The 55,835-nt window shown below is 66.6% G+C and carries 54 protein-coding genes, 3 tRNA genes, 1 pseudogene and 2 riboswitches (2 of these 60 cut by a window edge); of the genes and pseudogenes, 41 read left to right on the top strand and 17 right to left on the bottom strand.

Going from position 1 to position 55,835, the window contains the following annotated elements; all coding sequences use genetic code 11:
- From IEW19_RS00855 to IEW19_RS00830, 6 genes are all read left to right on the top strand, one after another.
- Window positions 1-124 carry the final stretch of a glycine C-acetyltransferase gene (locus tag IEW19_RS00855; protein ID WP_188569791.1) on the top strand. It extends 1,076 nt beyond the left edge of the window, so 124 of the gene's 1,200 nt are visible here — the last part of the coding sequence; its start codon lies off the left edge, out of view; the stop codon is at window positions 122-124.
- A gap of 40 nt (window positions 125-164) precedes the next feature.
- Window positions 165-1,298 (top strand): NAD(P)/FAD-dependent oxidoreductase, encoded by a 1,134-nt coding sequence (locus tag IEW19_RS00850; RefSeq protein WP_188569790.1) that lies wholly within the window; start codon window positions 165-167, stop codon window positions 1,296-1,298.
- Window positions 1,299-1,309: 11 nt separating this feature from the next.
- On the top strand, window positions 1,310-2,521 hold the full coding sequence (locus IEW19_RS00845) for an amidohydrolase family protein (protein WP_188569789.1): 1,212 nt from the start codon (window positions 1,310-1,312) through the stop codon (window positions 2,519-2,521).
- 101 nt (window positions 2,522-2,622) lie between these two features.
- Window positions 2,623-3,411, top strand: a complete 789-nt coding sequence (locus tag IEW19_RS00840) for a DeoR/GlpR family DNA-binding transcription regulator (RefSeq protein WP_188569788.1) — start codon at window positions 2,623-2,625, stop codon at window positions 3,409-3,411.
- A gap of 125 nt (window positions 3,412-3,536) precedes the next feature.
- On the top strand, window positions 3,537-4,316 hold the full coding sequence (locus IEW19_RS00835; protein WP_188569787.1) for a CPBP family intramembrane glutamic endopeptidase: 780 nt from the start codon (window positions 3,537-3,539) through the stop codon (window positions 4,314-4,316).
- Between the two features lie 123 nt (window positions 4,317-4,439).
- Window positions 4,440-4,745, top strand: coding sequence for a hypothetical protein (locus IEW19_RS00830; RefSeq protein WP_229748235.1), 306 nt, complete (start codon window positions 4,440-4,442; stop codon window positions 4,743-4,745).
- Between the two features lie 153 nt (window positions 4,746-4,898).
- Here the strand turns inward: IEW19_RS00830 and IEW19_RS00825 are convergent, their stop codons facing one another.
- Both IEW19_RS00825 and IEW19_RS00820 read right to left on the bottom strand, forming a co-directional pair.
- A complete protein-coding gene (locus IEW19_RS00825) occupies window positions 4,899-6,482 on the bottom strand; it encodes an HNH endonuclease signature motif containing protein (RefSeq protein WP_229748234.1) in 1,584 nt (527 codons plus the stop codon).
- A gap of 422 nt (window positions 6,483-6,904) precedes the next feature.
- Window positions 6,905-7,543: a VOC family protein gene (locus IEW19_RS00820; protein ID WP_188569786.1), complete on the bottom strand. Its 639-nt coding sequence runs from the start codon at window positions 7,541-7,543 to the stop codon at window positions 6,905-6,907.
- A gap of 210 nt (window positions 7,544-7,753) precedes the next feature.
- Window positions 7,754-7,869, top strand: a riboswitch (SAM riboswitch).
- A 43-nt stretch (window positions 7,870-7,912) separates the two neighbouring features.
- Here IEW19_RS00820 and IEW19_RS00815 point away from each other — a divergent pair.
- The 4 genes from IEW19_RS00815 (at window position 7,913) to IEW19_RS00800 (ending at window position 13,324) form a co-directional block, all read left to right on the top strand.
- Window positions 7,913-9,235, top strand: coding sequence for a bifunctional o-acetylhomoserine/o-acetylserine sulfhydrylase (locus IEW19_RS00815; RefSeq protein ID WP_188569785.1), 1,323 nt, complete (start codon window positions 7,913-7,915; stop codon window positions 9,233-9,235).
- Between the two features lie 97 nt (window positions 9,236-9,332).
- A riboswitch (SAM riboswitch) is annotated at window positions 9,333-9,448 on the top strand.
- A 12-nt stretch (window positions 9,449-9,460) separates the two neighbouring features.
- Window positions 9,461-10,576, top strand: a complete 1,116-nt coding sequence (gene metX, locus IEW19_RS00810; protein WP_188569784.1) for a homoserine O-acetyltransferase MetX — start codon at window positions 9,461-9,463, stop codon at window positions 10,574-10,576.
- 212 nt (window positions 10,577-10,788) lie between these two features.
- Window positions 10,789-12,171 carry an MFS transporter gene (locus tag IEW19_RS00805; RefSeq protein ID WP_188569783.1) on the top strand — a complete coding sequence of 461 codons (1,383 nt, stop codon included), beginning with the start codon at window positions 10,789-10,791 and terminating at the stop codon, window positions 12,169-12,171.
- Window positions 12,172-12,178: 7 nt separating this feature from the next.
- Window positions 12,179-13,324: a zinc-binding dehydrogenase gene (locus IEW19_RS00800; RefSeq protein WP_229748233.1), complete on the top strand. Its 1,146-nt coding sequence runs from the start codon at window positions 12,179-12,181 to the stop codon at window positions 13,322-13,324.
- 3 nt (window positions 13,325-13,327) lie between these two features.
- Here IEW19_RS00800 and IEW19_RS00795 read toward each other — a convergent pair whose 3' ends face one another.
- On the bottom strand, window positions 13,328-14,275 hold the full coding sequence (locus IEW19_RS00795) for a LysR family transcriptional regulator (RefSeq protein WP_188569782.1): 948 nt from the start codon (window positions 14,273-14,275) through the stop codon (window positions 13,328-13,330).
- 95 nt (window positions 14,276-14,370) lie between these two features.
- Between IEW19_RS00795 and mmsB the strand changes: the two genes are divergently transcribed.
- Both mmsB and IEW19_RS00785 read left to right on the top strand, forming a co-directional pair.
- Complete coding sequence (gene mmsB / locus IEW19_RS00790; protein ID WP_188569781.1) at window positions 14,371-15,288, top strand: 3-hydroxyisobutyrate dehydrogenase; 918 nt, start codon at window positions 14,371-14,373, stop codon at window positions 15,286-15,288.
- Between the two features lie 35 nt (window positions 15,289-15,323).
- Window positions 15,324-16,808, top strand: coding sequence for a CoA-acylating methylmalonate-semialdehyde dehydrogenase (locus IEW19_RS00785; protein ID WP_188569780.1), 1,485 nt, complete (start codon window positions 15,324-15,326; stop codon window positions 16,806-16,808).
- Window positions 16,809-16,876: 68 nt separating this feature from the next.
- Here the strand turns inward: IEW19_RS00785 and IEW19_RS00780 are convergent, their stop codons facing one another.
- Both IEW19_RS00780 and IEW19_RS00775 read right to left on the bottom strand, forming a co-directional pair.
- Window positions 16,877-17,428, bottom strand: coding sequence for a hypothetical protein (locus IEW19_RS00780; RefSeq protein WP_188569779.1), 552 nt, complete (start codon window positions 17,426-17,428; stop codon window positions 16,877-16,879).
- Window positions 17,429-17,476: 48 nt separating this feature from the next.
- Window positions 17,477-18,346: an SGNH/GDSL hydrolase family protein gene (locus IEW19_RS00775; protein ID WP_188569778.1), complete on the bottom strand. Its 870-nt coding sequence runs from the start codon at window positions 18,344-18,346 to the stop codon at window positions 17,477-17,479.
- A 77-nt stretch (window positions 18,347-18,423) separates the two neighbouring features.
- Here IEW19_RS00775 and IEW19_RS00770 point away from each other — a divergent pair, with 77 nt between their 5' ends.
- Window positions 18,424-19,074: an alpha/beta hydrolase gene (locus IEW19_RS00770; RefSeq protein WP_188569777.1), complete on the top strand. Its 651-nt coding sequence runs from the start codon at window positions 18,424-18,426 to the stop codon at window positions 19,072-19,074.
- A 35-nt stretch (window positions 19,075-19,109) separates the two neighbouring features.
- On the opposite strand, the gene IEW19_RS00765 is transcribed toward IEW19_RS00770, so the two are convergent.
- On the bottom strand, window positions 19,110-19,343 hold the full coding sequence (locus tag IEW19_RS00765) for an RNA-binding S4 domain-containing protein (protein WP_188569776.1): 234 nt from the start codon (window positions 19,341-19,343) through the stop codon (window positions 19,110-19,112).
- 32 nt (window positions 19,344-19,375) lie between these two features.
- On the opposite strand from IEW19_RS00765, the gene IEW19_RS00760 reads away from it, so the two are divergent.
- From IEW19_RS00760 to IEW19_RS00750, 3 genes are all read left to right on the top strand, one after another.
- Window positions 19,376-20,365 carry a DMT family transporter gene (locus IEW19_RS00760; RefSeq protein ID WP_188569775.1) on the top strand — a complete coding sequence of 330 codons (990 nt, stop codon included), beginning with the start codon at window positions 19,376-19,378 and terminating at the stop codon, window positions 20,363-20,365.
- A gap of 130 nt (window positions 20,366-20,495) precedes the next feature.
- The gene (locus IEW19_RS00755) at window positions 20,496-21,881 is read left to right on the top strand and encodes a glycine--tRNA ligase (RefSeq protein ID WP_188569774.1); all 1,386 of its coding nucleotides are present in this window, start codon (window positions 20,496-20,498) and stop codon (window positions 21,879-21,881) included.
- A gap of 2 nt (window positions 21,882-21,883) precedes the next feature.
- Window positions 21,884-22,933, top strand: a complete 1,050-nt coding sequence (locus IEW19_RS00750) for a GNAT family N-acetyltransferase (RefSeq protein ID WP_188569773.1) — start codon at window positions 21,884-21,886, stop codon at window positions 22,931-22,933.
- A 129-nt stretch (window positions 22,934-23,062) separates the two neighbouring features.
- On the opposite strand, the gene IEW19_RS00745 is transcribed toward IEW19_RS00750, so the two are convergent.
- Together IEW19_RS00745 and IEW19_RS00740 are read right to left on the bottom strand one after the other, a co-directional pair.
- Window positions 23,063-23,887, bottom strand: coding sequence for a lysophospholipid acyltransferase family protein (locus IEW19_RS00745; protein WP_188569772.1), 825 nt, complete (start codon window positions 23,885-23,887; stop codon window positions 23,063-23,065).
- A gap of 11 nt (window positions 23,888-23,898) precedes the next feature.
- Window positions 23,899-24,609: an alpha/beta hydrolase gene (locus IEW19_RS00740; protein ID WP_229748258.1), complete on the bottom strand. Its 711-nt coding sequence runs from the start codon at window positions 24,607-24,609 to the stop codon at window positions 23,899-23,901.
- A 213-nt stretch (window positions 24,610-24,822) separates the two neighbouring features.
- Between IEW19_RS00740 and IEW19_RS00735 the strand changes: the two genes are divergently transcribed.
- Window positions 24,823-26,205: a YibE/F family protein gene (locus IEW19_RS00735; RefSeq protein ID WP_188569771.1), complete on the top strand. Its 1,383-nt coding sequence runs from the start codon at window positions 24,823-24,825 to the stop codon at window positions 26,203-26,205.
- Between the two features lie 24 nt (window positions 26,206-26,229).
- Here IEW19_RS00735 and IEW19_RS00730 read toward each other — a convergent pair whose 3' ends face one another.
- Complete coding sequence (locus tag IEW19_RS00730; protein ID WP_188569770.1) at window positions 26,230-27,450, bottom strand: globin domain-containing protein; 1,221 nt, start codon at window positions 27,448-27,450, stop codon at window positions 26,230-26,232.
- A 133-nt stretch (window positions 27,451-27,583) separates the two neighbouring features.
- Here IEW19_RS00730 and dusB point away from each other — a divergent pair, with 133 nt between their 5' ends.
- From dusB to IEW19_RS00680, 10 genes are all read left to right on the top strand, one after another.
- Window positions 27,584-28,762 (top strand): tRNA dihydrouridine synthase DusB, encoded by a 1,179-nt coding sequence (dusB, locus tag IEW19_RS00725; protein WP_188569769.1) that lies wholly within the window; start codon window positions 27,584-27,586, stop codon window positions 28,760-28,762.
- A 7-nt stretch (window positions 28,763-28,769) separates the two neighbouring features.
- Complete coding sequence (locus IEW19_RS00720) at window positions 28,770-30,074, top strand: deoxyguanosinetriphosphate triphosphohydrolase (protein ID WP_188570006.1); 1,305 nt, start codon at window positions 28,770-28,772, stop codon at window positions 30,072-30,074.
- A 90-nt stretch (window positions 30,075-30,164) separates the two neighbouring features.
- Window positions 30,165-30,485, top strand: coding sequence for a hypothetical protein (locus IEW19_RS00715; RefSeq protein WP_188569768.1), 321 nt, complete (start codon window positions 30,165-30,167; stop codon window positions 30,483-30,485).
- A gap of 100 nt (window positions 30,486-30,585) precedes the next feature.
- Complete coding sequence (locus tag IEW19_RS00710) at window positions 30,586-31,611, top strand: FAD:protein FMN transferase (protein ID WP_229748232.1); 1,026 nt, start codon at window positions 30,586-30,588, stop codon at window positions 31,609-31,611.
- Window positions 31,604-32,161 (top strand): ferric reductase-like transmembrane domain-containing protein, encoded by a 558-nt coding sequence (locus tag IEW19_RS00705; RefSeq protein ID WP_229748231.1) that lies wholly within the window; start codon window positions 31,604-31,606, stop codon window positions 32,159-32,161. The genes IEW19_RS00710 and IEW19_RS00705 overlap by 8 nt, the downstream gene beginning before the upstream one ends.
- Window positions 32,158-33,471: an NADH-ubiquinone oxidoreductase-F iron-sulfur binding region domain-containing protein gene (locus IEW19_RS00700; RefSeq protein WP_188569767.1), complete on the top strand. Its 1,314-nt coding sequence runs from the start codon at window positions 32,158-32,160 to the stop codon at window positions 33,469-33,471. Before IEW19_RS00705 ends, IEW19_RS00700 begins: the two co-directional genes overlap by 4 nt.
- On the top strand, window positions 33,468-33,728 hold the full coding sequence (locus tag IEW19_RS00695; protein ID WP_188569766.1) for a ferredoxin: 261 nt from the start codon (window positions 33,468-33,470) through the stop codon (window positions 33,726-33,728). Before IEW19_RS00700 ends, IEW19_RS00695 begins: the two co-directional genes overlap by 4 nt.
- Window positions 33,729-33,766: 38 nt before the next feature.
- Window positions 33,767-35,698 (top strand): DNA primase, encoded by a 1,932-nt coding sequence (gene dnaG, locus IEW19_RS00690; RefSeq protein ID WP_188569765.1) that lies wholly within the window; start codon window positions 33,767-33,769, stop codon window positions 35,696-35,698.
- Between the two features lie 97 nt (window positions 35,699-35,795).
- Window positions 35,796-35,868, top strand: a tRNA-Asn gene (locus IEW19_RS00685).
- A gap of 123 nt (window positions 35,869-35,991) precedes the next feature.
- Window positions 35,992-36,064 (top strand) — tRNA-Asn (locus tag IEW19_RS00680).
- Window positions 36,065-36,152: 88 nt separating this feature from the next.
- Here the strand turns inward: IEW19_RS00680 and IEW19_RS00675 are convergent.
- The 3 genes from IEW19_RS00675 to IEW19_RS00665 form a co-directional block, all read right to left on the bottom strand.
- Window positions 36,153-36,560 (bottom strand): hypothetical protein, encoded by a 408-nt coding sequence (locus IEW19_RS00675; protein WP_188569764.1) that lies wholly within the window; start codon window positions 36,558-36,560, stop codon window positions 36,153-36,155.
- A 65-nt stretch (window positions 36,561-36,625) separates the two neighbouring features.
- Window positions 36,626-36,805 (bottom strand): YMGG-like glycine zipper-containing protein, encoded by a 180-nt coding sequence (locus IEW19_RS00670; RefSeq protein ID WP_188569763.1) that lies wholly within the window; start codon window positions 36,803-36,805, stop codon window positions 36,626-36,628.
- A gap of 69 nt (window positions 36,806-36,874) precedes the next feature.
- Complete coding sequence (locus IEW19_RS00665; RefSeq protein WP_188569762.1) at window positions 36,875-38,098, bottom strand: multidrug effflux MFS transporter; 1,224 nt, start codon at window positions 38,096-38,098, stop codon at window positions 36,875-36,877.
- 179 nt (window positions 38,099-38,277) lie between these two features.
- Here IEW19_RS00665 and IEW19_RS00660 point away from each other — a divergent pair, with 179 nt between their 5' ends.
- The 6 genes from IEW19_RS00660 (at window position 38,278) to IEW19_RS00635 (ending at window position 43,529) form a co-directional block, all read left to right on the top strand.
- Complete coding sequence (locus IEW19_RS00660) at window positions 38,278-39,129, top strand: phage holin family protein (protein WP_188569761.1); 852 nt, start codon at window positions 38,278-38,280, stop codon at window positions 39,127-39,129.
- An 83-nt stretch (window positions 39,130-39,212) separates the two neighbouring features.
- Complete coding sequence (locus IEW19_RS00655; RefSeq protein ID WP_188569760.1) at window positions 39,213-39,836, top strand: CDP-alcohol phosphatidyltransferase family protein; 624 nt, start codon at window positions 39,213-39,215, stop codon at window positions 39,834-39,836.
- Entirely contained in the window at window positions 39,836-40,744 is a 909-nt protein-coding gene (locus IEW19_RS00650) for a DMT family transporter (protein ID WP_188569759.1), read from the top strand. Before IEW19_RS00655 ends, IEW19_RS00650 begins: the two co-directional genes overlap by 1 nt.
- A 111-nt stretch (window positions 40,745-40,855) precedes the next feature.
- Window positions 40,856-42,052 (top strand): glycosyltransferase, encoded by a 1,197-nt coding sequence (locus tag IEW19_RS00645; protein WP_188569758.1) that lies wholly within the window; start codon window positions 40,856-40,858, stop codon window positions 42,050-42,052.
- Window positions 42,053-42,127: 75 nt separating this feature from the next.
- Window positions 42,128-42,201: transfer RNA gene (locus IEW19_RS00640), tRNA-Ile, on the top strand.
- A gap of 137 nt (window positions 42,202-42,338) precedes the next feature.
- Window positions 42,339-43,529, top strand: coding sequence for an acyl-CoA dehydrogenase family protein (locus tag IEW19_RS00635; protein ID WP_188569757.1), 1,191 nt, complete (start codon window positions 42,339-42,341; stop codon window positions 43,527-43,529).
- Window positions 43,530-43,620: 91 nt separating this feature from the next.
- Here the strand turns inward: IEW19_RS00635 and IEW19_RS00630 are convergent, their stop codons facing one another.
- Window positions 43,621-44,262: a M23 family metallopeptidase gene (locus IEW19_RS00630; RefSeq protein ID WP_188569756.1), complete on the bottom strand. Its 642-nt coding sequence runs from the start codon at window positions 44,260-44,262 to the stop codon at window positions 43,621-43,623.
- A gap of 447 nt (window positions 44,263-44,709) precedes the next feature.
- Here IEW19_RS00630 and rpsB point away from each other — a divergent pair, with 447 nt between their 5' ends.
- The 6 genes from rpsB (at window position 44,710) to IEW19_RS00600 (ending at window position 49,732) form a co-directional block, all read left to right on the top strand.
- A complete protein-coding gene (gene rpsB / locus IEW19_RS00625; RefSeq protein ID WP_188569755.1) occupies window positions 44,710-45,588 on the top strand; it encodes a 30S ribosomal protein S2 in 879 nt (292 codons plus the stop codon).
- Between the two features lie 124 nt (window positions 45,589-45,712).
- The gene (gene tsf, locus IEW19_RS00620) at window positions 45,713-46,549 is read left to right on the top strand and encodes a translation elongation factor Ts (protein ID WP_141161028.1); all 837 of its coding nucleotides are present in this window, start codon (window positions 45,713-45,715) and stop codon (window positions 46,547-46,549) included.
- Between the two features lie 133 nt (window positions 46,550-46,682).
- Window positions 46,683-47,420: a UMP kinase gene (gene pyrH / locus IEW19_RS00615; RefSeq protein ID WP_188569754.1), complete on the top strand. Its 738-nt coding sequence runs from the start codon at window positions 46,683-46,685 to the stop codon at window positions 47,418-47,420.
- A gap of 130 nt (window positions 47,421-47,550) precedes the next feature.
- On the top strand, window positions 47,551-48,108 hold the full coding sequence (gene frr / locus IEW19_RS00610) for a ribosome recycling factor (protein ID WP_188569753.1): 558 nt from the start codon (window positions 47,551-47,553) through the stop codon (window positions 48,106-48,108).
- On the top strand, window positions 48,108-49,028 hold the full coding sequence (locus IEW19_RS00605; protein WP_188569752.1) for a phosphatidate cytidylyltransferase: 921 nt from the start codon (window positions 48,108-48,110) through the stop codon (window positions 49,026-49,028). Before frr ends, IEW19_RS00605 begins: the two co-directional genes overlap by 1 nt.
- 119 nt (window positions 49,029-49,147) lie before the next feature.
- On the top strand, window positions 49,148-49,732 hold the full coding sequence (locus IEW19_RS00600; protein ID WP_188569751.1) for a DivIVA domain-containing protein: 585 nt from the start codon (window positions 49,148-49,150) through the stop codon (window positions 49,730-49,732).
- A gap of 461 nt (window positions 49,733-50,193) precedes the next feature.
- Here IEW19_RS00600 and IEW19_RS00590 read toward each other — a convergent pair whose 3' ends face one another.
- The 4 genes from IEW19_RS00590 to IEW19_RS00575 are packed head-to-tail and all read right to left on the bottom strand — an operon-like array spanning window position 50,194 to window position 53,994.
- On the bottom strand, window positions 50,194-51,660 hold the full coding sequence (locus IEW19_RS00590; protein ID WP_188569750.1) for a sodium/solute symporter: 1,467 nt from the start codon (window positions 51,658-51,660) through the stop codon (window positions 50,194-50,196).
- A gap of 34 nt (window positions 51,661-51,694) precedes the next feature.
- Window positions 51,695-52,066 carry a DUF485 domain-containing protein gene (locus IEW19_RS00585; protein WP_188569749.1) on the bottom strand — a complete coding sequence of 124 codons (372 nt, stop codon included), beginning with the start codon at window positions 52,064-52,066 and terminating at the stop codon, window positions 51,695-51,697.
- Window positions 52,063-52,779, bottom strand: coding sequence for a LytR/AlgR family response regulator transcription factor (locus tag IEW19_RS00580; RefSeq protein WP_188569748.1), 717 nt, complete (start codon window positions 52,777-52,779; stop codon window positions 52,063-52,065). The genes IEW19_RS00585 and IEW19_RS00580 overlap by 4 nt, the downstream gene beginning before the upstream one ends.
- A gap of 33 nt (window positions 52,780-52,812) precedes the next feature.
- Entirely contained in the window at window positions 52,813-53,994 is a 1,182-nt protein-coding gene (locus IEW19_RS00575; RefSeq protein WP_188569747.1) for a sensor histidine kinase, read from the bottom strand.
- A 219-nt stretch (window positions 53,995-54,213) separates the two neighbouring features.
- Here IEW19_RS00575 and IEW19_RS00570 point away from each other — a divergent pair.
- A pseudogene (locus IEW19_RS00570) lies at window positions 54,214-54,585 on the top strand (DUF485 domain-containing protein); the annotation flags it as partial.
- 65 nt (window positions 54,586-54,650) lie between these two features.
- A protein-coding gene (locus IEW19_RS00565; RefSeq protein ID WP_188569746.1) for a monocarboxylic acid transporter crosses the window boundary here: on the top strand, window positions 54,651-55,835 show its 5' portion. Its footprint extends 432 nt past the window's final position; only the first 1,185 of its 1,617 coding nucleotides appear in the window; it begins with the start codon at window positions 54,651-54,653; the stop codon falls past the right edge of the window.

Here is a 55,835-nt window from a genome sequence, read left to right as displayed (position 1 = left end):
CCCCGTGGTCCCGCGGGGTGCCGCGAGGATCCGGGTGCAGCTGTCCGCCGCACACTCAGCGGACGACGTCGAAGCGTGCGTGCGTGCCTTCGTCGCCAGCCGTGCCGAGGCAGCACCAGCCTGACGGGAGTTACACCGCACGGGAACTCTGTCAGGATGGACCGATGGCAGCACATTACGATGTCCTGATCGTGGGCGGCGGCATCGCCGGCCTGTCCCTGGCGTCCGCACTGGCCGGCCGCTGCAGCGTTGCGCTGGTGGAGGCGGAACAGGAACTGGCGTACCACACGTCCTCCCGCTCCGCCCGGCAGCTGATTCCCAGCTACGGACCTCCCGCCGTGCAGGAGCTCACCGTGCGGACCCTTGAGCTGCTCGCGGCCCGCGACGCCGACCTGCCCGAACCGGTCCTGACGCCGCGCAGCTTCATGCTGGTGGGCTCTGGGGCGGATGTCGCCGCGGAAGCCAGCGGTCACATGCAGCCCATCACGGTGGACCGCGCGGTTGAACTGTGCCCGGCGTTGGTGCCGGGCAGCTTCGAGGCCGCGGGCCTCGATACCGGCTCCTTCGGCTGTAATGCGCCCCTGCTGCTGGAGGATCACCGGCAGCGGGCGGCCTCGTCCGGTGCCGACATCATCACGGGCGCCCGCGTGCATTCCGCGCAAAGACTGGGGTCCGGGTGGCAGGTGGGGGCCGGAGCCGAGGGCTTCGAAACGGGTGTCCTGGTCAACGCGGCCGGCGCCTGGGCGGACGAACTCGCGGTACTCAGCGGCGTGGAAAAGCTGGGGCTGCAGCCTTACCGGCGCACTGCGGCGATTGCCGCCGTCGACCATCCCTTGCCCGCCGCCACCCCCATGGTGGCTGCCGCTGACAACTCGTTCTATTTCCGGCCGGACGGCGAGGATGTGCTCATTTCCCCCTCGGAAACAGTACCCAGCGGTCCCGAGGATGCGCGGCCGCGGCCCGGCGACGTGGAACGCCTGGTGGAGAAGTTGAACGCGTTTACCAGCTTGGGAATCACGGCCATCCGCCGTTCCTGGACGGGCCTTCGCACTGAAGCGGCCGATGGTGTGCCGGTGGCAGGGTTCGACGCCGAAGCCCCCGGCTTCTACTGGCTGGCCGGCCAAGGCGGGTACGGCTTCCAGACCTCCTCGGCCATGGCGGAATTGGCAGCCGACCAGATCCTGGCCGGTCAGTCCGGCCAGGGCGAAGCAAGGGTGGGCGGGGCGGCAGGGGGAACGGGTCCGGCATCCCGGACAGCGCAGGCCCTGGCGGCCACCCGTTGGTCCATCCGGCGCTGAAGAATGGTCCCATGAGCACCCTGATCACCAACATTGCCGAGCTGATGACCCAGGACCTGGAGCACCGGGTCCTGAGGGATGCGGCGGTGGTGGTCGAGGGGGAGCGGATCTCGTGGATCGGTGCCGCCTCAGGCGCCCCCGCAGCTGATGAAGCCGTCGACGCCGGGGGCCGGGCCATGCTCCCGGGGTGGGTGGACTCGCACAGCCACCTGCTGTTCGCCGGGGACCGCACTGCCGAATTCGAAGCCCGGATGGCAGGGGAGGCATACGCCGCAGGGGGCATCGCCGTCACCATGAACGCCACGCGCGCTACCTCTGACTTCGACCTCACCCGCCTGGCCATGGGCAGGGTTGCCGAGGCTGTCTCACAGGGAACCACCTACCTCGAGACCAAGACAGGGTATGGCCTGGACGTGGAGCACGAGGCCCGGAGTGCGCGGATCGCCTCCATGGTGGCCGACCAGGTGACCTACCTCGGCGCGCACCTGGTTCCCGCCGGCCAGGACCCCGAAGCGTACACCGACCTGGTCTGCGGGCCGATGCTCGCCGCCGTCCGCCCGTACGTGCAGTGGGCCGACGTCTTCTGCGAGGAGGGCGCTTTTACGGCCGAGCAGTCGCGCCGGGTGCTGATGGCTTGCCGGGATGCGGGCCTGGGCTTGCGCGTGCACGGCAACCAGCTGGGCGAGGGCCCCGGCGTGCAGCTGGCTGTGGAACTCCGGGCCGCCAGCGTGGACCACGTCAATTACCTCGCCGGGCAGGACGTGAAGGCCCTTGCTGCGTCCTGGTCCAGCTGGGACCCCGCCACCGGAACAGGTGGGCGGGGCACCGTCGCCACCTGCCTTCCTGCCTGCGACCTCTCCACCCGCCAGCCGTTGGCCCCTGCCCGTGAGCTTCTCGATTCGGGAGTGCAAGTTGCACTTGCATCGAACTGCAACCCCGGCACGTCCTACACCAGCTCGATGGCATTTTGCGTGACGACGGCCGTCCTGCAGATGCATCTGAGCGTGCACGAGGCAGTCCGCGCCGGCACGTACGGCGGGGCCCTGGCGTTGCACAAGGACACCGGCGCGGATGCCGAGGGTGAACGCGCTGTGGGGTCTATCGCCGTCGGACACCGCGCCGACCTGCACCTGATAGACGCCCCTTCCGCCACGCATCTCGCTTACCGCCCGGGCATGCCGTTGACGTACGCTGTGTGGCGGGCCGGCATCCGGAAACGGTAGATGCATCCCGGGCCGTGATTGTTCGTGATTATTTCTATTGCGTTATAATCAGGAAATGTCATCAGGGAATGGTGGCTGGTGTATTGAAAGGCCCCAACTGCATGACGCGCACTGACCGGTTGACTGCAATTCTTGACCTGCTGGCCAAGACCGGCCAGGTAGAGGTCGACGAGATTGTCAGCACCCTCAGTGTTTCCCCGGCCACCGCACGCCGCGACCTGGACAGCCTCGCCAAGCGCCGGCTGTTGACGCGGACCCGCGGTGGCGCCACCACCGGTGCCCTGGCATACGACCTCCCCGGCCGCTACAACCGCGACGACCACGCCGAAGCCAAGGAACAGATCGCGCAGTGCGCCTCCGCCCTGATCCGACCTGGAGCTGTGATCGGGCTTTGCGGGGGTACCACCAGCACAGCACTTGCCCAGATCCTGGCCACGCGGGAGGACCTGAACGCCCCATCCAACCAGCCAACCCTCACCGTGGTGACCAATGCCATCAACATCGCGGGCCAGTTGGCCGTCCGGCCCAACATCAAGGTGATGGTCACCGGCGGAATCCTCAACCCCAGGTCCTACGAACTGGTGGGGCCCTATACGGACATCATCATGCAGAAGGTGGTGCTGGACATCGCGTTCATCGGTGTCAACGGCATCGATCCAGAGGTGGGGCCCACCAACACGGGGGAGGGGGAGGCCTCAGTCAATGCGCTGCTCGCCAGCAGGGCTCGGGTGTCCTACGTCCTTGCCGATTCCTCCAAGGTTGGCGTGCGGGCCTTCGCCACCATGGACGGGTACCACTTCACCCGGCTGATCACCGATTCCGGCATCTCGCCGCGGGACAAGGCTGCTTTTGAGGCCAACGGCACGGAAGTGATCGTCGCACCCGCCTGACGCTGCCCTGGATACGGCCGTTCACCGGCTGACCCGCGCTGCTTGCGCCCGGTTCCTCCTGGTCCGCGTGCGGACACTGGCAACTCGATCAGGCCGGACCCAGAAACTGAAGGCAAGATGGGAACATGCTGGTTCCCTCCCGCCGTCGACTGCGGCTCGAAGTCTGGATCGTCCTGGGCCTGTCCCTGGGCCAGTCGGCTGTCTACTCCGTGGTGCAGCTGCTGGATAAGATGACGCGCGCCCCGCTGGCCGAGGGCACGTCAACCCTGAACCGATCCCAGAGCACCCGTGAATATTTCGATCTCACTTATCAGCTGTTGGACATTATCTTTGCACTGGTACCGGTGCTGCTGGTCCTTTACTTCCTCACGGACCAGCGCCAGGCTGCACCCGGCGAGGCCCGCAACCCAGGTTCTGCATTCCGGAAGCTCGGGTTCGACTTTGCCCGGCCTGGCAGGGACCTGCTGCAGGGACTGGGTTTGGCTGCACTGATCGGCATCCCGTCGCTGGGGCTCTATGCGGCCGGCCGGGCGCTGGGAATCACTACCGCCATCATCCCCAGTGCGCTCGATGCCTACTGGTGGACCGTGCCCGTCCTCATCCTGTCCGCCGTCCGCCATGCGGTTCTGGAGGAAGTCATTGTGGTGGGTTACCTCCTGGACCGCTTCGGCAAGTTCGGCTGGAGCATGCCGCTGGCCATTGCCGCCAGCTCTTTGCTGCGCGGCAGCTACCACCTGTACCAGGGCTTCGGTCCGTTCATTGGCAACGCCGTGATGGGGGTTGTCTTCGCCTGGTTGTACACCCGCACCCGCCGGGTCATGCCACTGGCTATCGCGCATGCCCTGTTGGATATCGTGGCGTTCGTGGGCTTCAGCCTTTTCGGAAAAGCTGTCGGGTTGGGGTAAGGGCCACGATCCGCCGCGCGTTCGGGAATGCCGGAAGCCACTCGGCGGCCGTTGACCTGCGGATTGCCCTGGTGGATGGTTTTCATCATGAGGCTGGGGTCAAGATCGAGATTGTCGTTGATAGTGGCCGCCATAGCCCTGGCCGGAGTACTCGCCGCATGGCGGTTGTGGAGCATCCATCAGCAGACGTCCGATTGGGTGCTCTGGCCCAAAGCGATTCCTTCAAAAGTCCAATTCGCCGGGCGCGAATACAACTGCGGACCGACGCCACAACCGGCACAGCGCGACGTGATTGGTATGACGATGCAGGGCAAAACTGCAGGCGGGGCCGAAATCCTCGCAGAACCGTCCTCTGGTGAAGCCAGGGTCTTCATCATTGTGAAAACGGCCGACAGAACAGTTGGGTGCGGCCTGTTGGGTGGACCGTAACTCCGAGTCCCATCGTGGGTACGCTTCCGCGCTCCTTCCGCACCGTCCTCCCGCATCGTGACCTCTTCCGCACCCGGATGCCTGGCACTGGCTTTGGGGCGCCAAGAAATGCGCAGTTACCTGGCCGGGCCGTTTCAGCAGGAGGACTGCCTGTCACACCAGCGACAGCAGCAACTCCCAGTCCTCCTGTGGGTCCGGCGGCAATACGAAGGGCTTCGCATAAAAGCCGTCCCACAGGGGATCAGTAGCGCAAAGCTCGTCTGGATCCAGCATGGTCTCGCCGCTCGGCTCCTCAAATGGTGGATCGTGCAGGACCTGCATCCCAGCGAGCAGCTGCTGCCACCGCATATGTTCTGGTGTACCTGTGGCATCGGGTGGAACTGCGATCTCCGGGAAAGCCGTGGCACTTGGCAGAAGTGTGGCGTCCGGTGTGGCGCGCATACCTGGGCGACCGCTGCGGCAGCTTTCTGCACCCTCAATGGGCGTCGTGACAACACCCACTGGCAGGATTCCTGACGGCCATTGGGTTGGTTCGCGGTCGGGGTGTTCGGGTTTGTGGTGGCGGCCGGTTGGTGAGGTCCAGCCGGGTGGTTCGTTTTTCGTTGCGGCATCGGGGGTCCAGGGCCGTGCGTGTTTCAGGCGGTGGTGTTTTGGGCAGAGTTGTGCCAGGTTGCTGGTTCCGGTGGTGCCGCCGTGTTCCCAGGCTTTGAGGTGGTCGGTTTCGTTGTCTGGGGTGTGGTTGGTGCAGCCGGGGAAGGTGCATTTGGCATCGCGCATCCTTATCCAGCGTTTGATGGTTTCGGTAAGCCGGTAATTCTTCCGGCCAATCTCCAAGGGCGCCCCGTCCCTCGGGTCGACCAGGACCCGGTAGAAGGAGTTCGCCCCGTCGGCAACGAGTTTGCGGGCCATGGATGCCGGGATGGGTCCGAAACCGTCCAGCACCGCCGGCTCGTCGGTCGCGCCGAGGAGGGAGAAGACCGGGACCATGACCAGGACATCGGCCCGCGGGGTGGGGACTTTCCCGATTTCGGTGTGGTTCCCCTGACCGTCAGTTCCGGCGTAGGTGCCGTCGGCGGTGCTGCCCTGGGTGCCGAGGAGGAGGCTGGCTGCGATGTCGGGGCGGAGTTGGGTGATGGTGCGTGGTTCGTCGGGTCCTTGGAGGCCGCGGGCGGTGGCGGTGGTGCGGTTCCAGATGGCGCAGGCTTTGTCTCCGGGAAGGCAGAGGGAGATCCAGGCCATGCCGTCCCGGTCCGGCCTGTATTCCATCCTCCGGTCGGCGGCGCTCCTGGCGTGGCGTTTTTCGATGGATTCGGGGTGGTGGCGCTCCCGCCACCCCCGGATCTTGGCCCGGAACCGGGACGGTAGCAGTTCACCGGGGGTGGCGCCGCGGGCAGGGTTGGGGGCGTGGGGGTCGAAGAAGTGTGCCACCAGGGCGGCGGCGCCGGCTTCGGTGAGGCCTTCGGTTTCGTCGGCGAGGATGCGGGCGTGCTGCCAGGACATGGCGCCGGTGGACAGCGCTTCGAAGGCCGGAGGCTGGGAGCAGATCCACTGTGCTTGGTCCACGAACGCCCCTGCCGCCGGGGAACTGAGCGTGAGGACCCCGGCGATTTCCTCCACAGCGGACATCTCCGCGTAGGCACGCTCATGGGCTGGGGCATCCGGGGCGATCATCGCCTGCTGGAATTCGATGGCGTCGGCCGCGTCGCGGGCTTTCACCGCAGCCAGCAAGCGCTTCAAACCGCGCCACGAGCTCCAACCGTTCCAGCCGGATCCCATACCGCCGCTGCAACACATCCACACCGGCGCCAACATTGACCCCGGCAGCCAGTCCAGCGTCCTCAAGGTCCAGCGCATCAAGGGCAGCAACGCAGGCGTGAGCACCTTCCGTTGCTACCCTGACACCCCTGCCGATTCCCATAGAAGAATCATCCAACGAGGCACTGACATTGAAGTCTGGAGCATCCGTCGCCGCCCACTCAGCGGCAACTTGGCACCGTGGACAGCGACGACTTAGCCCCACGGTCAGCTGCCGCTTAAATGAATTCGGCCGCCATGAGGTGGTGACGCCGTTGTCACCACCTCATGGCGGCCGAAGATTATCCGGGCATGGACCCGGGCCACCCATCGGCCGGGAAACTCAACAGGGCAGGGTGGGACCGTCAGATAGTGACGGCTCCGTTGGCGGTCTCAAAGGTGACCGACAGGATGCCCGGTGTTCCGTGCGGTGCGACCCACTCGACGGCAACGTCCTCCAGCGGCTTCTCCACCGGCTCACCCAGCCACTCTGTGACGCGCGAAGCGGAACCGGCGATGGTCAGGCAGCTCATCTTGAGGTTGCTCTCGTATGCATTGGATGGGTGCAGTGACGGATCACCCTCCCACTTGAGCATGTACGGGACCTGGGGATCGGCAATAAGGCCCAGGATGCCAATCTGTTTCCAGACCAGCTCGCGGCCGTCCGGGAACTTGCGGTTCCCGTTCACGGCAGCGCGGCCCAGGCGCTCCTCAAAGGGGGCGAGGTCGTCCACCTCGACGCACCAGCCCATCCAGCCGCCACCGGCCGCGGAACGGGCACGCACCGCCTGCCCGAACGGCGCCTTGTCCGATGCCGGGTGGTCCAGGACCTCCACGACTTCGAGGTACTTGTGCCCGGCGAGCGGGATGATCATATTCCGGGTTCCGAACCGGGGGTGTACCCCGCCCTTCACTGCCTCAACGCCGAGGGCAGATGAAATACGTTCGGCAGTGGCCGCGAGGCCATCGTGTTCACAGGCGTAAGAGACGTGATCCATGCGCATGGCAACATCTTGGCACTTTGTGATCGGGCTCTCAGCTAAGGGTACCCTTACTGGAATCCTGGCCGGAAAGCGGGGCCTGGAGTTGCCGGCAAGCGGGACGACGGCGGCGTCCACCAGCGAGTGCGGCGCGGCAACGCGATGGGTATGAAGGATGACCATGTTCGTCACAATCCTGTCCACGGCAGCCAGCCCGTTCCTAGACTGGGCGCAGGTCATGAGCGCCAGCGCCAAGCCCCGGCTCGCTGGCCGGCAACCCTTCAACCGCGGTGGGGTGCCCCGGGTGAAGACCTGGCTGTCCGGCAGCGGCCGGAGAGCAAGCGCGGCCCGTACTGCCCAGAGCACGCCGGGCCCATGTCAAAGGAGATTTGGATGTCCAACGGATGGTCTTTCGAAACCCGCCAGATCCATGCAGGGCAGGAGCCCGACAGCGCCACAGGAGCCCGCGCACTGCCCATTTACCAGACCACGTCCTTCGTGTTCCCGAGCGCCGAAAGTGCGGCCAACCGTTTTGCCCTGGCTGAGCTGGCCCCCATCTACACGCGCATCGGCAACCCGACGCAGGATGCCGTCGAACAACGGATCGCCAGCCTCGAAGGTGGCCTCGCCGCGTTGCTGCTGAGCTCCGGGCAGGCCGCGGAGACCTTCGCAGTCCTGAACATTGCGGAGGCCGGGGACCACATTGTGGCCAGCCCCAGCCTTTACGGCGGAACCTACAACCTGTTCGCGCACACCCTCAAGAAGTTCGGTATCTCCGTCACTTTCGTGGCCGACCCCGACAACCTGGACCAGTGGCGCGATGCCGTCCAGCCCAACACCAAGCTCTTCTTCGGTGAAGTGGTGTCCAATCCGCGCCAGGACGTCCTGGACATCGAAGGCATCTCAGAGGTGGCCCATCAGGCCGGCGTGCCCCTGATCGTGGACAACACCCTGTCCACGCCCTACCTGATCCGCCCCTTGGAGTGGGGAGCGGACATCGTGATCCACTCAGCCACCAAGTACCTCGGCGGCCACGGCTCGGCGATCGCCGGGGTTATCGTCGATTCCGGCAAATTCGACTTCAGCAAGGATCCCGGGCGGTTCCCCGGTTTCAACACCCCGGACCCCACCTACAACGGACTGGTCTACGGTCGGGACCTCGGCGAGGGTGGCGCGCTTGGGGCCAACCTTTCCTACATCCTCAAGGCGAGGGTCCAGCTGCTGCGCGACCTGGGCTCGGCGGTGTCGCCCTTCAATGCCTTCCTGATTTCCCAGGGCCTGGAGACGTTGAGCCTGCGGGTGGAGCGCCACGTTGCCAACGCTGCGGAAGTAGCGCGCTGGCTGGAGGCAAGGGACGACGTCGAATCGGTCGCCTATGCCGGGCTGCCGTCCAGCCCCTGGTACGAACGCGGCCGCAAGTACGGACCCAAGGGGACTGGCGCCGTCGTCGCCTTCAACCTGGCCGGCGGAGCGGACGCAGGCAAGCGCTTCGTCGACGCCCTGGAGTTGCACTCCCACGTGGCCAACATCGGTGACGTCCGCTCCCTGGTCATCCACCCGGCGTCGACCACGCACAGCCAGCTTTCGCCGGAGCAGCAGGTCGTTGCCGGGGTGCACCCCGGATTGGTCCGGCTTTCCGTGGGCCTGGAGCACATCGACGACATCCTGGCAGATTTGGAAGCAGGCTTCCGCGCCGCCAAGGGCGCTGACGCCTGACGCGAAGCCGAACGGACACCCGCCGGCGGCCAGCCGGGAAGTCACAACCAGTCACACTCTTGGCCCGGAGCGGGGGGTGTTTCGTACACTCGAACCAGGTCATGAGTGCCAGTGACAGCCCCGGCTTGCTGGCCGGCAACCCTCCATCCGCGGTGGGGTGCCCCGGGTGAAGACCTGGCCTGCCGGTCAAATGACGGCGGGCAAGCGCGTAGAAGAGGTCTTGCCATGACGGTTACCGTCGCCCCAACCACCATCCCCGAACACGGAATCGTCCGCTACGCCTCCATCGGGGGGCTGGAGCTGGAAGCCGGGGGGTACCTCCCGGACGTCACCTTGGCCTATGAAACCTGGGGCACGCTCAATGCGGACGCCAGCAACGCCATCCTGATCGAGCACGCGCTGACCGGCAGCACCCACGTGACGCGGGGCGACACCGATGAAGAAGGCTGGTGGGAACAGCTGGCCGGTCCCGGCGCTCCCGTGGACACCGACCGCTTCTTCGTGGTGTCCATCAACATCGTGGGCGGCTGCTATGGATCAACCGGCCCTTCGTCGCCGTCCCCGGATGGAGCGCCCTGGGGCTCGCGGTTCCCCCTTGTCACCCTGCGCGACAGCACGGCCGCCGAAGCCCGGCTGGCAGACCAGCTGGGCATCACGAGCTGGTTTGCCGTGCTCGGCGGATCCATGGGCGGTGCCCGCGCCCTGGAATGGGCCCTGACCTACCCCGAAAGGGTGCAGCGGTGCGCCGTGATCTCCGTTGGTGCCGCCAGCACGGCCGAACAGATCGCCTTCGCACAGGCCCAGACCTTGGCGATCAGGCAGGATCCGAACTTCAACGGCGGCGATTACTACGGCGGCCATTGTCCCGAAGAGGGGCTGGCGCTTGCCCGGCGCATCGCCCACATCACCTACCGGTCAGCCGCGGAACTGGAAAGCCGCTTCGGCCGGGCACCCCAGGAGCCCGAATCACCCTTCCAAGGGGAAGTACTCGCTGCCCGCGGCCGCTACCAGGTGGAAAGCTACCTGGACCACCAGGGCAACAAGCTCGTGAAGCGATTCGATGCCAACAGTTATATCGCCTTGACCGAGGCGCTGATGAGCCACGACGTCTGCCGGGGACGGGGGAACCTGGCCGAAACCCTGGCCCGGTCCACGGCGCGGTTCTTCGTGGCCGCCGTCGACTCCGACCGGCTCTATTTCCCGTCACAGTCACATGAGCTGGCGCAGGCCCTGCCCGGCGAGGTGGACGTCCACGTCATCCAGGCGCCCATCGGGCATGACGGGTTCCTGACCGAGATCGGCCAGCTGGGCGGCCAGCTGCGGAGCAGCTTCCTGGTCTAGCCAGGGCCGCGGGCGCGTAGGAATGCCGTTGCGAGTAATGCACGCGGCAGCAGCTGGATGTGCATTCCTGCAGGTGCCTTCTGCACTAATGGGCGTTGAGGTTGCAGGGGTATGCAGACCATACTCATCGAAGCCGGCTTTCGTGGTGTACATCACACGCGGCTGCCATCGACTGTCCCCGTGGTGTCGACGACGACGCCGAAGGAGTTCGCATGAGTACGGAACGCACCGCCGCAAGGCGCACCGAGGAAACCGACGTCAAGGCATCAGGCCTGAAGAAAGTGGTGACAGCCTCCATGGCCGGCACCGTCGTGGAGTGGTACGAGTTTTTCCTCTACGCATCGGCCGCCACGCTGGTGTTCGGGAAGGCGTTCTTCCCCAACGCCGGCTCCGAACTGGACGGCATCATCGCCGCCTTCCTCACCTACGCCGTCGGCTTCGTGGCCCGTCCCATCGGCGGCATCGTCTTTGGCCACTTCGGCGACAAGTTCGGCCGTAAAAAGCTGCTGCAGCTGAGCATCATCCTGGTAGGGGTTTCCACTTTCCTCATGGGCTGCCTGCCCACGTTCCAGCAGATCGGCTACTGGGCTCCAGCGCTGCTGGTCATCCTCCGGTTCGCCCAGGGCTTTGCCGTCGGTGGGGAGTGGGGCGGCGCCGTCCTCCTCGTCGCCGAGCACAGCCCCAGTAAGTCCCGCGGTTTCTGGGCCAGCTGGCCGCAGTCGGCGGTGCCGCTGGGGAACCTGCTCGCCACGGCGGTGCTGTTCATCCTGTCTTCCACGCTCACCCAGGACGCCTTCCTGGGATGGGGCTGGCGCGTGGCGTTCTGGCTGTCAGCGGTGATCGTCCTGATCGGCTACTACATCCGCACCAAGGTCAATGACGCACCCATCTTCCTTGAAGCCCGCAAGGAGGTGGACGCCGGCCATAAAGGCTACGGCGTTGCGGAAGTATTCCGGCGCTACCCGCGCGGGGTCTTCACCGCCATGGGCCTGCGTTTCGCGGAAAACATCCTGTACTACCTCGTGGTGACGTTCTCCATCACCTACCTGAAGACCGTGGTGCAGGCAGACACCACGCGCATCCTCCTCCTGCTGCTCCTTGCGCACGCCGTCCACTTCGCCGTCGTGCCCATGATCGGCAAGCTGTCCGACCGCTTCGGCCGCAAGCCCGTCTACATGGCCGGCACCATCATGGGTGCCACCTGGGGCTTCTTCGCGTTCCCCATGATGGACACCCGGAACGACGCCATTATTTTGGCCGCCATCATGATCGGCCTGGTGTTCCACGCCTTCATGTACGCCGGACAGCCCGCCATCATGGCTGAAATGTTCCCCACCCGGATGCGCTACTCCGGCGTCTCCCTGGGCTACCAGGTGACCTCGATCGTGGCAGGTTCCCTTGCCCCGATCATCGCCGCCTCGCTCCTGGGCACCTACAAGTCCTCCGTCCCGGTGGCGGTCTATCTGCTCATCGCCTGCGCCGTCACCGCCGTCGCTGTCTTCTTCCTGAAGGAAACCCGCGGCATCTCGCTGCACGATGTGGATGCCGCCGACGCCCAAGGCACCGCCGACCTGCTGGCCGCGGGCAAGAAGTAGGATCCGCATGAAAGCCGCCGTCCTGTATGCCACCGTTCCCGCCGCCCCCACCACAGGAGCCGGCCCGGGCACGCGAACCTACGCCGAGTCCCGGCCGTTGCTGGTGCAGGAACTCGAGAAGCCGGCGCCGCGCGCAGGTGAGCTTGGAGTGTCCATCACCTACTCGAGCCTGTGCCATTCGGACCTTTCGGTGGTAGACGGTTCCCGCATCCGTCCGCTTCCCATGGCGCTGGGCCACGAGGCGGTGGGCCGGGTCGAGGCCGTCGGCGAGGGGGTAGCCGACGTGTCCGTGGGTGACCACGTGGTGCTGGTCTTCGTGCCCAGTTGCGGGCAATGCCGGGCATGCCTGGCAGGCCGGCCGGCGCTGTGCCACCGGGCGGCGGAGGTCAATGGCTCCGGCGACCTGCTGCACGGGCCTGCCTTGTTGAGGACGCTGGCGGGGGAGCGGATCAACCACCACTTGGGCGTCTCGGCCTTCGCGGATTACGCGGTGGTTGCGCGGGAATCGGTGGTGGTAATTGACGACGACGTCCCCGACACTGTTGCGGCGATGTTTGGTTGCGCCGTGCTCACCGGAATGGGCGCCGTGCTCAACACCGCCGGTGTCAGTTCCGGGCAGTCCGTGGCAGTCTTCGGCCTCGGCGCGGTGGGCCTGTCCGCCGTCATGGCGGCCCGCCTCGCCGGGGCTGCCAGCGTGATTGCCATCGACCCAAACCAGGGGAAGCACCAGCTGGCGCGCAACGCCGGGGCCACCGCGGTCGGAACTCCGGAGGACGCGGCCCGGCTGGTCGCGGAAGCTGCCGGCGACGGAGTGGACGTTGCCATTGAGGCTGTGGGCTCCGCACGCGTCATCGCCTCCTGCTTGGAGCTGGTGACGCGCGGCGGCGCGGTGGTCTCGGTGGGCCTGCCCCATCCGTCCGCCGAGTTGACGGTGCCGGCCCTGCAGTTTGCGGGGGCGGGCAAACGGCTGCTGGGCTCCTACATGGGTGACGCCGTGCCTTCACGGGACATCCCGAAGTACCTCGCGTACTGGCGGGAGGGCAGGCTGCCGGTTGAGCTGCTGCATTCAGACACCCGGCCGCTAAGCGAGATCAACGAGGGACTGGATGCCTTGGCGTCCGGGCAGGTGGTCAGGCGGCTTTTCCGGGCCTGAGGCCTAACCTGCCAGCAGCCCGGAGCGCTCCTTCACTTCCTCTTTGAGTGCCGCAATCACTCCCTGTACCGGGGCTGACCGGAGCGACTCCGGACGGGCAACGGCCCAGATGGGAAGCTGCCGCTCAAAGTCGGCCGCCAGGACGGGCACGAAGTCCTCCCGCCCTGCCACCATGAAGTTCGGCAGCAGCCCAATGCCGGCTCCCTGCCGCACCGCCTCCACCTGGGCGAACACGCTGGTGGCCTGGAAGCTGGTCCTGGGCATCGGAAGCTGCTCTGACCAGCGCGGCCCCAGCTCCGCGACCTGCAGTGCAGATTCGACGTAGGAGACAAACCCGTGCTGCCCCACGCCGTCGAGCGTTTCCGGCAGCCCGTGCCGGGCGGCGTAGCCAGGGCTGGCGTAAAGGCGCAGGTAGTAGTTGCTCAGGAAGATCGTTTGCGCGGTGCTGACGTCGGCCCGGCCCACCACGACCTCAAGGTCCACACCGGACCGGTTCTGGCTGACTTTCCGCGTAGCGCTCAGCATTTCAATGTTCAGCAGCGGGTTCTGCTGCTGGAGCCGCACCAGCGAAGGGGTGACGAACACGGCGCCCACACCGTCCGTGGTGGCCACCCGGACCAGGCCGGCAAGGGCGCTCTGGTTCTGGCCGATCCGCCCTGAAAGCGAACCCAGCGTGGCCTCAATCGCCTCTGCCGCTTCCACAGCCGCGGCACCAAGCTGCGTCAGCTCCCACCCCTGCGGGCTGCGTTCCAGGGTGCGGCCGCCCAACTGCTTGTCCAGGGCGAGGATACGGCGTGAAATGGTGGTGTGGGTCGTTCCGAGGGTTTCCGCCACCGCATTGAACCGGCCCAGTCGTGCAACCGTCAGCAGGATGAGCAGGTCGTCGGGGCTTGGCAACCGTCTCGAGTCCACGCTTGGCCTTCCTAGTATGTGCAGCAATGCACAGGGCATCTGTAATTTTTCCCCTTGATTGCACTCTAACAGGATGTGATCGTAGACACAGAGACGCCGGCATAACGCCGGAATGGAAGCAAAGGAGCTTACGCATGGCAGTTATCGGTTGGATAGGCCTGGGCAACATGGGCGGCCACATGTCCGTAAACCTGGTGAAGGCCGGGCACGACGTGCGCGGTTTCGACCTCAACCCGGCCGCCCTGGCGGCCGCTGAGGCAGGCGGCGTCAAGCGCGCCGCCAGCATCGCCGAAGCCGTGGACGGCGCGGACGCCGTGTTTACGATGCTCCCAAAGGGCGAACACGCCCGGGCTGTCTATCTCGGCGAGGACGGGGTGCTGGCGCATGCCGACACCCGCACCCTGCTCATCGACTCCTCCACCATTGACATCGCCTCGGCCCAGGAACTTCACGACGCCGCGGCTGCCGCCGGCTTCCGCTTTGTGGACGCCCCGGTGTCCGGTGGAATGAGCGGCGCCGAGGCGGGAACACTGACGTTCATGGTGGGCGGCGAAGAGGGCGCCGTGGCCGACGCATCTAGCTACATCGGTCCAATGTCCGCGAACATCATCCCCACCGGCGGCCCCACCACGGGGCAGGCGGCAAAGATCTGCAACAACCTGATGCTCTTCATCAACCTTGCCTCCACGGCCGAGGGCGCAGTCCTCGCGGACCGGCTGGGCCTGGACAAGCAGGTCTTCTGGAACATTGCCTCGGTCTCTTCGGGGGACTCGTGGGCACTGCGGACCTGGTACCCGGTGCCCGGGGTGGTTCCCACCGCGGCTTCAAACAACGACTTCGCGCCCACCTTCACCACCGAGCTGGCGAACAAGGACATTGGCCTGGCCATCAGCGCCGCGGAAGGCACCGGAACGCCGCTGGAGATCGGAAGGCACGTCCAGCAACTGTTCCAGCGGCTCATTGACGCCGGTGATGCGGGCAAGGACTGCTCAATGATCATCAAGCTCGTGGACGGCACGCTGGAGTCCGCCCACCGCACGCCGACCAACTAGCCCCACAGCAAGCAACGCAGGAAAAGAGACTCCCCTTGGAAACCATCCCGCACTACATCAACGGCGCCCGCGTCAGCGACGCCGACCGCTTCGGTCCCGTCTACAACCCCGCCACGGGCGAACAGGGGAAGCAGGTGGCGCTTGCCTCGGCAGCACGGACGGAGGAAGCCATCGCAGCCGCCCGGGCCGCGCTGCCGGCATGGCGTGCCACCAGCCTGGCCAAACGCACCAACATCTTCTTCCGGGTCCGGGAAATCCTGACGCAGCGCAAGCCTGAGCTTGCGGCCATCCTCACCAGCGAGCACGGGAAGGTCCTCTCCGACGCGGAGGGTGAAATTTCCCGCGGGCTGGAGAACATCGAGTTCGCCACCGGGCTGTCCCACATGCTCAAAGGCGAACGCTCGGAGCAGGTCTCCAGCGGTGTGGATGTGCACTCCGTCCGCCAGCCCGTGGGCGTGGTGGCCTGCATCACCCCGTTCAACTTCCCGGCCATGGTGCCCCTCTGGATGATCGGCAGCGCACTGGCCTGCGGCAACACGGTGCTGCTCAAACCGAGCGAGAAGGATCCGTCCTCCGCGGTCTTCATCGCCGAGGCCTTCACTGAAGCAGGACTGCCGGCAGGCGTCCTCAACGTGGTCCACGGCGACAAGGAGGCGGTGGATATCCTGCTCGAACACCCTGACGTGAAAGCGGTGAGCTTCGTCGGCTCCACCCCCATCGCGCAGTCCATCTACAAGCGTGCTGCCGATCACGGCAAGCGCGTCCAGGCGCTGGGCGGGGCCAAGAACCACATGGTGGTGCTTCCCGACGCCGACCTGGACATGGCTGCCGACGCCGCGGTTTCTGCCGCCTACGGCTCCGCCGGTGAGCGCTGCATGGCAGTCAGCGTCCTGGTGGCAGTGGGCAACATCGCCGACGATCTGGTGAAGGCGATTTCAAGCCGCATGGCAGACCTGAAGATCGGTGCGGGAACGGACCCCGCCTCCCAGATGGGACCCTTGATCACCGCCGAGCACCGGGACCGCGTGGCCTCCTACGTGGCCGGAGCGGAAGGCGAAGGGGCCACGGTGGTTGTTGACGGGCGCTCGCAGCAGTTCGATTCAGACGGGTTCTTCATCGGTGTCAGCCTGGTGGACCACGTCAAGCCGGGCATGAAGGTGTACGACGACGAGATCTTCGGCCCGGTCCTGTCGGTGGTCCGCGCGGACACGTACAGTGACGCCGTCAAGCTGGTCAACGACAACGAGTTCGGCAATGGTGTGGCCATTTTCACCCGGGACGGCGGCGCTGCCCGGCAGTTCGAGTTCGACGTCGAGGCAGGAATGGTGGGCGTCAACGTGCCCATTCCGGTGCCTGTGGGGTCCTTCTCCTTCGGCGGCTGGAAGAATTCGCTGTTCGGCGACACGCACATGTACGGCCCCGACAGCATCCGGTTCTACACCCGGGGCAAAGTGGTGACCACGCGCTGGCCCGACCCGGCAACCTCGGTGATTGACCTGGGCTTCCCCCAGGTGCACTAGACAGGTCGATTAAATAAACAGATCGGGGACCGGAAGCCGGTCCCCGATCTGGCTGTCCATCAGTTTGGCTAGCCGTTCATGATGTCGCCGCGGCGTTTCATGTAATCCTCCATGGACAGTTCGCCGTTGCTGTACTGCTGGTCCAGTTCCGCAAGCTTGCGGGCGCGGAACCCCTGGGGTGCTGCCGGGGGCGGGGGAGTGGCAGGCCCCGAAGGCTGGCCCGGTGCCTGCTGCCCGGGACTCTGCTGCCAGGGGCGCTGCTGCTGGGAAGGCTGTTGCTCGTACGGCGCCTGCTGGTACGGGGGTTCCTGCGGAGCGCCATACCGTGGGTCCGGCGTGGGCGGCTGTCCGTACTGGTAGGGCTGCGGCGGCTGGCCCGGCTGGCCTTGCCGGAAGCCGCCGGAGTAGTAGTCCTGCTGGGTATAGCCATCGCGCGGCTGGTTGCTTTGCGGCCCGGCTGAACCCGGAAATTGGCCATAGCCCGGGAACTGGTCAGAACCGGGGTACTGGCCGGGGAGGCCCTGGTCCCGGTCACGCCGCGCCATGGAGCGCCTGTACATCCGCATGGCCATGGGGACGACGAAGGACAGGATGATGATCCAGAAAAACAAGCTGCTCACGGTGGCGCGCCTCTCGAATGTTGTCCTTCCAGCTTAGCCCCGGCGGCCCTACCGGTGGCTGGGTTCGGAGGTTCCCAGCGGACCCTCGCCGGATCCCAACGGAACGCCGGGACCGAAGACGGGACCCGGCGTCGGCCGTTTTGCCGTGATGCCGTCGCCCGAGGACTGGTGCCGCAGCCGGCGCAGCACCCATGGCACGAAGTATTCGCGCGCCCACACAAGGTCGCCGTTCCTGGCCTCACGCCAGGTCCGGGGCGGAAGCGGCTTGGGCTGCAGCGGCTCCAGGGAATGCTCAACGTTCAGCGAATCCAGTACCATGGCCGCTATGGTGTGATGGCCAAGCGGCGAAAAGTGCAGCCGGTCCTGGTCCCACATCTGGGGGTCGCCCAGCTGCCGCAGGGACCACATGTCGGCGATAATGGCGTCGTGCCGGGCCGCAACTGTCCGCAGGTTCTCGTTGTAGATGGCCACTTTGCTCCGGATCCGGCTGAGCACCGAGGAACCCGTATCCGGGCCGTTGAACAGGACCACCGTGGCACCGCCCATGGACAGGATCTGGACTACGGAATCAAGCTTCTCGGCCAGCGCGTCAGGATCACCGCCTGGACGGATCAGGTCGTTGCCGCCGGCAGACAAGGTGACCAGGTCAGGCTTCAGCGCCAGGGCAGGGGCGAGCTGCTGGTCCACAATCTGCCGCAGCAGCCTGCCGCGGACGGCAAGGTTGGCGTAGGCGAAGTCCGGCTGGGTGCGGCCCAGCTCTTCGGCCACCCTGTCTGCCCAGCCGCGGTGGCCTCCGGGGCTTGCGGGTTCCGGGTCGCCGATGCCCTCGGTGAAGGAATCGCCCATCGCCACGTACCGGCTCCAGGGGTGGGAGCCGGGGTGCGCGGACGGGGTCTGGATGGCACTTGCGTCAGTCACGGTCCTATCCTGCCTTCCGCTTCGCTGCCTACGCGAACGTAGGTTGTTACCTTCCGGTAACTGTAAGAATGGAAACCATGACTGACGCCGAAGTATTTCCCGCCCCCGTTGTCCTGTGGTCCCATCCGGAAGGCCAGCGCGCCGGCAAGCCGCTGCTGGTGCTGCTCCACGGATACGGCGCCAACGAGCAGGACCTGCTCAGCCTGGCCGACCTCCTGCCCGGGGACTTCACCGTCGCATCCGTCCGTGCGCCCATCGCCATGGGCCCCGGCTTCACCTGGTTCCCGCTCACAGCCTCCATCGACTACTCGCTGGAACGGGTCAAGAAGGCATCCGCCTACGTACTCGAGTGGATCGACGCCATCAGGCCCGGCCACCCTTCCGTCTCGCTGCTGGGCTTCTCCATGGGCATGGCCATGGCCACCACGCTCCTGCGCCAGCGGCCCACCGACTTCGCTGCCGTCGTCGGACTCTCAGGCTTTGCGGTTGACGCCGGTGACGATCCCACGTTCAGGGACGCCGAGTTGGACGGGACCGTTCCCATGTTTTGGGGCCGGGACCAGCAGGACCCGGTGATCACCCAGGACAAGATCGAGTTCACCATGGGCTGGGTCCGCAAGCACGTCAAGCTCACCAAGGTGCTGTACACCGGCATGTGGCACGGCATCAACCAGCAGGAAATCGGGCACGTGGGGGAGTTCCTCACGCACGAGGTGCTGAACAAATAAAAGTACGACGGCGGCCGGCCGGCTCCCGTCGAACGTCAGCCGGCGTCCGGCACCACCACGCGGACGGTCTGGCCGTTCACGGTCACTGTGTCCCCGTTGTGCAGCTGCCTGCCCCGGCGGTCGTCGATTTCGCCGTTGACCTTGACCATTCCGTTCTTGATGAGCTCCGTGGCCTCCACCCCGTCCTCCACGAGGTTGGCGAGCTTCAGCAGCTGGCCAAGCCGGATCATGCCGTCGCGGATGGGGACATCGTCAATGGGGTTGCTCATACAGCCATAATGCCTGAACTAAGGTGGATTCAATGACCTCCCCTCCGCGCCTGCCGGTCCTTGCAGGCCTGCCCCTTGCTGTGGGCTCCGGCCTCGCCATCCCCGTCCAGGGCCGCATCAACGGGGCCCTGGGTGCCCGCCTCAACGACGGAATCGCGGCCGCGGCCGTGAGTTTCAGCACAGGCCTGGTGGTCATGATCGTCATTTCGCTGGTGCTGCCGCGGGGGCGGGCAGGCCTGGCAAACATCCTCCCTGCCGTCCGGAACCGGGCCTTTCCCCGCATCTACGTGGTGGCCGGTGCCACCGGTGCGCTGTTCGTGTTTGCCCAGTCCTTCACCGTGGGCATCCTGGGGGTGGCGCTCTTCACTGTCGCCGCCGTCACCGGGCAGACCGTCAGCGGCCTGCTGGTGGACCGGTTGGGTATTGGCCCGGCAGGAAAGAAGTCCGTCACCGGCATCCGCATCGTCGGCTGCATCCTGACCATCGCCGCCGTCGCCTGGGCCGTGTCGCCAAGATTCAGCGGCGGAGGCGCAGCGGACGGAGCGGCCGGGCTCCTGCTTCCGCTCATCCTGCCGGTGGCGGCAGGATTCCTCATGAGCTTCCAGCAGGCCATGAACGGCACCGCCACCGTCCACTACGGCACACCCATTGCCGCCACGCTGGTCAACTTCGTGGCTGGCTGCATCGTGCTCTGGGCGGCGTTCGCCGTGAAGCTGGCGGTGGCCGGCCCGGCCAACCCGCTGCCGGGGGAGTGGTGGTACTACCTTGGCGGACCCATGGGCTGCGTCTTCATCGGCCTGGGCGCCCTCCTGGTCCGCAGCCTGGGCGTGCTGGTCACCGGGCTGGGCATGATCGCGGGCCAGTTGCTCGGCTCGCTGGCACTGGACCTTGCGCTGCCCGCCCCGGGCGCCGTCGTCGCTCCGGCCACCGTCCTGGGGACCCTGCTCACGCTCGGGGCCATTATCCTGGCCACCCTGCCCTGGCCACGGGGCGCGCTGCGCAGGCAGCGGCCGGTACGCTAGGACACAAGCTTTCCAGCATCTTCCTTCATCCGCCCCGGCCCGTTGCCCACTGTTCCCCAGGCGCACGGCAGCCGGGGCCTGACAACCCGCGGACCGCACCCAGCGGCCCTGTAGAAATTGGAGTTACCCCATGGCAGCAAAATCCGTCCTCGACCAGGTTATTTCACTCTCCAAGCGGAGGGGCTTCGTGTTCCAGGCCGGTGAGATCTACGGCGGTTCGCGGTCTGCCTGGGACTACGGGCCCCTCGGCGCCGAGCTGAAGGAAAACATCAAGCGCCAGTGGTGGCAGTCCATGGTCCGCGGCCGCGAGGACGTGGTGGGCCTGGACTCCTCCGTGATCCTGCCCCGCCAGGTCTGGGAAGCCTCCGGCCATGTGGAGGTCTTCTCCGATCCCTTGGTGGAGTGCCTCTCCTGCCACAAGCGCTACCGTGCCGACCACCTCGAGGAAGAATACGAGGAGAAGAAAGGCCGCCCGGCGGAGAACGGCCTGAAGGACATCGCCTGCGCCAACTGCGGCACCCGCGGCCAGTGGACCGAGCCGCAGGAGTTCTCCGGCCTGCTCAAGACCTACCTGGGACCGGTGGCCAACGAGGAAGGCCTGCACTACCTGCGACCCGAAACCGCGCAGGGCATTTTCGTGAACTTCAACAACGTCCTCACCACCTCCCGCAAGAAGCCGCCGTTCGGCATCGGCCAGATCGGCAAGTCCTTCCGCAACGAGATCACGCCCGGAAACTTCATTTTCCGCACCCGCGAGTTCGAGCAGATGGAAATGGAATTCTTCGTCGAGCCCGGCACCGACGAGGAATGGCACCAGTACTGGATGAAGGAGCGCATGGCCTGGTACACCGGCCTGGGCATCCGCGAGGAGAACCTGCGCTTCTTTGAGCACCCCAAGGAAAAGCTCAGCCACTACTCCAAGGGCACCACGGACATCGAGTACCGCTTCGGGTTCCAGGGCTCGGAATGGGGCGAGCTCGAGGGCATCGCCAACCGGACCGACTTCGACCTCTCCACCCATGCCAAGGCCTCCGGAACGGACCTGAGCTACTTCAACCAGGCCACCAACGAGCGCTACACCCCGTACGTGATCGAGCCCGCGGCCGGCCTGACCCGCTCCTTCATGGCGTTCCTGGTGGACGCCTACACCGAGGACGAGGCCCCCAACGCCAAGGGCGGCGTGGACGTGCGCACCGTGCTGAAGCTTGACCCGCGCCTGGCCCCGGTCAAGGCCGCGGTGCTGCCGCTGAGCCGCAACGAGGACCTGTCCCCGAAGGCCAAGGCCCTGGGCGCGCAGCTGCGGAAGAACTGGAACATCGATTTCGACGACGCCGGGGCCATCGGCCGCCGCTACCGCCGCCAGGACGAGATCGGCACCCCGTTCTGCATCACCGTGGACTTCGACACCCTCGAGGACCAGGCCGTCACCATCCGCGAGCGGGACACCATGAGCCAGGAACGCGTCTCCCTGGACAAGGTGGAGGGCTACCTGGCCGCACGGCTGATCGGCGCCTGAGCATGGCCATCGAATACCGCGAATGGCGTGACGGCGACGACCTGGCACTCCTGGAAATCTGGGGCGACCCGGACACCGCCCTTGCCCGCCAGTTCCGCGGCGCCCTCGCGGTGTCCTCCAACGGCGGGGCAGGCTCCCCGTGGCGCCGCTGCATCGTGGCCGAGGACGTCATCGACGGCGTCGGCATTCCCGTGGCAGCCGGCGTCGTCTATGAGGCGTCCCTGCACCCGGAACGTCTGTGGGCCTACATCGAAGTTGCGCGGGACCACCGCCGCGCGGGCATCGGGGCCAGCCTCCTGACCATGCTGCGGCGCGAAGCCGAAAACGCGCCGTCGGGCGTCACCAAGCTGCGCGCCAAGGTGGAGCCCGGCACCGCGGGTGATGCCTTCGCCGAACACTTCGGGCTCTCTCCCATCCAGCGTTCCCGCCTGGTCGTCGTGGAACCCGGGGCCCTGAAGCTGCCCGTCTTCCCGGACCGGGACTTCGGCGGGCGGCCCGTCAGTAACGAAAATGCGGGGTCCGACGTCGTGATGGACCTGGCCACCGGCTCCGTGGAGCTCACGGACGTGGTGGGCCGGTACTACACCGCCATCCACGGCTGGGACTCTCCCGGCGTGTTGTCCGTGGGCCAGGTCCAGAAGCTGTTCCTGGATGAGCTCACTGGAGCCCACGGAGCCATCGTGCTCCGGGCCCAGCCGGAATCAGCATTCGGGTCCGGCGTGGCGCCGGGCAAGAAGGGCCGCATCCGTGCGTTCGCGGTCAGCTACGCCGCCCCGTCGGATCCTGACGCCGCCCCGGGACAGGAAGCTGCCGGACAAGAAGCTGCCCGGCAGGAAACCCCTACCGACGTGTTCCTGGGTCACGAGCCTTCGCTGGCCGCTGACGATGCCGCCGAGGCCGTCCGCGACATGCTTGCCCTGATCGCGTACCAGCACCCGGTCATGCTGGAACTGGACGATTCCATGACCGCCCTGCGCGCCGCCGTCGAGCCCCTCCTGGCGGGCGGCAAAGCCCGGCTGGCGGGCGCGGAAACCCTGGTGGTCTCTGACTAGGGGACCGGCCCATGCGGCCCCAACTGAGTAGCGCCAACGGCCGTTTTGAGCGTTCAAAACGGCACTTGGCGCTACTTACTTGGGAGGGGAACGCCGTCGCGCGCCGGCTTCGACGTCGGGACGTACCGGCTACTTGGTGCGGGGAGTACGACGGCGGCCCGCGGCTATGTCCGCCGCGTCCAGAAGTTGCCGCTCGGCATCGGTAGGGGCGCTGCCGCCCAGGTGCGCCGGCATCCACCACGCCCCGGATTCCGGTCGGCGCGGAAAGTCGGCCATGCAGCGGTCGATCCCTGCCTGCAGTGTGCTGCGCAGCATCCCGGTGGCCGCTTCCACGTCAACGTCCGGCGGAAACACGATCGGCTCGGCGACGTGGACCCTGATGGGCGCCCGCCAGCTGCGCCGCAGCGAGAAGCCGTGCCCGCGGGTCAGCACGCGGTGGGCGCCCCAAACCGACACCGGAATCACCGGGACGCCGGCCTCCGCCGCCATCCGGACAGCCCCGGTCCGGCATTCGCGGACCGTGAAGCTTCGGCTGACCCCGGCCTCGGGGAACACCGCAAGGTACTCGCCATCCCGCAGCTTGGCCACCGCGGCGCCGTAGGCGTCTGAGCGGTCCGTGTATCCCACCACCACATGGCCGCTGGCACTGATGGCGGGGCCGGCAAGCCAATGGTCCGCCGCGCCCTGGTGGACCAGGAACCGCAGCTGGGCACGGTCGCGCCTCCACAGGAGCAACTCGAGCACGGCAAAGTCCAAATAGCCGAAGTGCGTCACGGCAAAGACCGCCCCGCTGCCGGGGGAGACCTGCCGGAACGGCCCGCTGAGCGGCCCCATTGCGGGCAGGTGGTCCAAACCCGTGGGGAGGACGTCCAGGCGGAGGGCCCAGCGCAGGAACTGCCCGGTCCAGACGATCAGCCGGTAGAACCGGTCGTTGGGTGGGGGAAGCCAAGGCATCGCCGGGCGGCCTACAGGGTTACCTGAACCGAGGAAGCAGGAAGCAACTGGGTGAAGGCGCGGGGCGGGCGGACCGCGGCGCCTGTGCTCTCGGCGAAGGAGGTAATGACGAACCCGGTGGCAAGGGTGTGCCACAAGCGGATCTTGCGGAGCATGAAGTGCCCCACACCCGTGAGCGACACGTACTGCATGCTCGCCGCGTCCGCGGAAGCCCGGCGGGCGAAGGCCAGCGACTGGGAAGGGCTGGTCATCTGGTCGGTGGAGCCATGGATAATCAGGACCTTCCTGCCGGTGACCCTGCCAGCCGGGGTTTCCGGGCCCAGCCACGGGGCAAGCGCCACCACTGCCTCCACCTGCGGGTGGTCGGCTGCGCATACGGCGGTCAGGCCGCCCATGGAATGGCCCAGCAGGAAGACGGGAACGCCGGGGTGGCGGTCAGTGATCTGCTGAAGCGCCCAGCGGGCGTCCCGCAGCGGGGACATGTCCGGGCCGTTCCAACCACGGACGCTGTTGCGCAGGGACCAGACGGCCAGCCCGTGCTCCCGGCCGGCGCGGTGCAGTTGCCTGGCGAATGGGATCATCCTGGCCGGGCTCAGGTGACGGGCCTCCACCGGGTCCCGGCTGTGGGCCCTGCCCCCGTGCAGGACCAGGACCACGCCCTTGGTGTTACCGGATGCTTCAAGGACGCTCAGGACGGGCTTGTGGGCAGGAACAAGGGGCATCTGCCCGGCCCGAACCGTGCCCTTGTCCGCTGTCCCGCTGCTGCCGGCCCCACTAGCACCACGGTTGTCCATGCCTGGTTCCTCCCCATCCCGATGGTCCATTTATAAACTCTATGGCGCCGCACGTAGAGTTCAACCTATGAGGTTGTACTGCTGATGGGCGCCGGTCACTCCCACGCTTCCTTGGATCATTCGGAGCCGACGCCCCAGGCGATGGCTGCCCGCAGCAAGGCGAACCGCATCCTGGCGGCGGTGCTCATTCCGTTGGCACTGCTGACCCTGGCCGGGATGGCCGCGCTATGGCCATCCGGCAGCAAGGACGGGGTCTCGCTGGCCAACCCGTACTCCACCGCCCCCGGCGTCACTTTCGATACAGGCACCATCCAAAACGTGGTGACCGAGAACTGTATGCAGGGCACAAGTCAACGGGGCACAGGCCAGCAAGGAACCGGCCAGCAGGGTTCCGCGCAGCAGCCGCCGGGGCAGGGCTCGGACTGCACCTTCGCCTTCACCGAGCCGGACAAGGGTGGAAGCCCGGTAAAAGTGGTGATCAACCCGGACGTAGCCTCATCCCATGGGGTCAAGCCCGGGGACCAGATCCGGTACCTGAACCTGTCGAACGCCCAGGGTGCCACGGGGTCGCAGGGTTCGCCGGCCTACATCTTCGTGGACTTCGTCCGGACCTTGCCGATTGTCCTGCTCGCCGTGCTCTACGCCGTGGTGGTCATCGCCGTCGCCAGGTGGCGCGGGCTGCGGGCCCTGATTGGATTGGTGGGCGCCTACTTTGTGCTCGCGAACTTCCTCCTCCCGGGCCTGGTGGAAGGCAAACCGCCCCTGTTGCTGGCCCTGGTGGGATCCACCGTGATCATGATCGGGGTGCTGTACTTCGCGCACGGCTTCTCGGCGCGCACGTCCACAGCACTCCTGGGCACCATCTTCGGGCTGGCCATCACCGCACTGCTGGCAGCCTGGGCCACCAACGCCGCCAACCTGGCCGGCGTGGGCAGCCACGACGCCGCCACGCTGGTGAACACTTCGCACAACATCTCCATTTCAGGGGTGATCCTGTGCGGGCTCATCATTTCAGGCCTGGGCGTCCTCAACGACGTCACCATCACGCAGTCATCCGCCGTGTGGGAGCTCTACGAACTGGCGCCGGCCAGCAGCGCCCGGAAGCTGTTCACCTCCGCCATGCGGATCGGCCGCGACCACATCGCCTCCACGGTGTACACCATCGCCTTCGCCTATGCCGGGGCCGCGCTGCCCATCCTGACCATCGTCATGCTCTACGACCGGCCCCTGATGGACACCCTCACCAGCGCCGAACTCTCAGAGGAAGTCATCCGGACGCTCGTGGGCTCCATCGGGCTGGTCCTGGCCATCCCGGTGACCACCCTGATCGCCGTGCTCGTGGTCAAGGCGACAGGCATCAAGGCAACGGGCGTGACGGACGACGCCGGGCACGGCCACGCGGACGACGTCGAAGACACGGGGGCGCTCGCCGCAGCCGCGCTTGAGGAACGCAGCCGGCGCGCCGCCGTCGAACCCGCCCAGGAGCCTGCCACCCGCCGGGGCCGCCGGGCCGACCGCGCCTGACTGCCATGCGTTCCAGCCCGCTGCCTACTGGTAATCGGCCAGCCAGAGATCCGGGCCGAATACTTCGTACTGGATGTCCTTCGCCCGGACTCCAGCGCCAACCAGGGCGGTCCGGACAGCCTGCATGAAGGGCACCGGGCCGCAGAGGTAGTATTCGGCGTCGGAGGGCAGCTTCACATCCCGGATGTTCATGAACCCGGAATGCACAGTGCCGCCCGCGCCGTCGGTGGTGGATGCCGCCCCGTCCGGATTGAGGAACCAGGTATTGATGGACCCGTCCGGCAGGGCATCGAGGTCTGCCGTCACTTGGTTCCGCAGCGCAAACGAGGCAGGGGAGTCGTCCGCGTGCAGGAACACTACCTTCCGCTGTGAGCCGGACTTGACCAGGTGGGACAGCATGCCGGCCATGGGAGTGATGCCGATGCCGGCGCTTGCCAGGACCACGGGCCGGTCGGTGTACTCGAGGACAACATCGCCGAAGGGAGCGGAGAGGGTGACCTCGTCGCCCACGTTGACGTGGTCGTGCAGGAGGTTGGACATCTCACCGTCCGGGGCTCCCTCCGTGCGGACACGCTTGACCGCGAAGCGCCGGTGCTGCCCGTCGTCGGCCTGGGTCAGGCTGTACTGGCGGGGCTGCAGGACGCCGTCGGGCATCTGCATCCGGAGGGTGACGTACTGTCCCGGCAGCGACGGTTTGACCTCCCGCACGTCCGTCCGTTCCACGACGAAACTGACCACGTCCTCGGTTTCCTGGATCTTTTCGGCCACCCGCCACGTGCGCCACACCGTTTCCGGGCTCAGCCGCACAGCGTCATACAGCCCGCGTTCCTTGTTGATGAGCATGTTGGCCATGAGCCAGTAGACCTCGTCCCAGGCCGCGGCCACCTCAGGGGTCACCGCGTCCCCGAGGACATCGACGATGGCCCACATCAGGTTGTCATGCACCACCTGGTACTGCTCGGGGCTCAAACCCAGGGACACGTGCTTGTGCGAGATGCGCGACAGCAGGTGGTCCGGCAGGTGGGTGGGGTCGTTGACCAGGAAGCCTGCAAAAGCGGCAACTGACCCGGCCAGCGCCTGCTGCTGCCGGCCGTCAGCCTGGTTGCCGCGGTTGAACAGGCCGTTGAGCAGTTCGGGATGTTCCTGGAACATGTGCGTGTAGAAACGGGAGGCAATTTCCTGGATGTTTTCGCCGACGACGGGAAGCGTCGCCTGGATCACGGGGTACGAGCTGTCGGAAAGCATGGGCTGGGCTCCTTCAAACGTCCTGCCGGGTGTTAGTTCCCGCGCCACGCTAGCACCGGGCGGAAAACTGCAACAGGCCCTTTGGCACTCGCCCTGCAACCACCGATTTGCCCGGCTTTGCAACAATGGACAGGTGACTGTTGCTGCAACTCCGCCCGCCCCCAAGCTGGAACTCCCGCCCCTGAAGCTGGGACCCATCACGGTTGACACCCCGGTGATCCTGGCCCCCATGGCCGGCATCACCAACGCCGCCTTCCGCAGGCTCTGCCGGGAATACGGTGGCGGGATGTACGTGGCGGAGATGGTCACCTCCCGTGCGCTGGTGGAGCGGACGCCCGAATCCCTCCGCATCATTTCCCATGACGACGACGAAAAAGTCCGCTCCGTCCAGCTGTACGGCGTGGATCCCGGCACTGTCGGCGCCGCCGTGCGGATGCTCGTGGAGGAAGACCGGGCCGACCATATCGACCTCAACTTCGGCTGCCCGGTCCCCAAGGTGACCCGGCGCGGCGGCGGCTCGGCCCTGCCCTGGAAGATCGACCTGTTCACCGCGATCGTCCAGACTGCCGTCAAGGAAGCGTCCAAGGGCAGCGTTCCGCTGACCATCAAGATGCGCAAGGGCATCGACGATGACCACCTGACGTACCTCGACGCCGGCCGCATCGCCCGCGATGCCGGTGTTGCCGCCGTCGCGCTCCATGGCCGCACGGCCGCACAGTTCTATTCGGGCAAGGCCGACTGGTCTGCCATTGCCCGCCTCCGTGAAGCGCTCCCTGACATCCCGGTGCTGGGCAACGGTGACATCTGGTCCGCCGAGGACGCGGTCCGGATGGTCCGCGAGACCGGCGTGGACGGCGTGGTGGTGGGCCGCGGCTGCCAGGGCCGGCCCTGGCTCTTCGGGGACCTGCAGGCCGCGTTCGAAGGTAGCGACGTCCGCCACCGCCCCAACCTGCGCCAGGTGGCCGAGGGAGTGTACCGCCACGCCGAACTGATGGTGGAAACCTTTGGTGACGAAGGCAAGGCGCTGCGCGAGATCCGCAAGCATATTGCCTGGTACTTCAAGGGCTACGTGGTGGGCGGGGAACTGCGCACCCGGCTCGCCCTGGTCACCAGCCTGGAGGTACTCCGGGACACGTTGGCCGAGCTGGACCTGGATTCGCCGTATCCGGGCGTGGACGCCGAGGGTCCCCGCGGCCGCGCCGGCACGCCGAAAAGGCCTGCCCTGCCCAAGGACTGGCTGGACTCCCGCGCCCTGAATGTTGACCAGTCCCGGGACATCGCGGCCGCCGAACTGGACGTCTCCGGTGGCTGACGCAGCCATGGCGGGAAGCCGCGCTGCCGGAACCCCCACCGCCGCCCTGGCGCTCCCCGGCTATGACACGCATGATTCCGCCCGGTGGGTGGAGGAGCCGCCCAAAAGTACCTACCGCTCTGACTTTGAACGGGACAGGGCGCGGGTGCTGCACTCGTCGGCGCTTCGCCGGCTGGGCGCCAAAACCCAGGTGGTGGCACCGGACACGGACGACTTCGTCCGCACCCGCCTCACCCACAGCCTGGAAGTGGCCCAGGTGGGCCGCGAACTGGGCAGGACCCTGGGCTGCGACCCCGATGTGGTGGACACGGCCTGCCTGAGCCACGACCTGGGCCACCCGCCCTTCGGCCATAACGGCGAGTCAGCGTTGAACGAGGTGGCACACGCCATCGGCGGTTTCGAAGGCAACGCCCAGACCCTCCGGCTGCTGACGCGGCTCGAACCGAAGGTGCTCACGGCTGACGGCATGCCCGCCGGACTGAACCTCACCCGCGCAAGCCTTGACGCGGCGTCGAAATACCCGTGGTCCGCCCTGGAAGCGCCGGTGATCCACGGCCGGCGCACCAGCAAGTTCGGCGCCTACGAGGACGATCTCCCCATCTTCAACTGGCTTCGGGAAGGGGCCCCGGAACGCCGGACCTGCCTTGAAGCCCAGGTGATGGACCTGGCGGACGACATCTCCTACTCCGTTCACGACGTGGAGGACGCAATCGTGGCCGGCCACTTCCAGCTGCGCTGGATGGACAACCCGGACCACCGCGCCCGCGTGGTGGGCTACGCCAAGCAGTGGTACCTGCCGCACAACGAGCCCGCCGCCATCGACGCCGCCCTGGCCCGGCTCGAGGCCACGGACGTGTGGGTGCGTGAAGCCGACGGCAGCCGTAAATCCATGGCCGCCCTGAAAAACATGACCAGCCAGCTTATCGGCCGGTTCTGCCAGAGCGCCCTGGAAACCACCCGCGCCGTCTACGGGCCGGAAAACCTGACCCGCTACAACGCCGAACTGATGGTTCCTGACGAGACCGTCATGGAGATCGCGGTGATGAAGGGCCTTGCCACCACCTTTGTGATGACCACGGAACACCGGCAGCCCATCTACGAGCGCCAGCGGGAAGTGCTCCATGCCCTGGTGACCGCCCTCAGCGCCACCGGCGACCGCCACCTGGAGCCGATGTTCGCTGCGGACTGGCGGGCGGCGGACGACGACGGAGCGCGCCTTCGCGTGGTCATCGACCAGGTGGCGTCCCTCACCGACGGTTCGGCTTTGGCCATGTACGAACGCCTCGTCGGGAGCCTCCCCTCGCTCTGGTGACCGCCCGATCAACAGGTTCCTTAAAGGGTCTACACAGGAACGGAGCGCACCATGGGAGGAAAGGCAGGCCGGTAGGAACGGGAGCAGGTCATGAGTAATCGCAGCAGGGGCAAGCGCCTTGCCACCGGGATCACCGCAGCCGTGGGTGTTGGCAGTTTCGCCGCTGCCGGGGTGGCCGCAGCCGCTGTCTATGCTGCAACGCCTTCCGTGATTGCCAGGACAACTCCCGCCGCGGACAGCAGCACGCAGGGGAGCACGCCCAAATCCGGTTCTGCCCGCTCGGACGACAACTACGGCACCCCCCAGGACAACAGCACGCGCCGCTCGAAGTCGTACGGCAATTCAGGCAGCACCACGCCGGTCCAGCCGGGCAACGGCGGCACCGTCCACGGCAGGTCCTCGGGGTCCTGACGTGGCAGGTTCCACTGTCGCTGGTTCCCATGTGGCTGGTTTTGGAACCTCGGAACGCGCAGCACAATCCAGTTGGACCGTCTGGGAGCTTGAGGCTTCCGTGACGGTGACAGACTCCAGCATGCTGGCAGCAGCGGAAGAAATCGTCCGTACCGTCGTGGCCGGAGTAGACCTTGCCTGCAGCCGGTTCCGGAACGACTCCGAACTCGTGAGGCTCCAGCCCCGGATGGCATCGGGCGTCAGTGTGGGCCCACTGTTCCGGCTGCTCCTCGAGCGCGCCCTCGACGCCGCCAGGATGACCGACGGCGACGTCGACCCCACCCTCGGAGCTGACCTGGCGGCCCTGGGCCACGGCCCGGGAACGCAGGACGGCCCGGGAACGCAAGGGCACCAGGGCATCCGGAGCGTGCCGGTACCGCCGCTGCCGTCATCGTTGGAAGCGCCGGCACCGCGGGTGCCCGGCTGGTCCCGCCTTCGCCTCGACTCCCAGGGCCCGGATACCGCTGTGCTGACCGTGCCGGCCGGCCTCCACCTTGACCTGGGTGCATCGGCAAAGGCAGTCGCCGCTGATCTGGCCGCAGCCGAGGTGCACCGGACGCTGGGCTGCGGGGTGCTGGTGAGCCTGGGTGGAGACCTGGCCAGTGCTGGGCCCGGACCACAGGGGGAGGGGAAGCCCGGCCCGTGGCAGATCCTGGTCCAGGATCTTCCCGCCGACCCCGCCCAGCAGATCTCCCTGGCGCCCGGCTTTGCCCTGGCCACGTCCAGTACGCAAAAGCGCCGCTGGAAGCACCAGGGGACCCAGGTCCACCACATCCTTGACCCCCGCTTTGGCCTCCCGGCCGAGGCGGTCTGGCGGTCGGCGAGCGTTGCGGCGCCTACCTGCCTGGAGGCGAACGCGTTCAGCACCGCGGCGATCGTCCGCGGCTTTGGGGCCCTGCAGCGGTTCCGTACCGAAGGCATTGCCGCCCGGCTGGTGGACAGCCTGGGCAGGGTCACAACCACCGGCGGCTGGCCCGCCGAGAGCGGCAACGCCGAATCAGGCTACCGGCGGGCCGAAGATGCCAGCCCCGCGGGAGATACCAGCCCTACCGGAAGCTCCAGCCCCGGAGGGGCGCGCCATGGATGAGGCAATGTGGGCTTTTGGCCGGGTGAGTGGGTTCGTGTCCCTGGCGCTGTTCACCGGGTCGGTGCTGCTGGGGATCCTGAACAGGTCCGGCCGGCCGCTGATGGTGCTGCCGCGTTTCTCCATCAGCATCCTGCACCGGAACATTGCCCTGCTGGCCACCGTTTTCCTGGGGCTGCATGTGGGATCCCTGCTCCTCGACTCCTTCGCCAAGCTGAATCCGGTGGACATCGTGGTGCCGTTCCTGGGCTCCTTCCAGCCGTTCTGGCAGGGGCTGGGGACAGTTGCGCTGGACCTTGTCCTGGCCGTGGTGGTGACGGGGCTGCTGCGGCACAGGATCGGGCAGCGGAGCTTCAAAGCCGTCCATTGGCTCAGTTATGGTGTCTGGCCGGTCGCCATGGCGCACGCCCTCGGAAACGGCACCGACGTCTCGAGCGGCTGGTTCCTCCTACTGGCGGCGGTATCCGCGGTGGCCGTTGCCGCGGCCCTGCTGTGGCGGCTGAGCCCGTCCTTCCTCGAAACCTCCCACGCCAGGCAAGGAAACCTCCCATGAGCCAGGCCCGTGACATATACCCGCAAGTGCCCCGGAACGGTGGGCCGGAAGGACACCGGAACGGCTACCCGCCCACACCCCTGCAAGCACCCCGGGACAGCAGCCGCCAGGAACCGCGCCTCCTGGCAGCCGGCCCGGACGCCGGCTGGGCACGGCACCTGGACACCTTCGGCACCTGGGAACCGCAGGCTGCCGGACCGGGCCTGTTGGAGGCACTGGCGGCAGCCGGACTGACCGGCCGGGGCGGAGCCGCGTTCGAAACCTGGCGCAAGGCCACTGCCACTGCCGGGTCCGGCAGGAAAGGTTTGTTTCCGGCCCGCCCGGTGGTGATCGCCAATGGCGCCGAGGGTGAACCGCTCAGCGTCAAGGACCGGACGCTCCTGGCCCACGCGCCCCACTTGGTGATCGATGGACTGACGGCTTTGGCGGCTGCCCTGGGCGCAAGCATGTACGTGTACGCACCTGCGGCCAGCCTGCCCCGCGTGCAGCAGTCCCTTTGTGAGCGTCCCCGTGGCAAGCGGATCCACCTGGCACAGGCTCCCGAAACGTTCATCTCCGGTGAATCGAGCGCCGTCGTCAATATGATCGCCAACGGTACAGCCGTCCCCATGGACCAGCGCCGGCGCCTCAGCGAGTCGGGCCTCAACGGCCGACCCACCCTGGTGGTCAATGTCGAAACCCTGGCCCAGGTTGCCCTGATCGCCCGCTATGGGGCGCAGTGGTTCAGGGAGGCGGGCACTCCGACGGATCCAGGCACCAGGCTGGTCTCCGTCTCCGGCCCTGCCCCGGTGCGGGACGTGGTGCTCGAGGTGCCTGGTGGCGCGCAACTTACCGCTGTCCTGCAGGAAGCGGGAATGGACCCTGCTTCCCTGTCCGCCGTCCTGGTGGGTGGGTACCACGGCCGGTGGGTGCGGCCGGCCGCCCACGCCCTCTCGCCCGTGGGGCCGCCCGGCCGGACGGCACGCCCAGGCGCTGGAGTGATCCACGCGCTGGACCTGCAGACCTGCGGCATCCAGGCGACGGCCCGGATTGTCAGCTACCTCGCCAACGAGTCAGCCCGCCAGTGCGGACCCTGCATGTTCGGCCTGCCGGCCATGGCGTCCGTTCTCAACCGGATCGCCGGAGGGGAAACAAATCCCCGCCTTGCCGCCGAGCTGGACCGCCTGGGGCGGCTGGTTTCCGGGCGCGGCGCGTGCCGGCATCCAGAAGGGACCACCGGACTGGTCAGCAGCGCCCTGGAGGTCTTCGCCGCGGACTTCCGTGCCCACCTTTCCGGATACTGCGCAGGCCCGGGGGGAGCAGCGGCATGAAGACCTACCTGCACATTGACTGGACCAGCTGCGACGGCCGCGGCCTGTGCACCGAACTGCTGCCCGGGGTGCTGGACCGGGACGACTGGGGGTATCCGGTGGCGCGCGGGAAGGCGGGCTGGGAGCGTACGGATGTTCCGGTGCGGGACGCCGACCGGGAAGCCGCCCAGGAGGCCGTGTTCCTTTGCCCAAAGCTGGCCCTGAGCTTGTTCGAGCGGCCGGGCCCGGAGCAGGAGAAGCGGACGCCTGGCCGGTGAGGCCCGTGGGGCCGGGACAGTGACACTAAGATTGCTGTGTGGCTGGGCTGATCAAACGTGAAGATATCGACGAAGTACGCCAGCGCACGGACATCAAGGAAGTGGTTGACGGCTACGTCACGCTCAAGGGCGCCGGGCTGGGAACCTTCAAGGGTCTGTGCCCGTTCCACGACGAGCGCTCGCCGTCCTTCACCGTCCGTCCCCAGGTAGGCCGCTACCACTGCTTCGGCTGCGGCGAGGACGGCGATGTCATCGCCTTCGTCCAAAAGCAGGACCACAGCTCCTTCCAGGAGGCCGTGGAAAAGCTCGCGTCCCGGATCGGCTACGAGCTCCGCTACGAGGACGGCGGAACCGGGCCCAACCGCGAGGAAGTGGGCCGCCGACAGCGGTTGCTGGACGCGCACAAGATCGCGGACGAGTTCTTCCGCGCCCAGCTGCTCACCCCCGGTGCTGCCGAGGCCCGGAACTTCCTGTTCGGACGCGGTTTCGACAGGGCCGCCGCGGAACACTTCGGCTGCGGCTACGCCCCCCAGGGTTGGGACGCGCTCCTGAAGCACCTTCGCGGCCGCGGGTTCACGGATGCCGAGCTCAAGCTCACGGGCATGTTCAGCGAGGGCAACCGGGGCATTTACGACCGCTTCCGGGGCCGCCTCATCTGGCCCATCAAGGACATTGCCGGCGATACCATCGGCTTCGGCGCACGCAAGCTCTACGAGGACGACCAGGGCCCGAAGTACCTCAACACCCCCGAAACCACCCTCTACAAGAAGTCCCAGGTCCTGTACGGCATCGACCTGGCGAAGAAGAGCATCGCAAAGGACCGGCAGCTGGTGGTGGTGGAAGGCTACACCGACGTCATGGCCTGCCATCTTGCAGGAATTACTACGGCGGTGGCCACCTGCGGCACGGCGTTCGGCACCGAACACATCAAGATGGCTCGCCGTCTTTTGTCCGACGACGGCACCGGGGGAGAGGTGGTGTTCACCTTCGACGGCGACGCCGCCGGGCAGAAGGCCGCCCTGCGGGCCTTCGAGGAGGACCAGCGCTTCACCGCGCAGACCTATGTGGCCGTGGAACCCACGGGCGCGGATCCCTGCGACCTTCGCCTCAGCCGGGGGGACGAGGCGGTTCACGCCCTGATCCAGTCCCGGCGGCCGTTGTTCGAGTTTGCCATCCGAAGCACGCTGAAGCAGTTCAACCTGGACACCGTGGAAGGCCGCGTCCAGGGCCTGAAGGCCTCCGTGCCTGTGGTGGCGGCGATCCGCGACGCTTCGACGAGGACCGGTTACTGCCAGGCGCTGACCGGCTGGCTGGGCATGCCCGACCCCAACGAGGTCCTGCGCCTGGTCACTGCAGCCGTCAAGCGCGGCGGTGCGGGATCTCCCCCGGCTCCGGGCCAGCAGCACGGGGCAGGCCCAGCCAACTCCCGCACTGCCCAAGCCGGCGGCCCCGGCGTGGCTGCCGCGCCGTCGTCGGGTGCTGTTCCTTCCTTCCACCGGCCCGACCCCCGGGACCCCGTTGCGTCCATGGAACGGCAGGCACTGGAGGTGGCGCTGCAGCAGCCTTCCCTGCTTGCCGGTGCGGTCTGGGACCGGTTCGCGGCGGCCCGTTTTGCCACTCCCGCCTTCCAGGCCGTCCATGATGCCATGCGCGCCACGGGCGCCGGACTAGTGGGCGATCCGGTGGGGTGGGTGGAGCACGTGATGCACGAGGTTCCGGAGCCCCTCCGGCCCCTGGTCTCGGAGCTTGCAGTGGTCCCGCTGCCGGCGCACACCGAGGAGGCGGTGCTGAAGTACTGCCGCGATATGCTGTCCCGGCTCTTCGAACTCCAGATCACCCGGGTCAAGGCAGACAAAATGGGCCAGCTCCAGCGCCTGGACGCCGCAGCAGACCCGGAAACCTACCAGCGGCTCAACCGCGAACTGATGATGCTGGAAATGGAGCGCCGGGCACTGCGGGCGGACTCTTAGGCGCAGTGCCCAATCCCCGACAGCGCCCGTGGGGCAGGTCACGGCCGTCCGATTTCGTTTCCGCTCCAGGAGTTTGCTAGGCTAATACCCGCTTCATTCCTCCTTAGCTCAATTGGCAGAGCATTCGACTGTTAATCGAAGGGTTGCTGGTTCAAGTCCAGCAGGAGGAGCTGCCAATCCCCGTTCCGGCTTCCGGAACGGGGATTTTTGCTTCCCGGCAGGGCCGTTTGAGCCCGGAAAACCGCCGATTTCCCTTGGGCCGGAATCCTTTGCTAGTGTCGTACCTGCTTCATTCCTCCTTAGCTCAATTGGCAGAGCATTCGACTGTTAATCGAAGGGTTGCTGGTTCAAGTCCAGCAGGAGGAGCGCTACGAAAAATCCCCGTTCCTCCTGCAGGAGGAACGGGGATTTTTCGTGTTACAGGGCGGGAAGCCGGGTCGAATCGGCACGCCGGTTAGACGAAGTCCATTTCCACTTGCAGGAACCTTTCGGCCTCGGCGACGGCCGCCTCGAAGGCCTCCTTCTCGGTGGGCGACTTCCGGGGCTCGCGCGGGTTCCATTCGTGCGGCGCGGAGTGGATCCTCACAAAGCCTGCGTCCGGTGGGGCGTAGAAGATCCCGAAGCGTTGCACGGGCCACTCCGGCGAGGTTTCCGGAGCCACCAGCAGGGCTGCGTTGAAGGCGGGATTGAACCACTGGGCGATCGGCCGGCGCCGGTCTTCCGTGAACAGCCCCGCCGCATACAGCGCCGCCGACTGCTGCCCCGCCTGGGCACACAGCCGCTCCCACCACAGTGGCAGGATCCGGGCGTCGCACCGTTGCCATGTGGCCGGAAGTGGCGGTTGGTTCTGCCAATTGGGCACGGCATCATTTTATCGCGGGAGTGGGCCCGAGGGCAGGAAAAGCCGCCCGGGTCCGGCAAGAACAATCAGCGGCGGTTCCGGCGTCCCGGATTGACCCGGTACAGCAGTGCCGCGCCTGCCAGCGCCCCCAGGACGATTCCGATGGCAGGGTTGCCAAGGGCGCGGCCGGCAAAATAGCCGACGACGGCGCCAAGCACCGCCCCGAGGAAAAGTCCCCTGCCGTTGCGGTGCGGTGTGCGGATCATGGGCTGCCTTTCAGTTCAAGCTTTAGCCGGTGCTGCCAGGCGTGCATCGCGCTTGGCGGTGGAAGGGGATCAGTGGATCGAAGGAACCGTGCGGGGCCGGACCACCAGCCACAGAGCCGCCATCGACAGCACGATGCATGCTGCCTGAACGGCACCCATCGGCGCGGCGCTGGTGATGCCGAGCCAGCCCACCACGGGGGAGATGAGCCCGGCCATCAGGAACGTCGCCGCACCCAGCAGCGAGGCGGCCGTTCCTGCCTGGGCGGCATGGGCGGCCAGGGCCAGCACCTGGACGCAGGGGAACATGAAGCCGGTGCCCATAATGTAGAACCACAGCGGGACCATCACGCCCCAGAGTCCCAGGCCCAACCTGTCGAAGACCACGATCAGCAGGGCCATCAGGAACATCCAGGCAGTGGCGCCGGCCAGGATCCATTGCGGGGGGACAATCCTGATCAGCCGCGAACTGGTCTGCACGCCCGCCACGATGCCCAGGGAGTTGATGCCGAAGAGGAGCCCGTACTGCTGGGCGGAGAATCCGAACACGTCCTGGAACAGGAAGGGTGAAGCTGAGAGATAGGTGAAGAGGCCACCGAAATTGAAGCCGGCCACCATCAGCAGCCCCACGAAGATCCGGTCGCTGAAGAGCGTCCTGTAGCGCTGCCGGGCCGTCATGCCGCTCTGGCCGCGCTGCTCCGGCGGAAGCGTTTCACGCACCAGGGCCAGGGCGGCCACGATCACCAATGTCCCGTAGGCAGCCAGGAACACGAAGATGCCCGGCCATGGCATCACCAGGAGCAATTGCGAGCCGATGACCGGGGCAAGGATGGGCGCCAGTCCGTTGACCAGGGACATCCGGGAGAACATCCGCACCATGGCATACCCGGAAAACAGGTCACGTACCATGGCCATGGCCACCACGCCGCCGCCGGCCGCACCTACGCCCATCAGTACACGGAAGACTCCCAGCGTGGTGATGTCCGTGGACAAGGCGGCGCCAAGGGATGCTGCAATGTGCAGTGCCGTCGCCAGGATCAGGGGCGTCCGCCGGCCGAACTTGTCGCTGAAAGGACCCACCACAAGCTGACCAAACGCAAACCCCACCGTGGTGCCCGCCAAGGTGAGCTGGACCTGGGCCTCGGTCACCCCCAGGCTTGCCTCCAGCGCCGGAAAGGCAGGCAGGTACAGGTCGATGGTGAACGGACCGAGTGCCGTCAGGGCGCCCAGGAGGAGGATGTACAGGAGCTTCCGGCGGCGGGTCAGCAGGTCGCCCGGATTGGGGGGAATGGTCACGGAGAACAATCCTAGGCCCGGCCCAGGCGGTTTTTGCAGCGTTGTAGGCCGCGCCGTCCGGCAAGCCCCCAAGTTCGCCCTGAACCTGAATGGTAGTTTTGGTGGCGTGGACTGTGCGGCTGCACATTTCCGCAACAACGGAAGCAGTATCGACCCATGAAACCAGTAAGGCGGAACCGATGAGCGGACGTCACAGCGGGCGTACCAGCCCGGGATTGCGTATCACTGCGCTGCCCGGGACGGCAAGGCTCCTTCTCCGGTTGGCCCCCCGCCAGCTCAACGACGAGATCGCCTTCGCCAAGATCGAACTCAAGCGCAAGGGAATCCAGGTGGGGGTGGCCGCGGCCTTCTTCGCCGTGGCGCTGCTCTTCCTGGCATTCCTGGTTGTCGGCCTGATCGTCGCCGCCATCATGGGGCTGTCCACCATCATGCCCGCATGGCTGGCAGCCCTCCTGGTTTCCGCTGCGTTCCTGCTGATAGCCCTCGTCGGCGGACTGATAGGCCTCGCGAGGTTCAAGAAAGCCATGCCGTTGATGCCGGAGGAAACCATCCGCGGCATCAGGCACGATATCGGGATTGCCCGGGAGGGGTCCGCCTTCAACCCGGCCGTCCTGGATCCGGAGAGTCCGGAAGCCAAGGCGGCCAAGGCGGCCAAGGCTGAAGCAGCCGCCAAAGCCAAGGCGGAGAGGGAAGCCAAGGCCGCCCGGCACGACCAGGAGTTCCCGCAGGTGTCCGAACCCGAGCTGGTGCGCCGCCTGAACCAGCGGCGCCATCACCTCACGGAGGTCCGCGATGAACTGGGCACCGAGCTCGATATCAGGACCCAGGCCCGGTACCTGCTGGCCGCCGCCCAGGTCAAGGCCCGCGAAAGCCAGGTGCTGGCCCAGCGGGGTGTGGACGCGGCGGGGCAGAGGCTTGCGGCGTTGTCCGGATCAGCGGACCTGTCCGCCCGCTGGAAGCCGCTGGCAGCGTTCGTGGCAGCAGGAACCGTCCTGGTGGTCCTCCTCCGAAAGCTCTTCCGCTCCAACTAGGCCTGTTCCGGTGAACACTGTTCAGGCGGGCAACGCATAAGCCAAAGACCGCGCTGCGGCGCAGCAGGAAGGAGAGGGGACGGGTGAAGTTCATTGGTGCAGGTGCCCGCCCCGGCCGTCCCCAGGTGGACCACGACCTCGTGTTCACCATCCCCAACCTGCTCACCGTGGTCCGGTTCATGGGTGTTCCGCTCTTCATGTGGCTCGTCCTGGCCCAGAAGGGATACGGGATCGGCGTGATCGTCCTGGCGGTCATGGCCGGAACCGACTGGATTGACGGCTACATTGCCCGCCGGTTCGACCAGACCTCCAGGCTGGGCAGGGTCCTTGACCCCATCGCGGACCGGCTGGCCCTGCTGGCCGTGGCGTCCACCTTGGTGATTGCCGGCGTCGTGCATTGGCTGTACCTGGCCGCACTGGTGGTCCCCGACGCCGTGCTGCTGGTCCTGACGCTCTCCCTCTTCCATGGCCACCCGGACCTCCCCGTCAGCGTGGTGGGCAAGGTCCGGACCGGACTGTTGCTTTTGGGCACCCCGCTGCTGGTCCTCTCACACCTGGACACAGGGTTCCAGGACCAACTCTTCGCCATCGCCTGGGTGGTTCTGGGCCTGGGCCTGGTTGGTCACTGGATCGCTGCATACAACTACTTCTGGGCAATGCTGCGAAAGGGCAGGGAACTGAAGCAGCACGAAGGCGGGGACGGCTGATGGTGTGGGTTGCCGTGGGCCTTGCGGTCCTCGGGGCCTTCTGCCTGGCCTTGGGCGCGCAGCGCCAGGGAAGCGCCGTCAAGGCGGATACCGGCGGCCTTGCCCTGAGTTCCAACGGCTTCCTGCGGCTGCTGCGCAATCCACGGTGGATGTTCGGGCTCCTGCTGCTCTGCACTGGAATGGCGATGAATGCGGTGGCCCTGGTCTCCGCCCCGCTCACGGTGATCCAGCCCATCGGAGCCATTGCCCTGGTGATCACCACGGTGATCAACGCCCGGGACCAGGACCTGACCATCAACCGTGCCACGGCCGTGTCCATCGGCGCATGCGTCACGGGATCCGCCCTCTTTGTCCTCCTGGCGGTCAACGTCACCCAGGAGAGCCACCACGTCAGCCCTGAGGATGAGCTCACCATCGTGCTGCTTCTCGCGCTGGCGGTGGGCCTGTTCGGCACGCTGGCAGTGATGTTCAAACACCGCATGAACGCTTTCGTCTACATCCTCGGCGCCGGCATCCTGTTCGGCTTCGTTGCAGTCCTCACGCGGATTATCGGCAAGCACCTCCTGGACCCCAACGGACTCTTCCTGTTGAACGTCCAGTGGTACTCGGTGGTGGCCATCATTGCGGCCGGCGGCCTCGGGTCCTGGTTCGTGCAAAGCGCGTACTCAACCGGGCCGCCGGACCTGGTCATCGCCGGACTGACGGTGGTGGACCCCATGGTGGGCATTGCGATCGGCATCATCATCCTGGGTGAACTGCGCCCTGACGTCCATGCCGTCATGGCCATTGCGATGGGAACGGCTGCCTGCCTTGCTATCGTTGGGGTTATCGCCCTATCCCGGCACCACCCGGAGGTCACCAAGCGAAAGAAGGACGCGCGGAAGGCCGCCGGCAAGCCGTCCCACTAGCCCATCCACGTACGTAACCAGCAATCCCACGAAGCCCGGCGCCCCGCGCCAGCGGCAAACCGTGCTGCCAGTTCCACGGTGTCCGCACCGTGACCATCAGGAGTACTCCCCATGACCACGCCCGCCGACCAGCGCCCCCTGACCATCCTCATTGCCGCCGACACGTACCCGCCGGATGTTAACGGCGCTGCCCAGTTTGGCTACCGGCTGGCCAAGGGAATGACCGCCCGGGGCCACAACGTCCATGTGCTGGCGTCGCGTGACAGCAAGGGAAAGAGCTTCACGGAGTTCCGCGACGAAGCAACCGTGCACCGGCTCCGCTCGCACAAGGCGTTCACCCACGAGAGCTTCCGCCTCTGCTTTCCCTGGGAGATCAAGAAAGAAATCAGCCTCCTCTTCGACCGGGTGAAGCCGGACGTTGTGCACATCCAAAGCCACTACATGATCGGCGAACACGTGCTCTATGAGGCCGTGAAGCGCGGTGTCCGTATCGTGGCCACCAACCACTTCATGCCCGAAAACCTCAACCCCTTCCTGCCCTTCCCCGAGTGGTTCAAGGACATTATTGGCCGGATCTCGTGGAAGGACATGGGCAAGGTGATGGGCCAGGCGGACGTGGTGACCACCCCGACGCCCCTGGCTGCGAGGGCCATGCACGAGCACGCATTCCTGCGGAAGGTGCTCCCGCTGTCCAACGGCATCGACTCGGCGGCCTACGAACTGACGCCCGGCGAGCACATCGAGCCCCACGCCCACCCCACCGTGCTGTTCGCCGGACGGCTTGCGGAGGAAAAGCACGTGGACGTGCTGATCGAGGCTGTCGGCAAAACGCCGCCGGAGCTGAACGTGCACTTGGAAATCGTGGGCGGCGGTGAAGTGCGGACGGCCCTCGAAGAGCTGGTGCGGCGTCTTGGACTCGGCCACCGGGTGAAGTTTCTGGGCCTTGCCAGCGACGCCGAACTGCGCACGGCCTACATCCGGGCCGACCTGTTCTGCATGCCCGGAACCGCAGAACTGCAGTCGCTGGTGACCCTGGAAGCGATGTCGGCCTCCACCCCGGTTATCCTTGCCGACGCCATGGCCCTGCCGCACCTGGTGCGCGACGGTGAGAACGGGTACCTTTTCACGCCCAACGACAGTGACGACCTCGCCAAGAAGATCACCCAGGTCCTGCAGCTGCCCAAGGATGAACAGCGCGCCATGGGCCTGGCAAGCCGGCAAATGGTGGAGCCCCACAGTCTCCAGCGAACACTGCAGACCTTCGAGGACCTGTACCGCGGCGCCACCTACGAGGACAAAGTGGTCTGAACCCTTTCCCGGGTTTGCTAGAGTGTTTTTGCCTTGTCGGAGCGCGGCGTTCGCACATATGCTCCCGGGGTTTGGGGGGCTATAGCTCAGCTGGTTAGAGCGCGGGACTCATAATCCTAAGGTCCTCGGTTCAAGTCCGAGTAGCCCTACCGACAACCGCGGCCGATGATTTTCGTCGGCCGCGGTTTTCTTGGTTAACCCCGCACCCTGCGGTATGTTACTGATCAGTAACATACCGTGCTCCGTTCCGAGGCATGGTCAGCATTGATCACCAAAGAAGGTAACCATGTCCAGCTCCGCAGCCGGTCCCCAAGAGCTTCCCTACGCAGACGGCGACTTCTTCGCCTTCGAGCAGCTTCTTTCCGGCAAGGAGCAGGACCGGCTCGCCGAAGTCCGCGATTTCCTGGCGCGCGAGGTCAAGCCCATTGCGGTGGGCTGCTGGAACCGCGGGGAGTTCCCCATGGACCTGGTTCCGAAGCTCGCTGGCCTGGACCTGGGCAGCCCGGTCCGGCGCCAGGGGTACTCCAATCTCTTCGCAGGCATGCTGCAGGCAGAGGTCACCCGCGCCGACGCTTCCATCGCCACCTTCCTGGGCGTGCACGACGGGCTGTTCACCGGCTCCATTGAGTTGCTGGCATCCGAAGAGCAGAAGGACGAATGGCTTCCCGACGTCTACGCCCTGAAGAAGATTGGTGCCTTCGGCCTGACCGAGCCGCTGGGCGGCAGCGATGTAGCCGGCGGGACCCGGACCACGGCGCGCAGGGACGGCGGCAACTGGATCCTCAACGGTGCGAAGCGATGGATTGGCAACGCCACCTTCTCTGACTGGGTGGTGGTCTACGCCCGGGACGTGGCGGACAACCAGGTCAAAGGCTTCATGGTGGACACCACGCTGGCCGGCTTCAACACCGCAAAGATTGAAAACAAGATCTCCCTGCGTACCGTCCAGAATGCCGACATCGTCCTTGAGGACGTGGTGGTCCCGGACCACTTTAAACTCGCCAACGCCAACAGCTTCCGCGACGTCAACAAGGTACTCAAAGTCACCCGGCTGGCAGTGGCCTGGCAGGCCGTCGGACTCCAGCAGGCCGCGTTCGATGTTGCCCGCGCCTACGCCGTGGAGCGCCACCAGTTCGGCCGCCCCCTGGCCTCCTTCCAGCTCATCCAGGACCAGCTGGTCCGGATCCTGGGCAACACCGTCAGCTCCATGGGCATGATGGTCCGCCTTTCGCAGCTTGAGGACGCGGGCGTGGCCAAGGACGAACAGTCGGCGCTCGCCAAGGCCTTCGCCACCGCGCGCATGCGGGACAGCGTGGCGCTGGGCCGAAGCATCCTGGGCGGCAACGGAATCGTGACCGACTTCGAGATGGCCAAGATCTTCGCAGACGCCGAGGCCATCTACTCCTACGAGGGCACGGCCGAAATCAACACCCTGGTGACGGGGCGGGCCATCACGGGCATCTCGGCTATCGTTTAGGCGGCCTGCCGCCTCAAGGAGTCTCCGGCCCCCGGCGGCCCATCGGGCTCCTTTGGCCCCAGCGCCCGGCCCTTCGGTACCCTGACCCGGCCTATGGCGCCCCAGGCAGCGGAAGGAGGATGGACGGGCGAAGGTCCAGGACGAACCGCAGGGGATTGACGTACTCCGTCCCTTCCCGCACGCCCCAATGCAGGCACTGTGCTGCCGTGCAGTGCCCCGGAAGTACGGTCCCGATCGCGTCGCCCGCAGCCACGGCGGCACCCACTGCCAACGTGCTTTCCACTGGTTCGAAACTGCTCCGCAACTCGCCGCCATGGTCGATGGTGATCACCGGACGGTCCACCACCACGCCCACGAAGCTGACTCTTCCCGCAGCGGGAGAAACGACTTCGGATCCGGCCGCGGCGAAGCCCAAGTCCACGCCGCGGTGCCCGCTGAGCCAGGGTTTTGGCGGGGGATCGAAGCCGCGCAGCACCGGCGGCCGCGGTGCCAGCGGCCACTGCCAGGAAGGCCGGGCACCCGCTTCAGCAGCCGTCGTCGTGCTTCCCTGGTAGCCGGCGGCAGCCTGCCTGAGGTTGGTGGAACCGTACTGGCTTGCGCCGTTGGGAAGGGCTGCGCTGTCAGGGCTTACTGCGCTGTAGGGGAATGCCGCGTTGTTGGGCAGCGCCGGCCCGGGGGAGGCCACGGACGCCGGCAGCAGGAGGAGTGCGGCCAGGAGGGCTGGTGGTTTCATGCCACCAGCCTGGCCGCCCGATTCCGGCGCGGGCAGGGGAGGTTTGGGCTATGTGGAAAACGGCCCTGGGCAAGAGCGCCCTGTCTGGCAGGCGGGGACGCCTGTAGTACACTTGCTGGAGCAGTTTGCTGCGCCCTCAACGCTTCCCGTCCCAGTGATCCACCCCCGCGGTGCATCAGCTTGTCCGGATCGCGTCGGCACATCTCATTCAGGAGTGTGGGGGAGCGGCGGCTGACTACGCGCATCCAGCCCTCCGGCAGCCAACGCCCCGGCGTCGTCCAAGGAGGATCGCGCTTCCTGCGGTCAGGCATTGTCCTGATGGGAAGGGCAGTGGATGCCAGGAGCACGGCCCGTCCGGGCCACGCTAATAAACCGTCAACTATTGGCAGGGTAAGAGGCCTCCGGGTTTTCTCATGAATGACCTGCCGGAAAATAAGGAGCGTCGGAATGCCCGTCGTAACCATGCGCCAGCTGCTTGACAGCGGCGTCCACTTTGGACACCAGACCCGCCGTTGGAACCCGAAGATGAAGCGCTTCATCTTCACCGAGCGCAACGGCATCTACATCATCGACCTTCAGCAGTCGCTGTCCTACATCGACCGTGCCTACGAGTTCGTCAAGGCCACTGTTGCCCACGGCGGCACCGTGCTCTTCGTCGGCACCAAGAAGCAGGCCCAGGAAGCAATTGCCGAGCAGGCAACCCGCGTCGGCCAGCCTTACGTCAACCAGCGTTGGCTCGGCGGTATGCTGACCAACTTCCAGACGGTTGCCAAGCGTATCCAGCGCATGAAAGAGCTCGAAGAGATCGACTTCGACGACGTCGCCGGTTCCGCTTACACGAAGAAGGAACTGCTGCTCCTCAAGCGCGAGCTCACCAAGCTTGAGTCCAACCTGGGCGGTATCCGCAACCTGACCAAGGCTCCGTCCCTGCTGTGGGTTGTTGACACCAAGAAGGAACACCTCGCCGTTGACGAGGCCAAGAAGCTGAACATCCCGGTTGTGGCCATCCTGGACACCAACTGTGATCCGGACGAAGTCGACTTCCCGATCCCGGGCAACGACGACGCCATCCGCTCCGTGAACCTCCTGACCCGCGTTGTTGCCGACGCCGTTGCCGAAGGCCTGATCGCCCGCAACAGCCGCGGCACGGGCGCCACCGAAGCTCCGGAAGAGCCGCTGGCCGAGTGGGAGCGCGAGCTCCTCGAAGGCAGCAAGGCAGAAGCCGCTGCCGCTCCGGCAGCTGAGGAAGCACCGGCTGCTGAGGAAGCTCCGGCCGCTGCCGAGGCTCCCGCAGCCGAAGCTCCGGCTGCAGACGACGCCAAGTAATACAAGTAAATCCGGATTCTCCGGCGCCCCCCGGCGCCGGAGCTGCTGACAGGACGGCGGCCCCCGTGGGCTGCTGTCCTGTCGGTCCGTACACCACCACACATTTCTAGACAGAGGGGTTCACATGGCGAACTACACTGCCGCGGACATCAAGGCCCTGCGCGAGCGCACCGGCGCCGGCATGATGGACGTCAAGAAGGCTCTTGACGAAGCCAACGGTGACGCCGAGAAGGCCATCGAGATCATCCGCATCAAGGGCCTCAAGGGCGCTACCAAGCGTGAAGGCCGCTCCACCGCCGAAGGCCTCGTGGCCGCCAAGGTCAGCAATGGCGTCGGCGTCATGATCGAGGTCAACTGCGAAACCGACTTCGTTGCCAAGGCTGACAAGTTCATCCAGCTGGCCGACAAGGTCCTGGCCGTCGCAGTCGAGTCCGGCGCAGCCGACCTCGAGACCCTGCTGGCCACCGACGTCGACGGCAAGCCGCTGTCCGAGGTCGTCGTCGAAGAGGGCGCCATCCTGGGCGAGAAGGTTGTTGTCCGCCGCATCTCCCGCGTTGAGGGTGCAACGGTCGACGCTTACCTGCACAAGACCTCCAAGGACCTCCCGGCCCAGGTGGGCGTGCTGTTCGCGGTCGACGGTGAAGGCGAAGCCGCCACCGCTGCGGCACACGATGTCGCCGTCCACATCGCTGCCATGGCTCCGAACTACCTCACCCGCGAGGACGTTCCGGCCGAGCTCGTCGAGTCCGAGCGCCGCATCGCCGAAGAGACCGCCAAGGCGGAGGGCAAGCCCGAAGCTGCCCTCACCAAGATTGTGGAAGGCCGCGTGACGGGCTTCTACAAGGGCGAGGTCCTGGTTGACCAGGCATTCGCCAAGGACGCCAAGAAGTCCGTGGCACAGGTCCTCGAAGAGGCCGGTGTCAAGGGAACCGCGTTCACGCGTTTCCGCGTCGGCTCCTAGTCGAAATTGCAAGGGGTGGCCACTTCGGTGGCCGCCCCTTTTGCATGCGCGCAGTCCACTTGGAGCGCGACCGGTTCCAACCACCGGATCCGGCAGGATACCCTTTTTTCAGAATCACCAACGGGAAGGCATCATGGAAGCCGTCAACACTGTCACGCATTCAGAGAAGGGCCGGCGGCGGGTCCTCCTGAAGCTCTCCGGCGAGGTCTTCGGCGGCGGGAAGCTGGGTGTCGACCCCGAAACCGTCCGCAATGTCGCCAAGCAGATCGCCGCCGCCGTCCCCGAGGTTGAGGTGGCCATCGTGGTAGGTGGCGGCAACTTCTTCCGCGGCGCCGAACTGTCCCAGAGCGGCATGGACCGCTCCCGCGCCGACTACATGGGCATGCTGGGAACCGTCATGAACTGCCTCGCGCTGCAGGATTTCCTTGAGCAGGCAGGGGTGGAGACCCGCGTCCAGAGTGCCATCACCATGGGCCAGGTGGCCGAGGCCTACATCCCGCGGCGCGCCATCCGCCACATGGAAAAGGGCCGGGTTGTCATCTTTGGCGCCGGTGCCGGCCTGCCGTACTTCTCCACCGACACAGTGGCCGCCCAGCGGGCGCTGGAAGTCCACGCCGACGTGGTCCTCATGGCCAAGAGCGGGGTGGACGCCGTCTACACAGCGGACCCGAAGAAGGACCCCACTGCAGAACGCCTGGAGACCCTTAGCTACGACGATGCACTGCGCCGCGACATCCGCGTCATGGACCAGACGGCCATGACCATGTGCAAGGACAACGACCTCTCCATGGTGGTCTTCGGCATGGAGGGCGAAGGCAACGTCACCCGCGCCATCCTTGGCGAGAAGCTGGGCACGCTGGTCACCGCCTAGCTGCGGCTAGGATGATTTCAGGACAATTCCGGCCCTGCCCCTCCCGGCGGGGCCGGAGACAGCAACAAAGGAACCACGTGAGTGCAGGGAACCGGGGCCCCGGACTGCACCAGAACCGTCAGGAGAGACCGTGATCGAAGAAACCTTGCTCGAAGCCGAAGAAAAGATGGACAAGGCGGTTGAGGTAGCCAAGGAAGACTTCGCTTCCGTCCGCACCGGCCGCGCCAACCCCGGCCTGTACAACAAGGTGCTGGTGGACTACTACGGCTCGCCCACGCCGCTGCAGCAGTTGGCCTCCTTTGCCATCCCGGACGCCCGCACCATCCTGATCACCCCGTTCGACAAAACCGCCCTGCGGGACATCGAGCGGGCCCTGAGCGATTCCGAGGTCGGTGCCAACCCGTCCAACGACGGCAACGTCATCAGGATCACCATTCCTGAACTGACCAAGGAACGCCGCAAGGAATACGTCAAGATCGTCAAGACCAAGGGTGAGGACGCCAAGGTCTCCATCCGGAACATCCGCCGCAAGGCCAAGGAAACCCTGGACCGGCTGGTCAAGGACGGCGAGGCCGGCGAGGACGAGGGCAGCCGCGCCGAAAAGGAACTGGACGGCCTGACGAAGGCCCACGTGGACGGCATCGACGAGCTGCTCAAGCGCAAGGAAGCAGAGCTGCTCGAAGTCTGATGGGCCAGGCAGATCAGGCCCCGGCTTCACGGGCGCGGGCACGGGGGAAGCGGCCCAGGAGCAATCCGACGCCAAAGGCCGGGCGGAACCTGCCCGCCGCCGTCGTGGTGGGCCTGGCCATGCTGTTCGCCGTCCTGGGCGGGCTGCTGTTCCTCCCGCTGGCTTTCGTAGCCGTTGTCACCGCCTTTGCGGTCTTTGGCGTGTGGGAGATCTACCGCGCGCTGGAAGCCAACGGCACCAGGATGCCCATCGTGCCGGTCATGACGGGGACTTTGGCCTTACCCTTCGCCGCCTACTTCGGCGGCATCGAGAGCCAGCTGTTTGCCTTGCTGCTCAGCGCCGTGGCGGTCCTGCTGTGGCGGTCGATTGAGAGTGCCGCCGGATCCGCCAACAGTATCTTCGCCGGCGTCTTCACCCTGGGGTGGGTACCGTTCTTCATCAGCTTTGCCGCCCTTCCGCTGCACGCGGCCGGGACGACCCCGCTGGGGCTTTGGCCGGGCGGCATGGCACCCATCGGAGCGTGGGAAATTGCCGTCATGCTGCTGCTGGTGGTCTCCAACGACACTTTCGGCTACCTGGTGGGTGCATCGATCGGGAAGCACCCCATGGCGCCGAAAATCAGCCCCAAGAAGTCCTGGGAGGGCTTTGCGGGCTCGGTTGCGGGCGCCATGCTGATCGGCGTCCTGGCAGCCCTCTTCGTGCTGGACAAGCCGTGGTGGGTAGGCGTGGTGCTGGCTGTAGGCACCGTGGCTGCGTCCACCGCCGGTGACCTCGCCGAGTCCATGGTCAAGCGCGAACTGGGCGTCAAGGACATGAGCAGCATCCTGCCAGGCCACGGGGGAGTGATGGACAGGCTGGACTCCATCGTGTTCGCCTCACCGGTGGCCTTCATCCTGTACGGCCTTGTGGCTGCCGCATGACCACTCCGGCCCGGCGTATCCGGGCATCTGACACAAACAGGACCCGGGCGGCCGTACCAGCCCCGGCACCCTAAACTGGTGCCGAAGCACTACGGCTGAAGAGCATTGAAGGAATCGAAGTGGCATTGGACATTCATCGGCAGATCCCTGCGTCCTTTGAGCGCGTGCAGCGCAGTGAGTACGGGTACAACGCCAAGCAGGTGGACCAGTTCCTGCAACGGGCACGGGTCTCCCTGGAGACACCTGAAGCCTCCACCGAGCCCGTCAAGAGTGCCGACGTCAGGGCCGTGTCCTTCGACCCCGTCAAGGGCGGCTACGCCGCCGGCGTCGTGGACGCCGCACTGGACCGGCTCGAGGACGCCTTCGCCCGCCGGGAGCGGGATGAGCTGATTGCAGCGCGTGGCGAGGAAGCCTGGCTGCGCGAAATCGGTAACCTCTCCGGCATCCTGCGCGGAAGGCTGCACCGGCCCGACGGGGACCGCTTCCGCCGGCCCGCGAAAAAGAACGCCCGCAGCTACAACACGAACGACGTCGATCGGCTGTGCCGCGAGCTCGTCGCCTACCTCGAGCAGGACAAGCCGTTGAGCGTGGACAGCGTGCGCCGCGCAGTCTTCCGTCCGGAGGTTGGCCGTGATGGCTACGAGGAATCACAGGTGGACGCGTTCCTGGACCGCGTGGTCGAGTTGATGGCGGCCATCGACTGACGCGCCACTGCCGCAGGGGCGTTCAGTCCCTTGCCGGTGGCGTGGGGGAGAGCGGCGTAAAACGGCGCCACAGATCGCGGTAGCCTCGCCCCGTGTGCACGACGGACGCAGCGAAAAATCCCGCTCGGCAGCCACCTGGCTCAAGCTGCCCCTTATGCCGAAGAAGTAGTAGGTGCCTGGAACCCGCCTCGTCGTCGTGGTTCGCCGCCATCAGGAAAAATGCCACGCCTGGGTCAAGGTCCACGTAGGCGGCCCGCAGCCTGTTCATGGCGGGTGACGTACATGAGGTCCTCGTAGGCCACGTTCATCACGCGGAGCTGGGTCAGGAGCCCGTGCTGCGCGATGCGAGCAGGCCCCAGTGCTCCGTGGCGAGCAGTTGCGCCCGGACGGAGGGAGGAACCGCGCCTTGCCGGTGGGACGTGCCGCCGTCCTCGATGGACATGGCGTTATTGTCCTCCCGATCACCGTTCGGTTGCCAGCGGCCGCTCGGGGGTGTGCAGGCGGGTCATGATCCGCGGCATGGTGCCGGGAATGCGGTGTTGCGTGGCGCGGGAGACAATGACCATCACGGCGAAGGCGGCAGGCACGCTCCAGGCTGCAGGCTGAGCCAGCCAGGCCGGTGTCGGGCCCGAAGCGGGCAGGGCGCCCACGATCATCGCACCGCCGCAGAGGACACCGCCGGTCACCATGCCGGCGATGGCTCCGGCGTCCGTAAGGCCGCGCCACCAGATGCCCAGCAGCAGGACCGGGCACACGGTGGAGGCGGTGAACGCGAAGACCAGCCCAACGCTGCCGGCCAGCGCCAGCGAGCCGGTCATGAAGGCGAAGCCCAAAGGGACGACGGCGGAGACGACGGCGGCGAGCCGGAATCCGCGGACACTTCCGCCCAGGACGTCCTGGCTGATGACACCGGCCAGGGACACCACTAAACCCGAGGTTGTGGACAGGAACGCGGCGAACGCCCCGGCCACCACCAGTGCGGTGAGCAGGTCGCCCGGCATCCCGCCGACAAGCTGGCCCGGCAGCCGCAGGACCATGGCGTCCGGCTGACCGGAGCGGGCCAGGTCCGGCGCGAACATCCGCGCCACCAGGCCGTACGCAGTGGGGAAGAGGTAGAACACGGACAGCAGCCCGAGAACGATCAGCGTGGTGCGCCGGGCGGAGTGCCCGTCCGGGTTGGTGTAGAAGCGCACCAGCACGTGGGGCAGGCCCAGGGTGCCGAACAGCAGTGCCACCAGCAGGGAAACGTTCTGGTACAGCCCCGCCGGTGCCAAGCCCGTAGGGTTGACCGCGGGCGGGGACTGCGGCTCCGTGCCGTGGCCGGCCAGCACGAAGATGATGAACAGGATGGGCACGGCCAGGGCTGTCAACTTGAGCCAGTACTGGAACGCCTGGACAAAGGTGATGGACCGCATTCCGCCCGCCACCACCGTGAGGCACACCACCACCACAACGGCCACCGACCCCACCCAGGACGGCAGGCCCGTGGCGATGTGGATGGTGAGGGCGGCGCCGTGCAGTTGCGGCACGATGTACAGCCATCCCACCATCACCACCACCAGGCTGGTGACCCGCCGGACCGTCTGCGAAGCGAGCCGGGACTCGGTGAAGTCCGGGATGGTGTAGGCTCCCGAGCGGCGCAGCGGGGCGGCGACGAAGAGCAGCAGCATCAGGTAGCCCGCGGTGTATCCCACGGGGAACCAGAGCGCATCCGTCCCGGACAACAGGATGAGTCCGGCTACGCCCAGGAAGCTGGCGGCGGAAAGGTACTCGCCGCCGATCGCCGATGCGTTCCACCAGGGCCGCACGGTCCGCGAAGCAACGTAGAAATCCCCGGTGGTGCGTGAGATCCGCAGTCCGTAGAACCCGATGATGGCCGTGGCGAGGGACACCACCGCGACGGCCGTGATGGCGATTCCGGCATTCATCCGCGCCCCACCGGTCCGCTCCGTGTTTCCGCGTTCACTGTTCACCGGCCAGGTCCCGGTACCGCGCCTCGTTGCGCGCGGCAGTCCTGACGTACAGCCAGGCGCTCAACCCGATCACCGGGTAGATTCCGACGCCCAGCAGGAGCCAACCGAAGGGGATGCCGGCGATCCGGGTATCGTCCAGGCCGGGAGCCATCACCAGGATCAACGGGAAAGCTGCGAGGATCAGCAGGAAGCCGCCCGCCACCACCAGGGCAAGCCGCAGCTGGGACCTGATCAGCGATCGGACGAACACCTGACCCACTTCGGAGTCCTGCGCGGCTTCGCGCGACTCGAGCGGGCGCTGCCCGCCGCGCACCGGAGTGCGGGGGGAGGCGTGCGGGGCCGTGACGCGGACGCGGGTCATGCGTGCGGCCTGATCCTGGTGGCCTCCAGCTTCTCCCGCACGATCGGCAGGTGGCGCCGGCTGATGGGCAGGCCGGCACCGGCCACCGTCACGCGCGGCCCATCGGCCGCCAGCTTCATCGAGGACACATGCTTCAGCGCCACCAGGTAGGAGCGGTGGGTGCGGATGAACCCGGCATCAGCCCATTGCTGTTCAAGGTCGGCAAGCGGCACCCGTATGAGGTAGCTTGCGTCGGCGGTGTGCAGCCGGGCGTAGTCCCCCTGGGCCTGGACATAGGTGACGTCGTCCCGGCGGATCATCCTGGTGGTACCGCCCTGGTCAACGGTGATCATCTCCGCTGCCGCACCGCCGTCGCGCAGTTCGCTGATCCGTCCCACGGAACGGGCCAGGCGCTCCGCGCGCACGGGTTTGAGCAGGTAATCCACGGCCGCGAGTTCGAACGCCGCCAAGGCGTGGTCCTCGTCGGCGGTGACAAAGACAACGGCCGGGGGATTGCTGCTCCGCGCAATGGCACCGGCGATGTCCAGGCCGGACACGGCGGGCATGTGGATGTCCAGGAAGACGGCGTCGATGCTGCCGGCGGACAGGGCCGTGAGTGCTTCAGCGCCGGACGTGGCCCGCAGCACCTTTCCGATGCGATCGTCCCTGCCCAGCAGGAAGGCCAGTTCCTCAACGGCGGGCAGCTCATCATCAACGACGAGGACGTTAATCATGCTCCTAGGGTACTTCCAGCGGAACGGGCCGCCTTACGCATCGTGCCCGGGCTGGGACTTTGGCACCCGCATGGTGATCAACGTTCCCTCGCCCGGCGCAGTTTCGACCACCAGCCCGTGATCGTTGCCGTACACCTGCCGGAGCCGCGCGTCCACGTTCCGCAGCCCCACGTGGTCCCCGTCGGTGTGCCCGGCGAGCATGGACCGGAGCTGCTCCGGATCCATCCCCACGCCGTCGTCCTCAATGGTCACCTCGGCGAATGCCCCTGCGTCCTCGGCCTTGATGCTGATGTGCCCGGGACCCTCCTTGGCCTCGAGCCCGTGCCGGACGGCGTTCTCCACCAGGGGCTGGAGGCTGAGGAAGGGTATGACGGTGCTGAGCACCTCGGGTGCGACGCGCAGGCTGACCTGCACGCGCTCGCCGAACCGGGCACGCTCCAGGAGCAGGTAGCGGTCGATGCAGCGAAGCTCCTCGGCAAGGGTGGTGAAGTCGCCGTGCCTCCTGAAGGAGTAGCGGGTGAAATCCGCAAATTCCACCACCAGCTCCCGGGCCCGCTCCGGATCGGTGTTGATGAAGGACGCAATGGCGTTGAGCGAGTTGTAAATGAAGTGCGGGCTGATCTGCGCCCGCAGCGCCCGGACTTCCGCTTCCATCAGCAGCGTCCGGGATGCGTCCAGCTCGGCGAGTTCCACCTGCACCGCCACCCAGTCGGCCACTTCCCCCGTTGCCCTGACCAGGCCTGCCCCCGCGGAAGGAGCGAAAGCAGCCACGGCACCCACCACGCGGGTCCCGGCCCGTACCGGGGCGATGACGCCGGCAAGGCGGCCGCCGGTTCCGTCTTCGCCCGCGGAGAGGACGGCTGTGCGGCCCGATCCAAGGACCCCGGCGGCAAGGTCCATTAACCGCGGCCTGATGTCCTCGCCGCTGCCGTCCCAGGCGAGTAGGCCGGAGGTGTCCGTAATCGCCAGGGCATCGCAGGCGAGCAAGGCCCGCAGCTGGCGGCTGGCCTTTGCGGCGCCGGCCGGATTCAGGCCGCGGCGCAGGTGCTGCCCCGCCTGGGATGCGGCGTGGAGCGCGTGGTAGGTGGCGCGCTCGGCATCAGTGCCCAGCTCCCTGAAGGAACGGAGCACCTTCAGGCCCACGCCGACGACGACGGCAATGGCCATGGCGATCACCGCCACGGCCGCGGCGGTGAGGAGGGGGGAGTCCGGCATGGTGCCCAGCGTAGCCGCGGGTGCCGTTTGCCGCAGCATCGCGACCGTTGAGCGACAGTGGGCCGCCAACTGCTGGAATGCGGTGGCCGGCGGACGCAGAGTGATTGTTGTCACATCTGCGGTACTCCTGTGCGGTGCTGCTGGTCAGTGTCACTGGCCGGCGACGCCGACCCAGGACCTGCCGCTGGGTGTGTTCCGGCAACTCAATGAGGAGGAACGATGGGTAACGAGGCCCATACTCCGGACGCAGCGGCGTCCGTGGACTTTGAACAAGTCCAGTCGACCGGGCAGTTCCAGGAATTGCGCAAGCGTCACCGCAGCTTTGTCTTCCCCATGGCAGTGGCCTTCCTGCTGTGGTACTTCGCCTACGTCCTGCTCGCCGACTACGCGGTGGGATTCATGTCCACCAAGGTCTGGGGCAACATCAACATCGGCCTGATCCTGGGCCTGCTCCAGTTCGTCTCGACGTTCGCCATCACCGGCTGGTACGTGCACTACTCGAACAAGCGGCTGGACCCCGTCGCCTCGGAAATCAGGCACGAGATCGAGGGGCACGAATTCGACAAGAACGGAAACCGGGTGGGCGGAGCCACTAACAACGGAAACCGAGTGGGCGGAGCCAATAAAGACGGAAACCGAGTGGGCGGAGCCAACAAATGATCGCAATTCCCGCTGCGGTGGATGTCGCCGCCCTCAAGGACACCACCCTCCTGAATATGGGCATCTTCGGCCTGTTCGTAGCAGTGACCATGGTGATCGTGTTCCGCGCCAGCCGGAACAACAAGACCGCCGCCGACTACTACGCCGCAGGGCGCTCGTTCACCGGCTCCCAGAACGGCACCGCCATCGCCGGCGACTACCTGTCGGCAGCATCCTTCCTGGGCATCACCGGAGCCATCGCCATCAACGGCTACGACGGGTTCATGTACTCCATCGGCTTCCTGGTGGCCTGGCTCGTGGCGCTGCTGCTGGTGGCTGAACTGCTGCGCAACACCGGCAAGTTCACCATGGCGGACGTGCTGTCCTTCCGGCTGAAGCAGCGCCCGGTCCGGATCGCCGCGGCCATCTCCACCCTCGCCGTCTGCTTCTTCTACCTCCTGGCCCAGATGGCCGGCGCAGGCAGCCTGATCTCCCTGCTGCTCGGCATCAGCGACTGGGGCGGACAAGCCCTGGTGATCATCGTCGTCGGTGCACTCATGATCATGTACGTCCTGATCGGCGGCATGAAGGGAACCACTTGGGTCCAGATCATCAAAGCCATGCTGCTGATCGCCGGCGCCGCCGTTATGACCCTGTGGGTCCTGGGCATCTACGGCTTCAACCTCTCGGCACTGCTGGGCGGTGCTGTGGAGACCGCCAACAACCCCGCGGTCCTGAACCCCGGCCTGCAGTACGGCAAGTCGGACACGTCCAAGCTGGACTTCATGTCCCTGGGCCTGGCCCTGGTGCTCGGCACCGCGGCCCTGCCACACGTGCTGATGCGCTTCTACACGGTTCCCACCGCCAAGGAAGCCCGCAAGTCCGTGGTCTGGTCCATCTGGCTGATCGGCATCTTCTACCTGTTCACCCTGGTCCTCGGCTACGGTGCCGCGGCCCTCGTGGGCGCCGACACCATCAAGGGCGCCCCAGGCGGCGTGAACTCCGCCGCACCGCTGCTGGCCTTCTACCTGGGCGGTCCGCTGCTGCTCGGCTTCATCTCGGCGGTCGCGTTCGCAACCATCCTTGCGGTGGTTGCTGGCCTGACCATCACGGCCGCGGCATCCTTTGCGCATGACATCTACGCAAACGTCATCGCCAAGGGCAAGGCCGACGCCGCCACTGAAGTACGGGTGGCCCGGCGC

The sequence above is a fragment of the Arthrobacter liuii genome, assembly GCF_014639275.1.
Lineage (GTDB): Bacteria > Actinomycetota > Actinomycetes > Actinomycetales > Micrococcaceae > Arthrobacter > Arthrobacter liuii.
The sequence above is the reverse complement of the archived record's forward strand: the minus strand, read 5'-3'. Positions and strand labels throughout refer to the sequence as shown.

Excerpts from the sequence above, each read along its gene's own strand:
- IEW19_RS00850 (WP_188569790.1), top strand. The coding sequence starts at position 165 with ATGGCAGCACATTACGATGTCCTGATCGTGGGCGGCGGCATCGCCGGC.
- IEW19_RS00845 (WP_188569789.1), top strand. The coding sequence starts at position 1,310 with ATGAGCACCCTGATCACCAACATTGCCGAGCTGATGACCCAGGACCTG.
- IEW19_RS00840 (WP_188569788.1), top strand. The coding sequence starts at position 2,623 with ATGACGCGCACTGACCGGTTGACTGCAATTCTTGACCTGCTGGCCAAG.
- IEW19_RS00835 (WP_188569787.1), top strand. The coding sequence starts at position 3,537 with ATGCTGGTTCCCTCCCGCCGTCGACTGCGGCTCGAAGTCTGGATCGTC.
- IEW19_RS00820 (WP_188569786.1), bottom strand. The coding sequence starts at position 7,543 with ATGCGCATGGATCACGTCTCTTACGCCTGTGAACACGATGGCCTCGCG.
- IEW19_RS00815 (WP_188569785.1), top strand. The coding sequence starts at position 7,913 with ATGTCCAACGGATGGTCTTTCGAAACCCGCCAGATCCATGCAGGGCAG.
- metX (WP_188569784.1), top strand. The coding sequence starts at position 9,461 with ATGACGGTTACCGTCGCCCCAACCACCATCCCCGAACACGGAATCGTC.
- IEW19_RS00805 (WP_188569783.1), top strand. The coding sequence starts at position 10,789 with ATGAGTACGGAACGCACCGCCGCAAGGCGCACCGAGGAAACCGACGTC.
- IEW19_RS00800 (WP_229748233.1), top strand. The coding sequence starts at position 12,179 with ATGAAAGCCGCCGTCCTGTATGCCACCGTTCCCGCCGCCCCCACCACA.
- IEW19_RS00795 (WP_188569782.1), bottom strand. The coding sequence starts at position 14,275 with ATGCCCTGTGCATTGCTGCACATACTAGGAAGGCCAAGCGTGGACTCG.
- mmsB (WP_188569781.1), top strand. The coding sequence starts at position 14,371 with ATGGCAGTTATCGGTTGGATAGGCCTGGGCAACATGGGCGGCCACATG.
- IEW19_RS00770 (WP_188569777.1), top strand. The coding sequence starts at position 18,424 with ATGACTGACGCCGAAGTATTTCCCGCCCCCGTTGTCCTGTGGTCCCAT.
- IEW19_RS00765 (WP_188569776.1), bottom strand. The coding sequence starts at position 19,343 with ATGAGCAACCCCATTGACGATGTCCCCATCCGCGACGGCATGATCCGG.
- IEW19_RS00760 (WP_188569775.1), top strand. The coding sequence starts at position 19,376 with ATGACCTCCCCTCCGCGCCTGCCGGTCCTTGCAGGCCTGCCCCTTGCT.
- IEW19_RS00755 (WP_188569774.1), top strand. The coding sequence starts at position 20,496 with ATGGCAGCAAAATCCGTCCTCGACCAGGTTATTTCACTCTCCAAGCGG.
- IEW19_RS00750 (WP_188569773.1), top strand. The coding sequence starts at position 21,884 with ATGGCCATCGAATACCGCGAATGGCGTGACGGCGACGACCTGGCACTC.
- IEW19_RS00745 (WP_188569772.1), bottom strand. The coding sequence starts at position 23,887 with ATGCCTTGGCTTCCCCCACCCAACGACCGGTTCTACCGGCTGATCGTC.
- IEW19_RS00740 (WP_229748258.1), bottom strand. The coding sequence starts at position 24,609 with ATGCCCCTTGTTCCTGCCCACAAGCCCGTCCTGAGCGTCCTTGAAGCA.
- IEW19_RS00735 (WP_188569771.1), top strand. The coding sequence starts at position 24,823 with ATGGCTGCCCGCAGCAAGGCGAACCGCATCCTGGCGGCGGTGCTCATT.
- IEW19_RS00730 (WP_188569770.1), bottom strand. The coding sequence starts at position 27,450 with ATGCTTTCCGACAGCTCGTACCCCGTGATCCAGGCGACGCTTCCCGTC.
- IEW19_RS00720 (WP_188570006.1), top strand. The coding sequence starts at position 28,770 with ATGGCGGGAAGCCGCGCTGCCGGAACCCCCACCGCCGCCCTGGCGCTC.
- IEW19_RS00715 (WP_188569768.1), top strand. The coding sequence starts at position 30,165 with ATGAGTAATCGCAGCAGGGGCAAGCGCCTTGCCACCGGGATCACCGCA.
- IEW19_RS00705 (WP_229748231.1), top strand. The coding sequence starts at position 31,604 with ATGGATGAGGCAATGTGGGCTTTTGGCCGGGTGAGTGGGTTCGTGTCC.
- IEW19_RS00700 (WP_188569767.1), top strand. The coding sequence starts at position 32,158 with ATGAGCCAGGCCCGTGACATATACCCGCAAGTGCCCCGGAACGGTGGG.
- IEW19_RS00695 (WP_188569766.1), top strand. The coding sequence starts at position 33,468 with ATGAAGACCTACCTGCACATTGACTGGACCAGCTGCGACGGCCGCGGC.
- IEW19_RS00670 (WP_188569763.1), bottom strand. The coding sequence starts at position 36,805 with ATGATCCGCACACCGCACCGCAACGGCAGGGGACTTTTCCTCGGGGCG.
- IEW19_RS00660 (WP_188569761.1), top strand. The coding sequence starts at position 38,278 with ATGAGCGGACGTCACAGCGGGCGTACCAGCCCGGGATTGCGTATCACT.
- IEW19_RS00650 (WP_188569759.1), top strand. The coding sequence starts at position 39,836 with ATGGTGTGGGTTGCCGTGGGCCTTGCGGTCCTCGGGGCCTTCTGCCTG.
- IEW19_RS00645 (WP_188569758.1), top strand. The coding sequence starts at position 40,856 with ATGACCACGCCCGCCGACCAGCGCCCCCTGACCATCCTCATTGCCGCC.
- IEW19_RS00635 (WP_188569757.1), top strand. The coding sequence starts at position 42,339 with ATGTCCAGCTCCGCAGCCGGTCCCCAAGAGCTTCCCTACGCAGACGGC.
- IEW19_RS00630 (WP_188569756.1), bottom strand. The coding sequence starts at position 44,262 with ATGAAACCACCAGCCCTCCTGGCCGCACTCCTCCTGCTGCCGGCGTCC.
- rpsB (WP_188569755.1), top strand. The coding sequence starts at position 44,710 with ATGCCCGTCGTAACCATGCGCCAGCTGCTTGACAGCGGCGTCCACTTT.
- tsf (WP_141161028.1), top strand. The coding sequence starts at position 45,713 with ATGGCGAACTACACTGCCGCGGACATCAAGGCCCTGCGCGAGCGCACC.
- pyrH (WP_188569754.1), top strand. The coding sequence starts at position 46,683 with ATGGAAGCCGTCAACACTGTCACGCATTCAGAGAAGGGCCGGCGGCGG.
- IEW19_RS00605 (WP_188569752.1), top strand. The coding sequence starts at position 48,108 with ATGGGCCAGGCAGATCAGGCCCCGGCTTCACGGGCGCGGGCACGGGGG.
- IEW19_RS00590 (WP_188569750.1), bottom strand. The coding sequence starts at position 51,660 with ATGAATGCCGGAATCGCCATCACGGCCGTCGCGGTGGTGTCCCTCGCC.
- IEW19_RS00585 (WP_188569749.1), bottom strand. The coding sequence starts at position 52,066 with ATGACCCGCGTCCGCGTCACGGCCCCGCACGCCTCCCCCCGCACTCCG.
- IEW19_RS00580 (WP_188569748.1), bottom strand. The coding sequence starts at position 52,779 with ATGATTAACGTCCTCGTCGTTGATGATGAGCTGCCCGCCGTTGAGGAA.
- IEW19_RS00575 (WP_188569747.1), bottom strand. The coding sequence starts at position 53,994 with ATGCCGGACTCCCCCCTCCTCACCGCCGCGGCCGTGGCGGTGATCGCC.